General features: G+C 65.8%; 51 protein-coding genes (1 of these 51 cut by a window edge). 11 read left to right on the top strand and 40 right to left on the bottom strand.

Annotated features, from left to right (window positions below):
• The 3 genes in view from ectB to IEX41_RS20800 are tightly spaced (at most 6 nt apart) and all read left to right on the top strand, a layout consistent with a single transcriptional unit that may run on beyond the window.
• Positions 1-235, top strand: the final stretch of a protein-coding gene (gene ectB / locus IEX41_RS20810; RefSeq protein ID WP_188792134.1) for a diaminobutyrate--2-oxoglutarate transaminase. The gene continues 1040 nt to the left of window position 1, outside the view; only the last 235 of its 1275 coding nucleotides appear in the window; the start codon falls outside the window, past its left edge; it ends in the stop codon at positions 233-235.
• Positions 236-241: 6 nt separating this feature from the next.
• Entirely contained in the window at positions 242-634 is a 393-nt protein-coding gene (locus IEX41_RS20805) for an ectoine synthase (RefSeq protein ID WP_188792133.1), read from the top strand.
• Positions 635-637: 3 nt separating this feature from the next.
• Positions 638-2068 (top strand): aspartate kinase, encoded by a 1431-nt coding sequence (locus tag IEX41_RS20800; protein ID WP_188792132.1) that lies wholly within the window; start codon positions 638-640, stop codon positions 2066-2068.
• Positions 2069-2508: 440 nt separating this feature from the next.
• Here the strand turns inward: IEX41_RS20800 and hisI are convergent, their stop codons facing one another.
• Entirely contained in the window at positions 2509-2868 is a 360-nt protein-coding gene (gene hisI, locus IEX41_RS20795) for a phosphoribosyl-AMP cyclohydrolase (RefSeq protein ID WP_188792131.1), read from the bottom strand.
• A 67-nt stretch (positions 2869-2935) separates the two neighbouring features.
• On the opposite strand from hisI, the gene IEX41_RS20790 reads away from it, so the two are divergent.
• The gene (locus tag IEX41_RS20790) at positions 2936-3388 is read left to right on the top strand and encodes an iron-sulfur cluster assembly scaffold protein (protein WP_188792130.1); all 453 of its coding nucleotides are present in this window, start codon (positions 2936-2938) and stop codon (positions 3386-3388) included.
• A gap of 592 nt (positions 3389-3980) precedes the next feature.
• On the opposite strand, the gene recG is transcribed toward IEX41_RS20790, so the two are convergent.
• The 4 genes from recG to sciP all read right to left on the bottom strand — a co-directional run bounded on the left by recG (position 3981) and on the right by sciP (position 9613).
• The gene (gene recG / locus IEX41_RS20785; protein ID WP_188792129.1) at positions 3981-6071 is read right to left on the bottom strand and encodes an ATP-dependent DNA helicase RecG; all 2091 of its coding nucleotides are present in this window, start codon (positions 6069-6071) and stop codon (positions 3981-3983) included.
• Positions 6068-8344 (bottom strand): NAD-dependent DNA ligase LigA, encoded by a 2277-nt coding sequence (gene ligA, locus IEX41_RS20780; RefSeq protein ID WP_188792128.1) that lies wholly within the window; start codon positions 8342-8344, stop codon positions 6068-6070. Before ligA ends, recG begins: the two co-directional genes overlap by 4 nt.
• A 73-nt stretch (positions 8345-8417) precedes the next feature.
• On the bottom strand, positions 8418-9134 hold the full coding sequence (gene ctrA, locus IEX41_RS20775) for a response regulator transcription factor CtrA (protein ID WP_188792127.1): 717 nt from the start codon (positions 9132-9134) through the stop codon (positions 8418-8420).
• A 179-nt stretch (positions 9135-9313) separates the two neighbouring features.
• Positions 9314-9613 carry a CtrA inhibitor SciP gene (gene sciP, locus IEX41_RS20770; protein ID WP_188792126.1) on the bottom strand — a complete coding sequence of 100 codons (300 nt, stop codon included), beginning with the start codon at positions 9611-9613 and terminating at the stop codon, positions 9314-9316.
• Positions 9614-9753: 140 nt separating this feature from the next.
• Between sciP and mnmA the strand changes: the two genes are divergently transcribed.
• Positions 9754-10896 (top strand): tRNA 2-thiouridine(34) synthase MnmA, encoded by a 1143-nt coding sequence (gene mnmA / locus IEX41_RS20765; protein ID WP_188792125.1) that lies wholly within the window; start codon positions 9754-9756, stop codon positions 10894-10896.
• Positions 10897-11331: 435 nt separating this feature from the next.
• Here mnmA and IEX41_RS20760 read toward each other — a convergent pair whose 3' ends face one another.
• The 4 genes from IEX41_RS20760 to IEX41_RS20745 all read right to left on the bottom strand — a co-directional run bounded on the left by IEX41_RS20760 (position 11332) and on the right by IEX41_RS20745 (position 15952).
• On the bottom strand, positions 11332-12177 hold the full coding sequence (locus tag IEX41_RS20760) for an ABC transporter permease (protein ID WP_188792124.1): 846 nt from the start codon (positions 12175-12177) through the stop codon (positions 11332-11334).
• On the bottom strand, positions 12174-13586 hold the full coding sequence (locus IEX41_RS20755) for an ABC transporter permease (protein WP_188792123.1): 1413 nt from the start codon (positions 13584-13586) through the stop codon (positions 12174-12176). Before IEX41_RS20755 ends, IEX41_RS20760 begins: the two co-directional genes overlap by 4 nt.
• The gene (locus IEX41_RS20750) at positions 13583-14686 is read right to left on the bottom strand and encodes an ABC transporter ATP-binding protein (protein ID WP_188792122.1); all 1104 of its coding nucleotides are present in this window, start codon (positions 14684-14686) and stop codon (positions 13583-13585) included. Before IEX41_RS20750 ends, IEX41_RS20755 begins: the two co-directional genes overlap by 4 nt.
• Positions 14687-14830: 144 nt before the next feature.
• Positions 14831-15952 carry an extracellular solute-binding protein gene (locus IEX41_RS20745; RefSeq protein WP_188792121.1) on the bottom strand — a complete coding sequence of 374 codons (1122 nt, stop codon included), beginning with the start codon at positions 15950-15952 and terminating at the stop codon, positions 14831-14833.
• A 464-nt stretch (positions 15953-16416) separates the two neighbouring features.
• Here IEX41_RS20745 and IEX41_RS20740 point away from each other — a divergent pair, with 464 nt between their 5' ends.
• A complete protein-coding gene (locus tag IEX41_RS20740; protein ID WP_188792120.1) occupies positions 16417-16746 on the top strand; it encodes an SMR family transporter in 330 nt (109 codons plus the stop codon).
• A gap of 66 nt (positions 16747-16812) precedes the next feature.
• Positions 16813-18630 carry a translational GTPase TypA gene (gene typA, locus IEX41_RS20735; protein ID WP_188792119.1) on the top strand — a complete coding sequence of 606 codons (1818 nt, stop codon included), beginning with the start codon at positions 16813-16815 and terminating at the stop codon, positions 18628-18630.
• 273 nt (positions 18631-18903) lie between these two features.
• Here the strand turns inward: typA and IEX41_RS20730 are convergent, their stop codons facing one another.
• Positions 18904-19569: an alpha/beta hydrolase gene (locus tag IEX41_RS20730; protein ID WP_188792118.1), complete on the bottom strand. Its 666-nt coding sequence runs from the start codon at positions 19567-19569 to the stop codon at positions 18904-18906.
• On the bottom strand, positions 19566-20228 hold the full coding sequence (locus IEX41_RS20725; protein WP_229673423.1) for a DNA-3-methyladenine glycosylase family protein: 663 nt from the start codon (positions 20226-20228) through the stop codon (positions 19566-19568). The genes IEX41_RS20730 and IEX41_RS20725 overlap by 4 nt, the downstream gene beginning before the upstream one ends.
• Positions 20229-20339: 111 nt before the next feature.
• Between IEX41_RS20725 and IEX41_RS20720 the strand changes: the two genes are divergently transcribed.
• Positions 20340-21554 carry an MFS transporter gene (locus IEX41_RS20720; RefSeq protein WP_188792149.1) on the top strand — a complete coding sequence of 405 codons (1215 nt, stop codon included), beginning with the start codon at positions 20340-20342 and terminating at the stop codon, positions 21552-21554.
• 34 nt (positions 21555-21588) lie between these two features.
• Here the strand turns inward: IEX41_RS20720 and IEX41_RS20715 are convergent, their stop codons facing one another.
• The 14 genes from IEX41_RS20715 to IEX41_RS20650 form a co-directional block, all read right to left on the bottom strand.
• Positions 21589-22365 (bottom strand): phytoene/squalene synthase family protein, encoded by a 777-nt coding sequence (locus tag IEX41_RS20715; RefSeq protein WP_188792117.1) that lies wholly within the window; start codon positions 22363-22365, stop codon positions 21589-21591.
• On the bottom strand, positions 22365-23075 hold the full coding sequence (locus tag IEX41_RS20710) for a class I SAM-dependent methyltransferase (RefSeq protein WP_188792116.1): 711 nt from the start codon (positions 23073-23075) through the stop codon (positions 22365-22367). Before IEX41_RS20710 ends, IEX41_RS20715 begins: the two co-directional genes overlap by 1 nt.
• On the bottom strand, positions 23075-24697 hold the full coding sequence (gene cimA, locus IEX41_RS20705; protein WP_188792115.1) for a citramalate synthase: 1623 nt from the start codon (positions 24695-24697) through the stop codon (positions 23075-23077). The genes IEX41_RS20710 and cimA overlap by 1 nt, the downstream gene beginning before the upstream one ends.
• A gap of 184 nt (positions 24698-24881) precedes the next feature.
• A complete protein-coding gene (gene cysS, locus IEX41_RS20700) occupies positions 24882-26291 on the bottom strand; it encodes a cysteine--tRNA ligase (RefSeq protein WP_188792114.1) in 1410 nt (469 codons plus the stop codon).
• A 159-nt stretch (positions 26292-26450) separates the two neighbouring features.
• Positions 26451-27383 carry a DMT family transporter gene (locus IEX41_RS20695; protein ID WP_188792113.1) on the bottom strand — a complete coding sequence of 311 codons (933 nt, stop codon included), beginning with the start codon at positions 27381-27383 and terminating at the stop codon, positions 26451-26453.
• A gap of 292 nt (positions 27384-27675) precedes the next feature.
• Positions 27676-28836: an endolytic transglycosylase MltG gene (mltG, locus tag IEX41_RS20690; RefSeq protein WP_188792112.1), complete on the bottom strand. Its 1161-nt coding sequence runs from the start codon at positions 28834-28836 to the stop codon at positions 27676-27678.
• A gap of 4 nt (positions 28837-28840) precedes the next feature.
• Complete coding sequence (gene fabF / locus IEX41_RS20685; protein ID WP_188792111.1) at positions 28841-30097, bottom strand: beta-ketoacyl-ACP synthase II; 1257 nt, start codon at positions 30095-30097, stop codon at positions 28841-28843.
• Positions 30098-30191: 94 nt separating this feature from the next.
• Positions 30192-30992 carry a glycosyl transferase gene (locus IEX41_RS20680; RefSeq protein ID WP_188792110.1) on the bottom strand — a complete coding sequence of 267 codons (801 nt, stop codon included), beginning with the start codon at positions 30990-30992 and terminating at the stop codon, positions 30192-30194.
• Between the two features lie 324 nt (positions 30993-31316).
• Positions 31317-31898: a cytochrome b/b6 domain-containing protein gene (locus tag IEX41_RS20675; RefSeq protein ID WP_188792109.1), complete on the bottom strand. Its 582-nt coding sequence runs from the start codon at positions 31896-31898 to the stop codon at positions 31317-31319.
• A gap of 394 nt (positions 31899-32292) precedes the next feature.
• Positions 32293-33459 carry a M20 aminoacylase family protein gene (locus IEX41_RS20670; RefSeq protein WP_188792108.1) on the bottom strand — a complete coding sequence of 389 codons (1167 nt, stop codon included), beginning with the start codon at positions 33457-33459 and terminating at the stop codon, positions 32293-32295.
• Between the two features lie 100 nt (positions 33460-33559).
• Positions 33560-34903: an NAD(P)/FAD-dependent oxidoreductase gene (locus tag IEX41_RS20665; RefSeq protein ID WP_188792107.1), complete on the bottom strand. Its 1344-nt coding sequence runs from the start codon at positions 34901-34903 to the stop codon at positions 33560-33562.
• Positions 34900-36093 carry an acetylornithine deacetylase gene (argE, locus tag IEX41_RS20660; RefSeq protein WP_188792106.1) on the bottom strand — a complete coding sequence of 398 codons (1194 nt, stop codon included), beginning with the start codon at positions 36091-36093 and terminating at the stop codon, positions 34900-34902. The genes IEX41_RS20665 and argE overlap by 4 nt, the downstream gene beginning before the upstream one ends.
• Positions 36094-36417: 324 nt before the next feature.
• On the bottom strand, positions 36418-37704 hold the full coding sequence (locus tag IEX41_RS20655; RefSeq protein ID WP_188792105.1) for a homoserine dehydrogenase: 1287 nt from the start codon (positions 37702-37704) through the stop codon (positions 36418-36420).
• Positions 37705-38326: 622 nt separating this feature from the next.
• Positions 38327-38635: a hypothetical protein gene (locus tag IEX41_RS20650; protein WP_188792104.1), complete on the bottom strand. Its 309-nt coding sequence runs from the start codon at positions 38633-38635 to the stop codon at positions 38327-38329.
• A gap of 109 nt (positions 38636-38744) precedes the next feature.
• Between IEX41_RS20650 and IEX41_RS20645 the strand changes: the two genes are divergently transcribed.
• Entirely contained in the window at positions 38745-39344 is a 600-nt protein-coding gene (locus IEX41_RS20645) for a TetR/AcrR family transcriptional regulator (RefSeq protein ID WP_188792103.1), read from the top strand.
• A 217-nt stretch (positions 39345-39561) separates the two neighbouring features.
• Here IEX41_RS20645 and IEX41_RS20640 read toward each other — a convergent pair whose 3' ends face one another.
• Entirely contained in the window at positions 39562-39978 is a 417-nt protein-coding gene (locus tag IEX41_RS20640; protein WP_188792102.1) for a c-type cytochrome, read from the bottom strand.
• An 80-nt stretch (positions 39979-40058) separates the two neighbouring features.
• On the opposite strand from IEX41_RS20640, the gene IEX41_RS20635 reads away from it, so the two are divergent.
• Positions 40059-40490, top strand: coding sequence for a DMT family transporter (locus IEX41_RS20635; RefSeq protein WP_188792101.1), 432 nt, complete (start codon positions 40059-40061; stop codon positions 40488-40490).
• Positions 40491-40618: 128 nt separating this feature from the next.
• On the opposite strand, the gene IEX41_RS20630 is transcribed toward IEX41_RS20635, so the two are convergent.
• From IEX41_RS20630 to IEX41_RS20615, 3 genes are all read right to left on the bottom strand, one after another.
• A complete protein-coding gene (locus IEX41_RS20630; protein ID WP_188792100.1) occupies positions 40619-41320 on the bottom strand; it encodes an ABC transporter ATP-binding protein in 702 nt (233 codons plus the stop codon).
• Entirely contained in the window at positions 41313-42908 is a 1596-nt protein-coding gene (locus tag IEX41_RS21650) for an FtsX-like permease family protein (protein ID WP_229673421.1), read from the bottom strand. The genes IEX41_RS20630 and IEX41_RS21650 overlap by 8 nt, the downstream gene beginning before the upstream one ends.
• Positions 42909-43573: 665 nt before the next feature.
• Positions 43574-44458 (bottom strand): hydrogen peroxide-inducible genes activator, encoded by an 885-nt coding sequence (locus tag IEX41_RS20615; RefSeq protein WP_188792099.1) that lies wholly within the window; start codon positions 44456-44458, stop codon positions 43574-43576.
• A 139-nt stretch (positions 44459-44597) separates the two neighbouring features.
• Between IEX41_RS20615 and katG the strand changes: the two genes are divergently transcribed.
• The gene (gene katG, locus IEX41_RS20610) at positions 44598-46793 is read left to right on the top strand and encodes a catalase/peroxidase HPI (protein WP_188792098.1); all 2196 of its coding nucleotides are present in this window, start codon (positions 44598-44600) and stop codon (positions 46791-46793) included.
• Between the two features lie 254 nt (positions 46794-47047).
• On the opposite strand, the gene IEX41_RS20605 is transcribed toward katG, so the two are convergent.
• From IEX41_RS20605 to IEX41_RS20555, 11 genes are all read right to left on the bottom strand, one after another.
• A complete protein-coding gene (locus tag IEX41_RS20605) occupies positions 47048-47968 on the bottom strand; it encodes a PHP domain-containing protein (RefSeq protein ID WP_188792097.1) in 921 nt (306 codons plus the stop codon).
• 57 nt (positions 47969-48025) lie between these two features.
• The gene (locus tag IEX41_RS20600; RefSeq protein ID WP_188792096.1) at positions 48026-48937 is read right to left on the bottom strand and encodes an ABC transporter permease; all 912 of its coding nucleotides are present in this window, start codon (positions 48935-48937) and stop codon (positions 48026-48028) included.
• Positions 48934-49998: an ABC transporter permease gene (locus IEX41_RS20595; RefSeq protein WP_188792095.1), complete on the bottom strand. Its 1065-nt coding sequence runs from the start codon at positions 49996-49998 to the stop codon at positions 48934-48936. The genes IEX41_RS20600 and IEX41_RS20595 overlap by 4 nt, the downstream gene beginning before the upstream one ends.
• On the bottom strand, positions 49995-51503 hold the full coding sequence (locus tag IEX41_RS20590; protein ID WP_188792094.1) for an ABC transporter ATP-binding protein: 1509 nt from the start codon (positions 51501-51503) through the stop codon (positions 49995-49997). The genes IEX41_RS20595 and IEX41_RS20590 overlap by 4 nt, the downstream gene beginning before the upstream one ends.
• 3 nt (positions 51504-51506) lie before the next feature.
• The gene (locus tag IEX41_RS20585) at positions 51507-52592 is read right to left on the bottom strand and encodes a BMP family ABC transporter substrate-binding protein (protein WP_188792093.1); all 1086 of its coding nucleotides are present in this window, start codon (positions 52590-52592) and stop codon (positions 51507-51509) included.
• 41 nt (positions 52593-52633) lie between these two features.
• Positions 52634-53989: an amidohydrolase gene (locus tag IEX41_RS20580; RefSeq protein ID WP_188792092.1), complete on the bottom strand. Its 1356-nt coding sequence runs from the start codon at positions 53987-53989 to the stop codon at positions 52634-52636.
• Complete coding sequence (locus IEX41_RS20575) at positions 53982-54677, bottom strand: glutathione S-transferase family protein (RefSeq protein WP_188792091.1); 696 nt, start codon at positions 54675-54677, stop codon at positions 53982-53984. Before IEX41_RS20575 ends, IEX41_RS20580 begins: the two co-directional genes overlap by 8 nt.
• Entirely contained in the window at positions 54674-55516 is an 843-nt protein-coding gene (locus tag IEX41_RS20570) for an aromatic ring-hydroxylating oxygenase subunit alpha (protein ID WP_188792090.1), read from the bottom strand. The genes IEX41_RS20575 and IEX41_RS20570 overlap by 4 nt, the downstream gene beginning before the upstream one ends.
• Entirely contained in the window at positions 55513-56130 is a 618-nt protein-coding gene (locus tag IEX41_RS20565; RefSeq protein ID WP_229673419.1) for a Rieske 2Fe-2S domain-containing protein, read from the bottom strand. Before IEX41_RS20565 ends, IEX41_RS20570 begins: the two co-directional genes overlap by 4 nt.
• Positions 56131-56269: 139 nt before the next feature.
• Positions 56270-56524 (bottom strand): acylphosphatase, encoded by a 255-nt coding sequence (locus IEX41_RS20560; protein ID WP_188792088.1) that lies wholly within the window; start codon positions 56522-56524, stop codon positions 56270-56272.
• 311 nt (positions 56525-56835) lie between these two features.
• The coding region (locus tag IEX41_RS20555) for a formyltransferase family protein (RefSeq protein WP_277874177.1) at positions 56836-57100 on the bottom strand (265 nt) is incomplete at its 5' end.

The following is a 57100-nucleotide window of genomic DNA, read 5'->3' as shown; positions in this document are numbered from 1 at the left end:
GGGCCGAGGCCTGATGCGCGGCGTCGACGTGGGTTCGGGCGAACTTGCCGGTGCGATCTGCGCCGAAGCGTTCAAGCGCGGCCTCATCATCGAAACATCGGGTGCGCACGATGAAGTGGTCAAGGTGCTTGCACCGCTGACCACCACGGAAGAGCAGTTTGCGAAGGGTTTTGAAATCCTGCGCGACGCCACCCGTGCCGCCCTGAACCATCACAACGCAATTGCAGCGGAGTAAACCGACATGATCGTTCGCGACTTCAACAAACTCAAAGACACCGACAAGCACGTGGCCGACGCCCAGTGGACCTCCACCCGGATGCTTCTGGCCGACGATGGAATGGGCTTCTCGTTCCACATCACCGTTCTCGAAGCGGGCTCGGAGCACACGTTCCACTACAAGCACCACTTCGAAAGCGTGTACTGCATGAAGGGCAAGGGCTCGATCACCGATATCGCCACCGGCGAAACGCACGAGATCAAGCCCGGCGTCATGTATGCGCTGAACCTTCACGACAAGCACATCCTGCGTGCGGAAGAAGAACTGCATATGGCCTGCTGCTTCAACCCGCCTGTGACTGGCAACGAAGTACACCGTGAAGACGGCTCGTACGCTCCTTCCGAGGAGGTGGCATAAGCCATGGCAGAGCATACCGTTGAAAAGATTGGCGGGACGAGCATGTCCCGCCTCAACGAGCTACGTGACACCCTGCTGATCGGCGAGCGCCAAGGCGCGGACCTTTACGGACGCATCTTCGTTGTCTCGGCTTTCGGCGGTATCACCAACCTGCTCCTCGAGCATAAGAAGACAGGCGAGCCTGGCGTTTATGGCCAGTTCGCCGCCTCCGACAACAGCCACGGCTGGCACGATGCGCTCAACCGCGTATCCGATGCCATGATCGAGGCGCACAGTTCGGTGCTCGAGCATCCTGCGGACATCGCGCAGGCGACGGATTTCGTGCGCACCCGGATCGATGGCGCGCGCAACTGTCTGATCGATTTGGCGCGGGTCTGCTCCTACGGCCACTTCCGCCTGTCTGAGCACATGCTCCAGACGCGCGAGTTGCTGTCGGGTTTAGGCGAGGCGCATTCCGCGTTCGTCACGGTCCTGATGCTACAACGTGCGAACGTCGATGCGCGACTGGTGGACCTGTCGGGCTGGCGCGGTGAAGGCGACGTGTCGCTTGAGGAGCGCATCATGGGCGCCATGGAAGGCATTGACCCCATGCGTGAGATCCCAATCGTGACGGGCTATGCGCAATGCGCCGAAGGTCTCATGCGCGAATTCGACCGCGGCTATTCCGAAGTCACATTCTCGCATCTTGCCGCTCTCACCCATGCGCGCGAAGCGATCATCCACAAAGAGTTCCACCTGTCGTCGGCGGACCCCAACCTCGTGGGACAGGATGCCGTGCGCAAGCTTGGCCGGACCAACTATGACGTGGCGGACCAACTGTCGAACATGGGCATGGAAGCGATTCACCCCAAGGCGGCCAAGACCCTGCGTCAGGCGGCGGTGCCTCTGCGCATCACCAATGCCTTCGAGCCGGGCGATCCCGGCACGCTGATCGACGATCAGCCGGCCGAGAGCCCCAACGTGGAAATCGTGACAGGCATCGACACCATCGCGCTCGAGGTGTTCGAGCAGGACATGGTCGGGGTCAAAGGCTATGATGCCGCGATCCTCGACGTGCTTACCCGGCATGACGTGCGCATCATCTCGAAGGTTTCCAACGCCAACACGATCACGCATTACGTGGATACCTCGCTTCAGGTTGCACGCCGGGTCGAGAAGGACATCGAAAAGCTCTACCCCTCGGCCCGCGTCTCGTCGCGACCGCTGGCGATGGCATCGGTGATCGGTCGCGATCTCAATGGCCTTTCCTGCCTGCAACGGGGCCTCGTGGCCATCGCAGGTGAAAACCTCGAGGCGCTTGGTGCAAGCCAGGGCCCGCGCAATGTGGACGTGCAGTTCATCATCGAACGCGACATCCTCGCACCAGTGATCAAAGCGCTGCACAAAACCTTCATCGAGAACAGCGAACGCACCCCGTTGACCAAGGCCGCCTGATCGCAGGCTTGCCCATGAGACCCAAGCGCCCGGCACCGTTAAGAACGGAGCCGGGCGTTTCTCGTTTCCTGCTGTCCTCAGGCAATGCAGCTAGGGAGCCGTTGCTGCATCCGGCGGGGATGTTTCAGGCAAGAGAAAACACGAGCCTTACCTGCTTCCTCTTGCGTTAAATATGCCGGGTATGAATTGGCGCAGCCAAGAGAGGGCAGCGGCCCCTGCCCCCCTCACATTCCTTACAATGGTCAAACATCGCGCTTTTGCCACCACCGCAAGTTGAGGCACCGCAAACATCGGCAAAGCAGGCCTTCTCAGGCGACCCAGCCCTTCGTACCGCCGGGTCGACAGGTTCGAATCTGTGGCGTCGGCGCTGCCAAGGCACAATGGCCTTGCGGATACTGGCGAGGGTGCAGCCCTTCCCCGGCCCAGCCTCGCGGCACACCTCACTCCGTGGGCGTCATGATCTCCACCTCGTCCCCTTCGCGCAGAGCGGTATAAAAGCACGACCGGCGGTTGGTGTGGCAGGCCGGCCCGGACTGACGCACGAGGGCCAGCAGGCAGTCACGGTCGCAGTCCACACGAAGCTCAACGAGTTCCTGCACGTGGCCCGAGCTTTCTCCCTTGATCCAGTAGGACTGCCGCGAGCGTGACCAATAAGTCACCCGGCCAGTCTCCAGCGTGCGGGCGACAGAGGCGGCGTTCATCCAGGCCATCATCAGCACCTCGCCCCCGTCCGCATCCTGTGCGATGCAGGGGATCAGCCCATTTGCGTCAAAGGTCAGGGTCGCAGGATCGAAACTCATGGCAGAAAACCTTTTGCTGTGCGAGATGCCGCCCCTATCTATGGAAGACGTGCCACGAGGAAAAGCAATGTCCGCAGAATCCGACCTCATCAAGCTCTACTCGCAGCGCATCCTCGCCCTTGCCGCGGATATCCCGCACTTGGGACGGCTCGACGCGCCCGACGCCAGCGTCCGCAAGCGCTCGCCGCTTTGCGGCTCCACGGTCACCGTCGACATTGTCATGAAGGATGGCCGCATCGCGCAGTATGCACAGGACGTCAAAGCCTGCGCCCTCGGCCAGGCGTCCGCTGCGGTGATCGGCGCCCACGCCATCGGTGCCACCGAGGCCGAGCTGCTGGCCACCCGTGATGCCTTGCGCGCCATGCTCAAGGAAGACGGCCCCACGCCGCCCGCGCCGTTCGAAGATCTCGAGGTGCTGCGTCCGGCTCAGGCCTACAAGAACCGCCATGCGTCCATCATGCTCACCATCGATGCCCTGACCGAAGCGGCAGCCGAAGTGCAGCAATCGCAGCGGGCCTGACCCGACCACCAGAGCCTTCGTCGCAGCCCGACATCTGAACCGGCACGAGCCTCATGCAGGGGCTGCGGGACGCCCGACTTGGGTCACGCGGCGAGCGAATGCAACGGTTGCACGCCCCCTTCACAAAAGAAAACCGCCGCACTTCATGGGGTGAAGGCGGCGGCAAGTGGCGTATCCGGGAGACGTGAACCAAGCCGGGCTTCGGGCAGGAAGCCTATGGCAGCGAGGACAGACGCGGCGCATCACGGGACAGGCGAATGCGCTTTAGGGTTCACGATCCCAAGACCGCGGGCAGAAACTCAGAACGACGGCAGGTGAAGGCCAGCCACGAGAATGATCACAAGGGACAGTGCCCCGATCATATCCTGAAGCAAGGTTGCCTCGTTGCGCGAGACGATGCGGCGGAGCGTGGTGAACATCTTGGCCTTCCTTTCCCTGTTGTGTTGCCACTTTGTTCTCACACCCTCACTCGCCTGTAAAGAACTTTTTGAGAACATTTGTGAACAGAGCCGGTTCATGGCAATTCGCTACAGTCCTCCCAAGGCCGAAGGTGGCCGAGCCGGACGGGGATCCTCAAGCCTAAGCTGTCCGATCAGCCGACCGAAATCAGCCGGATTGCCTCGTCCTGACGCATAAGCCAGAGCAGCAGACGCGCCGCCCTGCCGCGCGGGCTTTCAAGGCTTGGGTCGCTTGTCAGCAGGGCGCGCGCATCGCTCTGGGCCAGCGCCATGAGCGCCGCCTGCCGTTCCAGGTCCGCCACCCGGAAGCGTGGCAGGCCAGACTGGGCGGTGCCGATCAGGTCTCCTGCCCCGCGCATCTCGAGGTCGACCTCTGAAATGCGAAAGCCATCCTCGGTCTCCCGCAGGGTGGTGAGCCGCTTCATGCCCGACTCGTTCAGGGGCGGCTGGTACATGAGCAGGCAGGTGCTCTCTGCCTCCCCGCGCCCGACCCGACCGCGCAGCTGGTGCAATTGGGCAAGGCCGAACCATTCCGCCCGCTCGATCACCATGATCGAGGCATTGGGGACGTTCACCCCGACCTCGATCACCGTGGTCGCCACCAGCACCCGCGTTCGGCCCGCAACGAAATCGGCCATGGAGGCATCCTTCTCGGCAGGGGCCATCTGGCCGTGGACAAGCCCCACCACCTCTTCGCCAAGCGCCTTGCGCAGGTGCTTGAACCGATCTTCGGCAGCGGTAAGATCCACCGCTTCGCTTTCCTCCACCAAAGGACAGACCCAGTAGGCCTGCCGCCCCTCGGCAATGGCGCTGCGCAAATGCTCGACCACTTCGGCCATGCGCTCGGCAGAGGTCAGCGCGGTGCGGATCGGCTTGCGACCCGGTGGCTTCTCATCGAGCACCGAGACATCCATGTCACCGTATTGCGTCAGCGCAAGGCTGCGCGGGATGGGCGTTGCGGTCATCACCAGCACATCAGCCGCAGCGCCCTTGCGCCCCAGCTCGAGCCGCTGGCGCACGCCAAAGCGGTGCTGTTCGTCGACGATGGCCAGCCGCAGATCGCGGAACACAACGTCGGACTGGAACACCGCGTGGGTGCCCACCAACACGTGGATGTCGCCGCGTTCGAGTGCGGCAAGCTTCGCGCGCCGCTCGGCCCCCTTGTCGCGGCCGGTCAGTAGCTCCACCACCACGCCCGCGCTTTCCCCCAAGGGACGGAGCCCCTCGAGATGCTGCCGGGCGAGGATCTCAGTCGGGGCCATCATGACGCCCTGCCCTCCCGCCTCTACCGCGACGAGCAGCGCCATGAAGGCCACCAGCGTCTTGCCCGCGCCTACGTCACCCTGCAGCAGGCGGTTCATCTTTTCCGGGCGGGCCATATCGGCGGCAATCTCGTCGATCGCCCGCGCCTGCGCGCCGGTGGGGCGATAGGGCAATGCCGCCAACACCTTGCGCCGCAGATCTCCGGCGCCCTCGCTGACCCGCCCCCTCGCCTTGCGGCGGTTGGCACGGGCCAACGCGAGGGTCAGCTGGTGCGCCAGAAGCTCGTCATAGGCCAGCCGCGCCCGCGCCGGTGCATGCGGCAACAGATCGTTGAGCCCCTCCGGCGCATGTGCCTTGTGCAGCGCGTCAGCCCAGCCCGGCCAGCCTTCCCGCGCGCGAAGATGTGGGTCGATCCATTCGGGCAGGTCCGGCAGCCCGGCAAGCAGGCCACCCACGGCCCGCGCCATCAGTTTCTGCGTGACGCCCGAGGTCAGCGGATAGACCGGCTCGAACCCCGGCAGGGTCGTGGCTTCGTCCGGCGCGACCACGTGGTCGGGGTGCGCCATCTGGGCAAGGCCGTCGAACAGCTCTACCCGGCCCGAAACGATGCGCCGCTCTCCTTCTGGCAGCACACGGGTGAGGTAGTCGCCACGCGCGTGGAAGAACACCAGCTGGAATTCGATTTGCGCATCAGCCACAAGTACCCGCCAGGGCCGCCCCTTGGAAGCCGGTTTCTGATGGCGCAGCACCTCGACCTCTACCGTCACGGTGGCAGGCAGTTCCGCCTCGCGGATCGACCCGCGCAGTCGCCGGTCGATCACCGAATGCGGCAGCGTGAACAACAGATCGCGCGGCGCTTCGACCCCAAGACCGCCCAGCGCCTGCGCAGTCTTGGGGCCGACACCGTCCAGCGTCTTGAGCTCACCGAACAGCGGCCAAAGCGCTTCAGGGCGCTGGCTCATCCGCCGATCAGCGCCAGCCAGGCGTCTTCATCCATGATCTCTAGACCAAGCTCGCGCGCCTTGGCTTCTTTCGATCCGGCCCCGGGGCCTGCCACCACGATGTCGGTCTTTTTGCTGACCGAGCCGGACACCTTGGCGCCCATCGCCTCGGCCCGCGCCTTGGCCTCGGCACGAGACATCTTTTCGAGGCTGCCGGTAAAGACCACGGTCTTGCCCGCGACGGGGCTGCCGTCGGTCTGCGGGCGCTCGGCCTCCTGGATGTCGAGATGCGTGACAAGCCGGTCGATGGACGCGCGCTCGGCCTCCTGCCCGAAGGATGTGACCAGCGAGACGGCGACGATCTCGCCGATGCCGTCAATGCCCACCAGGTCATCCCAGGCGGCGCGTGCTTCGGGGGCGATCTGCGGATCACGCGCCCAGGCCGCATCACGCGTCTCCTTGAGGCGCGCACGGCGCCCCTCGTCGGCGGCGGCCTTGCGTTCCTGCTCGACTGCGGCCTCAGCATCGCGGTAGCGCTCGGCGGCGGGAAGCGCCGCGTCGAGCGCGCCAGCCATTGCCTGCCAGGTCAGGTAATGGCGCGCGAGCATGTTCGAGACCACCTCGCCCACGTGCCGCAGCCCGAGCGAAAAGATCACCCGGCCCAGTTCGATCCGGCGCCGTTCGTCGATGGCATCGAACAGGTTGGTCGCGGATTTCTCGCCCCAGCCCTCTCGGTTCTTGAGCTGCTGCATACCGCTGCCGTAGCGGTCCCTCAGGGTGAAGATGTCCGCAGGTTCCGCGATCCAGCCATCACGGTGGAACTGCTCCACCTGCTTGGTGCCTAGCCCCTCAATGTCAAAGGCCGCGCGGGAGACGAAATGCCTCATCTTTTCGACGGCCTGCGCGGGGCAAACAAGGCCACCGGTGCAGCGGCGCACGGCGTCCCCTTCTTCGCGAATGGCGTCCGATCCGCATTCAGGGCAAGTCTGCGGGAAGATGAAGGGCTTTGCGTCATGGGGCCGTTTGGACAGGTCCACGTCCGCGACTTTGGGAATGACATCACCGGCGCGGTAGATCTGTACCCAATCACCGACGCGGATGTCCTTGCCCCCGCGGATCTCGGCCCCACTGGAATCGCGGCCAGAGATGTAATCCTCGTTGTGAAGCGTCGCGTTCGATACCACCACACCACCCACCGTCACCGGCGTCAGACGCGCCACCGGCGACAGGGCACCGGTCCGGCCTACCTGGATGTCGATGGTCTCGAGCCGGGTCCAAGCCAGCTCGGCCGGGAACTTGTGGGCAATGGCCCAGCGCGGCGTGGTTGATCGGAAGCCGAGCCGCCCTTGCAGCGCCAGATCGTTGACCTTGTAGACCACGCCGTCGATGTCATAGCCCAGCGTAGCGCGCTGCTCTTCGATCTTCGCGTAATGGGCCAGCATGTCCTCCGGCCCGTCGCACAGCGTTGTCAGCGGGTTGGTGCTAAACCCAAGGGCCTCCATGCGCTCGATCACGCCCATCTGGGTGTCGGCCAGCGGTTCTGACAGCTCGCCCCAGGCATAGGCAAAGAACTTCAGCGGGCGTTCACGGGTGATTTCCGAATCGAGCTGACGCAGGGACCCGGCAGCGGCATTTCGGGGGTTGGCAAAGCGTTTGCCGCCCCGCGCCTCCTGCCGGTCGTTGAGCGCGGCGAAATCCTCGTGGCTCATGTACACTTCACCCCGGATCTCGAGGATCTCCGGCGCGCCCTCTAGCCGCTCGGGGATGTCGTCGATGGTGCGGGCGTTGGCGGTGACATTTTCGCCGGTGGTGCCGTCGCCGCGCGTGGCGGCCTGTATCAGGACGCCATCTTCGTAGCGCAAGGACAGCGAGAGCCCGTCGATCTTGGGCTCGGCGGTGAAGGGCAGTGGCGCGCCCTCGGCCAGCCCGAGATAGCGGCGGATCGAGCGGTCGAACTCGGTCACGTCACCGTCTTCGAAGGCGTTGGACAGGGACATCATCCGCACCTTGTGGCGGATCTTGGAAAAGCCCTCCGCCAGCGGTGCGCCGACTTGTTCGGACGGGCTGTCATCCCGTTTGAGATCGGGGAACCGGGCCTCGATGGCGAGGTTGCGTGCCTTCAGGGCATCGTAGTCGCTGTCAGCAATCTCCGGGGCGTCTTCGGTGTGATAGGCCCTGTTGGCCGTGTTCAGCAGGGCTGAGAGACGTTCAAGTTCCGCTGTCGCCTGCGTTTCGCTCAGCTCATCCGCTGCGATGTCGCCGGTCCTGATATGGTCCGTTTTCGGATCCGTCATGGCCGCGCCCCTTCTTCATGCCTTTTGGGCAAGTGATAGGGCGCGTGGCAGGGCGCGTCCAGCGTCCCCTCGTTCAGCCGGTGGCAGCAATGGCAGGCGCGTCGCCCATGCGCGGTTCCGGATCGCGCAGCACGTAGCCCCTGCCCCAGACCGTCTCGATGTAGTTCTCGTCACCCGTAGCCTCGGAGAGCTTCTTACGTAGCTTGCAGATGAAGACGTCGATGATCTTGAGTTCCGGCTCGTCCATGCCGCCGTAGAGGTGGTTGAGGAACATTTCCTTGGTGAGAGTCGTGCCCTTGCGCAGGGACAGCAGTTCGAGCATCTGGTATTCCTTACCGGTCAGATGCACCGCTTTGCCCGCCACCTCGACGGTCTTGGCATCCAGATTGACCGAGATCTTGCCCGTGCGGATCACCGACTGGGAATGCCCCTTGGACCGTCTGATGATGGCATGGATGCGGGCCACCAGTTCGTCCCGGTGGAACGGCTTGGTCAGGTAATCATCCGCGCCGAAGCCGAACCCCTTGATCTTGTTGTCCGTATCATCCGCACCGGACAGGATGAGGATCGGCGTGCTGATCCGCGCAAGCCTGAGCTGGCGCAGCACCTCGTGGCCGTTCATGTCGGGCAGGTTCAGATCAAGCAGGATCAGATCGTAATCGTAGAGCTTTGCAAGATCGATCCCCTCTTCGCCGAGGTCCGTGGCATATACGTTCAGGTTGGCGTGCGTCAGCATCAGTTCGATGCTCTTCGAAGTAGTCGGATCATCTTCCACAAGAAGGATACGCATAAGCTGTTCTCCGCTATTTCTGTCTCGTTGCACTGAACCTGTCGGAAATAGGTTAACGCTTCTTTATCGTAGACTAATTTATCAGTTACGCAATTTTAGGTTGCTTTCACCAAACCCCTCGTGCCTTCCGCCCTCTGATCGCACTGCGCCATCTTGGTATTGTCGCGACTCGCGGCGCGCTATGCGTCCATCTCTTCTTGGCCGGGTGACCGGAAACGCTGCACGAGGGTGGCCTTCAGTGCCTCTTCCCCGTGGAAGGCGACAGCGTGCATCCATTCGGCAAGCTCTTCCTCGCTGAGACCGTAGCGGTCCATCGCCTGATCTTCGGTCAGCAGTCCAAAGCGCACGGCCTTGACCACGGCGGCCTTGCGCGAGGCGACCCAACGTCTTGTTTCGGCTGGAGGAAGATCCGCACGGGTCATGGTGGAACCGTCCGGAAGCGTGACAGCGCGCGGGCCATCGATTTTTTTCAGGTACATCTTTCACGGTCCCAGTCTTTACAGTGGGATGTATTTGAACCGATGGACTTTAACGCCGTCTGAAACGCCCCCTTGAGAGTATGTCGCATTTTCCTATATTCGCGCAGTCCCCTTGACCCTCATTCTGCAGGAGGCACTTCATGCCCCTCGACGCCCCCGTTCTGAATTCTCTCGGCCTTCCCAAGGCTCCTTCCGAAACCCGTGTGGTCGTCGCGATGTCCGGCGGGGTCGATTCGTCCGTGGTCGCCGCGATGCTGGCCGAGGAAGGCTACGACGTGGTGGGCGTGACGCTGCAGCTTTACGACCACGGTGCGGCGCTGGCCAAAAAGGGCGCGTGCTGCGCTGGCATCGACATCCACGATGCCCGCCGCGTGGCCGAGCAGATGGGCTTTCCCCATTACGTTCTCGACTACGAGAACATCTTCAAGGACGCGGTGATCGACGAGTTCGCCGAAAGCTACCTTGGCGGCGCCACCCCGGTGCCCTGCATCCGCTGCAACGAACGGGTGAAGTTCAAGGATCTGCTGGAGACGGCAAAGGATCTCGATGCGGATTGCATGGCGACAGGCCATTACATCCAGCGCATGGACGGCAGCCACGGCCCCGAGCTGCATTCCGCCGCCGATGCGAACCGCGACCAGAGCTATTTCCTGTTCTCGACCACGCCCGAGCAGCTGTCGTTCCTGCGCTTCCCGCTGGGCCACCTCAGGAGCAAGGTGGAAACCCGTGAACTGGCGGCGAAATACGGGCTGAGCGTGGCGGACAAGCCCGACAGCCAGGACATCTGTTTCGTGCCCGACGGCAATTATGCCAGCGTCATCGAGAAGCTGCGCCCCGGCGCGGCCGAGCCGGGCGAGATCGTCCATGCAGATGGCCGGGTACTGGGCAGCCACAGGGGCGTCATCCACTACACCATCGGCCAGCGCCGGGGTCTGGGGATCGGCGGGCTGACGGAACCGCTTTACGTGGTGAAGCTAGACGTGGATGCCAAGCAGGTGGTTGTCGGCCCGAAGGAGATGCTCGCCACCCGCACCATCCCCGTGCGCGAGATCAACTGGCTCGGGGACGAGCCCTTTACCAGCCGGGACGAGTGGCATGTGTCGGTCAAGGTCCGCTCCACCCGCCCCCCGCGCGAGGCAATCATCCGCCCGCTCTCGGACACCGAAGCCGAGGTGGAACTGGTGGTGGCCGAGGAAGGCGTGTCGCCGGGTCAGGCTTGCGTGTTCTACGACGATGCCAGCAGCCGGATCTTCGGCGGCGGCTGGATCTGGCGCGGGTACTGAAATTACGGGGCGACTTTCGCTCGGAAAGTCACCATTCCCGCGAACTTCAAGCAAGCCGCGCAAGCGCCGTCCCGTGGGGCGGCGCTGCTGCATTCGAGCCTATCGATTTATCCCAGCCACGTCCGGACGACCTCGAAACGGGTCAATCACGTCACCAAAGCGCCGCCCCGAGAGAACGGTACGGCGCTTGCGCGGCGGCCTTCGGCCTTGATGCTGCGCTTGGGGCGGAGTTTCACCTGGCCCGAACATCGCGCAAGCCGCGCATCGCCGGTCCGCGGGTTGGCGATGCCGCCTGCGAGCCCCTCTGTTTATCCTGGCCACGTCCGGATGACCTCGAAACAACGCACTGACGTCACCAGATCGCCGGCCCGGAGGGCGGACCGACGATGTGCGGCGGCCTGCGGCCTTGGCTCCGCGCTGGTGCGGGGATTTGCCTCAGCGCTGCTCCCTGCGCTGCAGCAAGGTGTGCACCACCGCCCCGGCGACCGTTAGCAGGATGATGACCGTGCCCACCGCGTTGATCACCGGCGGGTGGCCGTTGGCGTTGCGGCCCATGGCCCCGATCTCGGTGGCGAAGGTGCAGGCCCCGCCACGGGCGAACATGGTGGTGTTGTAGTTCTCCATGCTGGCCATGAAGGCGATCACCCCCGCCGAGATCAGCGCTGGCGCGAGATACGGCAGGGTCAGCCGCCGGAACACCCGGAATGGCGAGGCGCCGAGGTCCAGCGCCGCCTCCTCGAGCTCCACCGGCTGGCGTTGCAGCCGCGCCATGAGGATCAGCATTGGGTAGCCCGCGATGAAGGTGACCTGCGCCATGATGATGGTGAAGAGCCCCGCATCGATCCCGAGCCTTTGCCAGAACACCAGCGCAGACAGGCCCAGCACGATCCCCGGCGCCAGCATCGGCGACAGCAGGATCCACCACAGCACACTGTTGGCCTTCGCCCGCCAGCGGGTCAGCAAGACCGCGCCCGACAGGCCCAGCAGCAGCGACAGCGGAACCACGATGGCGCCGACATACAGCGAATTGCCGATGCAGGCGATCATCCGGTCCCGGTCGAGCACGCGCAGGACGGGATCCGCCCGCAGAGCCTCTTCGGGCATCCAGAAAAACGCGTACCACTTGCCGGTCCAGCCGCGCCAGTCGGTGACCGTGGGGGGCGATGCGTCATTGAAGGACGACAGGATCATCAGCAGCAGCGGCAGGAACATGAACACCAGAAAGCCGCCGGTGTAGAGCGACAGCAGCCGGTCGGACGAGATGATGGAACGGCTGGTCATTGCACCCTCGCAAAATCCTTGAGCCGCGTGCGCATGATCCACATGAAGAGGGCCACGAGCACGAAGCAGACGATGGTGTAGGCAAAGCTGTAGGCCGCGCCCACGTTGGCATTCGGGGATTCGAAGAACTTGTTGTAGATGGTCTGGCTGAACCATTCCGCCTGAAGCCCGCGAGAGATGATCCGCGGCACGGAAAACGCCCCCGCCGCCAGCATGAATGTGGCGATGGTGCCCACCGCGATGCCCGGCTTGGAATGGGGGATGATGATCCGCCAATGCACCCGCCACGGGCTCGCGCCAAGATCGCGCGCCGCCTCGATCTGGTTTTTGTCGAGGGTGTTCATCACGTTGTAGATCGGGAACACCATGAAGAGCACGTAGGTGTAGACGATTACGAGGAAGACGGTGCCCGGGAACCGCTTGAACTGGATCGGCGTGTCTATGATCCCCACCCATTCCAGCAGCCCGTTCAAAAGCCCCTGGTTGTCGATGATCGTGGTCCAGGCGTAGATCCGCATGAGCTCCACGATGGCGTAGGGGATGACGAGGCCAAGGAACAGCCACACTGCCCGCTGCGGCGGGGTCGCCAGCGCCACTTTGTAGGCGATGGGATAGCACAGCAACAACGCAAGGCCGGTGGCGATCACCGCCTGGAACAGCGTGCGGGCCAGCGTCACCAGCGCGATACGCTCGTACACCTGCCCATCCTCGACAAAGCGCAGGCCGATGAGGCTCAGTGCCTTGTTGGACCATTGTGCCTGCTCGACGATGGCCTGCCCTTCGGACATGGGGATGTAGCGCGCCTCTGCCAGCGCCCCGAAATTCTCGAGCGTCCAGGGCGAGGCATTGGCTTCGGCCTCGCGCAACTCACCGTAAAGGGTCTGCGCCAGTTCGGCGATCTCGTCCGCCTGCGCCTGCTGGTCCTCGATAGGGCCGGTTTCGGACACCGTGAGCTCGGGCAGATCGTAGGCCTCGTCCAGATAGACCGCCTCGCCGCTCCGGGACAGGGCCCGGTGGGTGGTGGCGCGGTCGCATTGCAGGATGTAGGGCCGCGCCGCCTCGGGGGCCGGGCCGCCGATGGACGGGATGGCAAGGCCTCCCGTGCTGGGCGCCGGGCTGGGAGACGGGCTGGGCGATGGAGTCGCCCCCCCGATGGAGGGAATGGCCAGCCCACCGCTTTGGGCGGGGGCATCGTCTTCCTTGTAGCCTTCGAGGATGGACCGGCAGGTGCGCGCGTCGCGCACCACCATCTGCGCCACCGAACTGTCAAGCGACCGCGACGGCGCGGTCAGTGCCCGTTCGAACATGGTGAGCTGCGGCAGCACGATCAGCATGGCCCCCCAGGCGATCACCGCCAGGAAGAACACCGCCGTGAGCCCGCGCCCGTATCCGCGAAACAGCCCGCTCATTGCGCCGCGAGCTCCTGCCCGGTCCGCGCCAGCGCGCCCGCGGGCAGCACGACCGCCGCATCGGGCGCAAAGCCAAGCGCCAGCGTGTCACCCACCACCAACGCCGGGGCCTTGGCATCGTTGGTGACATGCACGGCGATCTCGGTGCCGCCCGCGTCGAAGAAGAGGTTGAGGAACGCGCCTTCAAGATCGCGGCGCACCAGCCGCGCCTCGATGCGGTTTTCGGAATGCAGCGGGGCCATGGCCTCAGGCCGCACAAAAAGCATCGCCTCGGACCCCGGCTCCATACCCTCGGGATTGCGGGCGCGGAACTGCCCGAGCGCGGTGGTCACCACCGCCTGCCCGTTCGCCACGCTCTCCACCCGCCCGTCAAAGCGGTTGACCTCGCCCACGAAACTGGCGGCAAAAGCGGTGCGGGGGCGAGAATAGATCTCGTCCCCGGTGCCCACCTGCTCCACCACGCCCTTGTTCATCACCGCGATGCGGTCGGACATGGTCAGCGCCTCCCCCTGATCGTGGGTGATGTAGATGAAGGTGACGCCGGTTTTCTTCTGGATGGCGCGCAGTTCCGCCCGCATGTGCTGACGCAGCTTGAGGTCCAGCGCCGACAGCGGCTCATCGAGCAGCAGCACCGCAGGCTCCACTGCCAGAGCGCGGGCAATGGCCACCCGCTGACGCTGGCCGCCCGACAGCTCGGAAGGCAGCTTTTCGCCCTGATCGCCAAGCGCCACGAGGTCCAGAAGTTCCTGCGCCTTCTCGCGCCGCTTGCGCTTGGAGATGCCCCGTGCCTCAAGCCCGAAGGCGACGTTTTCCCACACCGGCATCAGCGGGAACAGTGCGAGGTTCTGGAAGATCAGCGCCGTGGGCCGCGCGTTGGGGCCGATGCCCGCCATGTCCTCGCCGCCGATGAGGATGCGCCCGGTAGAGGGCTCGTTGAAGCCCGACACGGCGCGCAGGATCGTGGTCTTGCCACATCCCGATGGCCCGAGGATGGAAAAGAACTCGCCCGCCTCGACCTTCAGGTCAGTGGGCTGAACGGCGGTGTAGCCGTTGGGATAGGTGATCGAGACGCCCTCGAGCGTCACATCCTTGCCGTGCATGGATGGCTCCCCGTCTTGGATGGTCTGCGCTTGTCCGCGCATGTGGATCTTGCCCCCGGCTGAACGGTGGACCCGGACGGGGGAAAACGCATGCACCGGGCGACTTCTGCCGCCCGGTGCCAACCTGTGCCTGCGGTGCAGGGATCAGGCGTTGGTGATGATTTCCGAGAACTCGTTCTGGGTCGGGGCAAGGAACGGGGTTTCCGCCTGCCACCACCACATGTTGCCCAGCACGTCCTGGGTGTAGACCTCGTTGAACTGGGTCTTGAACTCTTCGGAGGCAAACTCGGCGGCGCCAGTCACGGCCGAGTTGTAGCCGGTGTTGTTCGAGAACATGCCGCCCACTTCCGGCTGAAGCATGAAGTTCATGAAGGCCACCGCCTGGTCAATGTTCTGGGCTTCGCGCATGACGCCGAAGCTGTCCATCCAGGTGATGATGCCTTCCTTGGGGGCGCGGTAGACCATGTCGGGGTTTTCACGGTTCAGCAGCAGGCCGGTGGTGTCCCAGGTCTGGCCGATGACGCAGCCCGCGTCCTTGAAGGCGGCGGTGGCTTCGGTGGCGTTGTTCCAGAAGGCGCCGAAGTGGTCCTTGCGCTCGATCATCCACTGGGCGACGGCACCGAAGACGCGGCGCGCCTCTTCTTCCGACTTGTAGACATCGTACATGCGGTTCGACGGCACTTCACCGGTGGCGTCGAGATAGAGGCCGATGCCGAACAGCGCCGATTTCTGGCGGAAGGCGGCCTTGCCAACGGTGGCGTCGGTGAACAGATCGCCATAGCTCAGGTCATCGGCGTTGATGCCCTCGGCAGAGGTGTCGAGGGTCATGCCTTCGGTGCCCCAGGTGAAGGGAAGCGCGATCTGCTCGCCGTTGTGGGTGCCGCCAAGGGTGGCGCTGTCACGGAGGAAGGACGGGATGACGTTGCCAGTGTTCACGCCTTCGGGGATCGGCTGGAAGTAGCTGTTGCCGTCGTCGTCTAGGTAGTTGGGCACGTTGGTGATCGACGGGAACACCACGTCGAACCCGCTGCCGCCGGCCGAGCGGATGGTGGATTCGGCTTCGGTGTTCGACCCGAAGGTGGTCAGTTCGAGGGTGATGCCGGTGTCGGCCTCGAACTTCTCGGCGATGTTGGGCTGGATGTAATCCTGCCACGCAAGAACACGCACGGTGCCCGACTGGGCCAGCGCGTCATGGGCGCGCAGCACCATGGGCGCGGCAACGGCAGAGGCGCCAAGGCGGATGGCGGTACGGCGGGTAAGCTTCATTTCGGTTGATCCCTTCTGTTGGATGGCACCTGGTGGACGACACCAGCTGAATGACGCGGAGGGCCGTTTCTCTTCGGACCGGAAGCGTTCCGATGAAACAGCCTGATTACAGGCGCCTAGCCCCCGCACGCAACAGCTGCATGACGGAACCTTGACGGCAATATGACAGACCGGTCCCTCCCATTACGCGCCGCCCGAAGGCGGCCCGCGCTCCCTTCTGGCCGCCCACCCTCGTTGCCGGGGCATGGCGGCACTCTGGGGTCACTCTTGCCCCGCGCGCGACCGGTGGCAAGACCTGACGCGACCGGAACTGAATAGCTGCGTCGTTGCGCCCACTTCGCGGCCAACCGTTTGCCCAGAAACAAGCCGCGCGGCGGCGGCCCCTGCCCCCCGTGCGCTGCCCGCTCTGGCATTCGGTACAGATCCCGGCCACAAGGAAGGCACGGACCCCAAGGATAGCCCCAATGCCCTATCTCATCCTCGCCCTCGCGGTCGCTGCCGAGACCATCGGCACCGCCGCCCTGCAGGCCAGCCAGCAATTTACCCGGCTCGGGCCGTCGATCATCGTGGTGGTGGCCTACGCAGTGGCATTCTGGCTGCTGGCCATCGCGCTCAAGACCTTCCCGGTGGGCATCGCCTATGCGCTCTGGTCGGGCTTTGGCATCGTGTTCATCGCCATCATCGGGCTTGTGATGTTCGGACAGCGCCTGGATCTGCCCGCAGTGCTCGGGATCGGTCTCATCCTTGCCGGAATCCTCGTCATAAACCTGTTTTCCAAGACCTCGGGACATTAAGGGGCTGGCCTTTTGTGCCCCATGACGGTAGGCGGTGCCGCGATACACCCCCTAAAAGGCACTCCCATGGACCTTCGCAACATCGCGATCATCGCCCACGTGGACCACGGCAAGACCACGCTCGTCGACGAACTTCTCAAGCAGTCGGGCGCCTTCCGCGAAAACCAGGCCGTCGCCGAGCGCGCCATGGACAGCAACGACCTCGAGCGCGAGCGCGGCATCACGATCTTTGCCAAGCCGACCTCGGTCGAGTGGAAGAACACCCGCATCAACATCGTGGACACCCCCGGCCACGCCGACTTCGGCGGCGAGGTGGAACGCATCCTGAGCATGGTCGACGGCGTCGTCCTGCTGGTGGACGCGGCAGAGGGCCCGATGCCCCAGACCAAGTTCGTCACCTCCAAGGCGCTTGCCCTCGGCCTGCGCCCCATCGTCGTACTCAACAAGGTCGACAAGCCCGATGCGGAACCCGACCGCGCGCTGGACGAGTGCTTTGATCTCTTCGCATCGCTCGACGCGGATGAAGACCAGCTCGACTTCCAGCACATGTATGCCTCGGGCCGCAACGGTTGGGCGGATGCAGAACTGGACGGCCCGCGCAAGGACCTGTCGGCGCTGTTCAACCTCATCGTGAACCACGTGCCTGCGCCCAAGCAGATCAAGCACTACGATGACGACTTCCGCATGCTGGCCACCACGCTGGGCTCGGACCCGTTCGTCGGCCGCCTGCTCACGGGCCGCATCGAGACCGGCCGCGTCAAGGTCGGTCAGACGGTTCAGGCGATCTCCCGCATCGGCCAGAAGATCGAACAGTTCCGCGTCACCCGCGTGCAGGCCTTCCGCGGCCTCGCGCAGGCGGACATCGACGAAGGCCTCGCGGGCGACATCGTCTCCCTCGCCGGCATGTCCAAGGCGACCGTGGCAGATACCATCTGCGCCCTCGCCGTGGACGAGCCTCTCGACGCGCAGCCGATCGATCCGCCGACCATCACCGTGACCTTCGGCATCAACGACAGCCCGCTGGCTGGCCGTGATGGCAAGAAGGTGCAGTCGCGCGTCATCCGCGAGCGCCTGATGAAGGAAGCCGAAGGCAACGTCGCGATCAAGATCGCCGACACCCCCGGTGGCGAGGCCTTCGAAGTGTCTGGCCGCGGCGAACTCCAGATGGGCGTTCTGATCGAGAACATGCGCCGTGAGGGCTTCGAGCTGTCGATCTCGCGTCCGCAGGTCATCATGAAGGAAATCGACGGCAAACGCATGGAGCCGATCGAGGAAGCCACCATCGACGTGGACGACGAGTACTCCGGCGCCGTGATCGAGAAGCTCACCGGCAACCGCAAGGGCGAGCTGGTCGAGATGCGTCCCGCCGGCGCAGGCAAGACGCGCATCATCGCGCACGTCCCCTCGCGCGGGCTGATCGGCTACCACGGCGAGTTCCTCACCGACACCCGTGGCACCGGCGTTCTCAACCGCGTGTTCCACGGCTGGGCCGAGCACAAGGGTCCGATCCCGGGCCGTCGCGCCGGCGTGCTGATCTCCATGGAGAACGGCGAGACCGTGGCCTACGCTCTGTGGAACCTCGAGGATCGCGGCAAGATGTTCCTTGGTGCCCAGGCGCCCGTCTACACCGGCATGATCATCGGCGAGCACAGCCGCGAGAACGATCTCGAGGTGAACCCGCTGAAGGGCAAGAAGCTGACCAACGTCCGCGCCTCGGGCACGGATGAAGCGGTCCGCCTGACGACCCCCATCACGCTGTCGCTGGAAGAGGCCATCGCCTACATCAACGACGACGAACTGGTGGAAGTGACCCCGAACGCAATCCGCCTGCGCAAGCGCTACCTCGATCCGAACGAGCGCAAGCGGATGTCGAAAGGCCAGTGAGCGCCCTGCAGACGGAGCGGCCTTCGCCCCGGTAGACTGAATGATCAAAGGCCCCTGCAACGCGCGGGGGCCTTTTTCGTTGGGCAGCTTGTGCTCTTGACCGGCTGCAATCCGGCGTCACGGTTGCGCCGGTTGCGCCGGTTGCGTATTTGAAAAAGAGAAGAAGATGAAAAAAGCGCCCGGCCTTTCGGCGGGGCGCTCCTTTACAGGGGGGTGGTCCCTGGGGCGATCCGCCCTTCACGACTGGGCGGCGCGTATCAATCCTTTGGCGGATCAGAACCCGCACTTGTCCCGCAGAAACGCCAGCGCCACGCCAAGGCCGTCAGGCGCAATTCCGTGCGCGGTGCCCTTCTGGATATGCGCGAAGACTTCCTTCCAGCCCGCGCCCTGCAGCGCCTCGGCGGCAGCGGGCAGCGATTCCACCGGCACCACATCGTCCTGGTCGCCATGTACCAGGAGAACCCGCGGGCGAGACAGCGCCTCGTCGGCCAGAAGGTCAGGCTGCAGCAGCCGCCCCGAAAAGCACACCAGTCCCGCAAGCTCATCCTCGCGGCGCGGCGCCGCTTCGAGCGCCATCATGGTGCCCTGCGAGAAGCCGAAGAGTGCCACCTGCTCGGGCAGCAGATCCTCGTCCACCATCAACGCATCGAGGAAAGCGTGCAGGTCCTCGAGGGCACGCGCCATGCCCTGCATGCTTGCCTCTTCCGACGACCCGTCGAGCCAAGGGATCGGGAACCACTGGAACCCCATGGGCGATCCCGCGCACTCCTCGGGCGCATCGGGCGCCACGAACAGCGTGTCCGGCAGATGCTCGGCCAGCGGATCGGCCAGCCCCAGAAGGTCGGCCCCGTTGGCGCCATAGCCGTGCAGGAAGACCACGCAGGAGCGTGTCTCGCCCGAGGCCGCTTCTTTCCGGCCGGTTTGCAGAACGCGCGTCATAGGATCCCCTCTCTGTTCTTCGCCACATGGTAGTAGGCCCAGAGCGCGCGCGCCGCAACCGACCTCCAGGGGCTCCAGGCTTCGGCCATCTCGCGCAGCGCCCGCTCCTTGGGGCGCTGCGGCAGATCGAAGAGCACCCGGGCCGCCTCCTGCAAGGCCAGATCCCCAGGGGCAAACACATCCGCCCGCCCGAGCGAGAACATCGCGTAGATTTCCGCCGTCCAGACCCCGATGCCCTTCACCGCCACAAGGGTCCGGACGACCTCTGACGTGGGTGCGCTGCGCAATGCAGCAAAGTCAATCCGCGCATCCGCCAGCGCCTTGGCATAGTCCGCCTTTTGCCGCGACAGGCCAAGCGCCCTCAGGTCCTCGGAGGCGGCGGCACGGACCGCCTTCACCTCCATCATCCCGGCCGCCTGCAGCCGACCCGTGATGGCACGCGCCGAGGCGACGCTCACCTGCTGGCTGACGATGGCCGAGAGCAGCTCCGCGAACCCGTCCGGCCTCAGCCGCAGCGGCAGCGGCCCGGCAAGCGCCAGCGCATGTCCGAACCGAGGCTCCACCCGCGCGAGCCACGCCGCCCCCTCCGCCACGCAAGCGTCGCTGGCAATGACCCGCCCGATCCCGCGATCCGCATCGGCTTGTAGCACTGCGCCCACCCGTCTTCTCGTTCCAAATACGCCCTTCGGGAGCAACGCCCCCGCATGCGCGACACCATGGCATGCGCGCGCCTCTTGCCCAATCCGGATCTTGCGCCTACCGATACCGGCATGACCGCCCAGACACTCCCCTCCGCAAGACGCAACGTCACCGTCCTCGTGCTCGCTCAGGCGCTTCTCGGGGCGCAGATGCCGATGATCTTCACCATCGGAGGGCTCGCCGGGCAGTCACTGGCACCCAATGCCTGCCTCGCGACGCTGCCGATCTCGCTGATCGTGCTGGGCTCCATGCTGGCCGCGACGCCGGTTTCGGCGATCATGCAGCGCTTTGGGCGGCGCACGGGGTTCCTGATCGGCACGGCAGGGGGCGCGCTTGGCGGGGCGGTCGGGGCCTGGGGGCTCTACACCGGGTCCTTCGTGATCTTCCTGCTGGGAAGCCTGCTTACGGGCATCTACATGTCGGCTCAAGGGTTCTACCGCTTCGCCGCCGCCGATACCGCGTCTGAGGCGTTCCGCCCCAAGGCAATCTCCTACGTGATGGCGGGAGGGCTGGTGTCGGCCATAATAGGCCCGCAGATCGTCAAGCTGACGGCAGATGCCTTCGTGATCCCCTTCCTCGGCACCTATGGCGCGGTGATCGTGGTGAACGTGGTCGGCGCGCTGCTGTTCCTCTTCCTCGACATCCCCAAGCCTCCCGCCCCGTCGGCGGATGCACCGAAGGGCCGCAGCCGGCGCGAGCTACTGGCCACCCCGCGCATCGCCGTGGCGGTGATCTGCGCCATGGTCAGCTACGCGCTGATGAACCTCGTGATGACCTCGACCCCGCTCGCCGTAGTGGGCTGCGGCTTCGACACCGGGGATGCGGCGAACATCGTCACCGCCCATGTGCTGGCCATGTACCTGCCATCCTTCTTTACGGGCCATCTGATCGCCCGCTTCGGGGTCGAGAAGATCGTTGCCATCGGCCTCTTCATCCTCGCCTGCGCCGGGGGCGTGGCGCTTGCCGGCGTCGAGCTCGAGCATTTCTTCGTGGCGCTGGTGCTGCTGGGGATCGGCTGGAACTTCGGCTTCATCGGCGGCACCGCGATGCTCGCCGGTGCGCACAGGGCCGAAGAACGCGGCCGGATGCAGGGCCTGAACGATCTTCTGGTGTTCGGCGGCGTGACCATGGCCTCGCTCGCCTCGGGCGGGCTGATGAACTGCTCGGGCGGCACCGCGCAGCAAGGCTGGACCGCGGTAAACATGGCCATGACACCGTTCCTGGTCCTTGCGGGCGGCGCGCTCATCTGGCTTGTGCTACGTCCCGCAGAGCAACCTGCCGAATGAGGAGCCCCAAATTCCTTAAAAAGGGATTTGCCGCCTAGATCCGACCGCCCATCGCCACCCGGGCCAAACTGAACCGGCGCCGGAATTCAGACAGCGACAAGGTGCCATCGGCCACCCGCCCTGGCTCGCGCGCGGCCAGCTTCAGCAGCGGCCGCGCCTGCCAGCACGAGATCAGCGCCGCCCGCGCCGGACGCGAGACGCCCGCAAGGCCGGCCCGTGCCCGGTCGAGCCGCGCAAGACCATTCTCGGCCAGCGCCACGATACCCTCGGGACGGCCATCCACGAGAGGCACCCGTCCCTTGCCCTCGAGCTCGGGCACCGCGCGCAGGAACTGCACCAGTCCCGCCGCATAGCCTGCATCCCGCGCCACCGCTTCGGGCATCGCCCCGAGCGCCCGCCCGGCGGCAAGCACCAGGTGCCCCGAGGTTTCCTCGACATAGCGCGAGAAATGCTCCGCATCCTCGAAGGCATCGCGATAGACATCCCAGCGCCGCGCCCCGACCAGCCGGTCGAGCAGCTCTGCACCTTTGGCATCCAGCACGGCTGAGAGAGGCGTCACCACCTCATGGCGGCGAACCACCTTGCCCTCGCGGATCTCCTCGAGTGCATCGCGCCACCACTGCAGACGCATCTCTGCGATCATCGTCTCCTGCGTCACCCAAGGGGCACGAGCCACCTCCACGTTGAAGGCGTAGATGGGAAACAGCACCGCCCGCGCCTCCACCGGCGCCGCCATGGTCGCGGCAAAGCGATCCGGGTCCCCCCGCTCCACGAGCTGCGCGCAGGCGGTAAGATCAGCATCGAATTCCATCAGGCAGCCCTCGCCAGCACAAGCAAGTAGGCAATCCGGTCCGGCGCCTTGTGCCAGAGGGAAATCTCGCGTTCGGCGGCCTCGAGCACCGCAGCCATGGCGGCATCGGCCCCCGGCTTCAATGCCTCGATCCGCCGCGCCAGCCCGTCATAGTAGCGCCCCCAGGGCAGGCCGATCACATGACGACGGTCGACCACCTCGAAACCGGCCTGCGCCACCTGCGCCTCCAGACCCTCACGCCGGGTGATGGCCGGGTACTCCTGCCAGAATGCGGCAACGGCCTCGGGCTCGGCATCGCTCAGAAGCACCGGATGCGAAAAGGCAACAACGCCGCCCGGTGCCAGCGCCCGGCTCCATCCCCTCAGCCCCTCTGTCACGCCAAGAAAATAAAGCGCGCCTGCGCACCAGATCAGGTCAAACGGCCCCTCCAGCGCGCCCATGTCGCCCACCCGAACATCAGCCCGGCTCCCGAGCCGGTCGCGGGCTTCGGCCACGAGATGCGGCATCGCGTCCACGCCCTCGAGCCACGCATCCGGCAGCGCTGCGGCAAGCGTCTGAAGGTCCGCACCAGACCCGCAGCCCGCATCACATACCCGCAGCCCGCCACCAAGACCCAGCCGTGCGACGGCCCAGTTGACATCCTGCGGCTCTCCCGGTCCCTGCCGGTCGAGCCCGGTATAGAGCGTCACGAACTCCGCAGGCAGTTCCATCAACCGTCCTTCCCACAATCGCGGATCAGCTTCCAGCGCACCGCGTCGAGCAGCGCTTCGAAGGAGGCATCGACTATGTTCGCGCTCACCCCGACGGTCTGCCAGCGCCGCCCCGAGCCGTCCTGGCTGTCGATGATGACCCGGGTCACCGCCTCGGTGCCGCCTTGGGTGATGCGGACCTTGAAGTCCACCAGCCGCATGTCGTCAATCACCGACTGGTATGGCCCGAGGTCCTTGGCCAGCGCCTTCGACAGCGCGTTCACAGGGCCCCGGTCATAGCCTTCGTTATCAAGGCTGTCGGACACGGAGAGCTTCTTCTCGCCATCCACCTTCACGACCACGACAGCCTCGGACAGTGACACCATCTCGTCACGCTTGTTCTTGCGCCGCTCGATGGTCACCCGGTAACGCTTGACCTCGAAGTACTCGGGCATCAGCCCAAGCTCCTCGCGCGCAAGGATTTCGAAGCTGGCCTGCGCGGTGTCATAGGTATAGCCCTGCGCCTCGCGCGCCTTGATCCGCTCGAGGATGCGCCCGAGGGCCGGTTCACCGGGGGCCACCTCGAGCCCCGCCTCACCCAGCCGCCGCCGCAGGTTCGATTGCCCCGCCTGGTTGGACATGGGGATCACCCGGCGGTTCCCCACGAGCGCGGGATCGATATGCTCGTAGGTGGTGGGATTCTTGAGGATCGCGCTCGCATGCAGCCCAGCTTTGTGGGCAAAGGCCGAACTGCCCACGTAGGGTGCCTGCCGCATGGGCACGCGGTTGAGCACCTCGTCAAGCATCCGGCTCACCTGTGTCAGCCCCTCGAGCGCCTCAAGGCTCACCCCGATCTCGAAGCGCGACGCGTAAGGCTCCTTGAGCAGCAGGTTCGGGATCAGCGTGGTCAGGTTGGCATTGCCGCAACGCTCGCCAAGACCGTTGAGCGTCCCCTGAACCTGCCGGACCCCCGCATCCACTGCCGCCAGCGTCGCCCCCACGGCGTTCTCGGTGTCGTTGTGGGTGTGGATCCCCAGGCGGTCACCTGGGATGCCTGCCGCGATCACCTCGCGCACGATGAGGTAGATTTCGTGCGGCAGCGTTCCGCCATTGGTGTCGCACAGCACCAGCCAGCGCGCCCCGGCGTCAAGCCCCGCCCGAAGGCACTCCAGCGCGTAGGAGGGGTTCGCCTTCCATCCGTCAAAGAAATGCTCGGCATCCAGCAAAGCCTCGCGCCGCTGCGCCACGATATGAGCCACCGAGGCGCGGATGTTCTCGACGTTTTCCTCGAGCGTGATGCCAAGCGCTTCGGTGACGTGGAAATCGTGGGACTTGCCCACCAGACACACCGCCGATGTCCCGGCATTGAGGACCGCCGACAGCACGTCGTCATTCTCGGCCGACCGCCCGGCCCGCTTGGTCATGCCGAAGGCGGTCATCACGGCGCGGGTGCTCGGCGCCTCGTCGAAGAAGGCACTGTCAGTGGGGTTGGCCCCTGGCCAGCCACCCTCGATGTAATCCACGCCAAGAGCGTCGAGCGCTGCACAGATCTTCAGCTTTTCGGCGGTAGAGAACTGCACCCCTTGGGTCTGCTGCCCGTCCCGAAGTGTCGTGTCGTAAAGGTAAAGCTTCTCGCGCGTCATGGCCGCCTCCCGTCAAGCGGCATCCGCGCCACCAAGCAGGCCGCGCCGAAAAACGCCGCCCCCCGGTCCACCGCCGCCATTGTTTCCTTTGACCTCAAATATCCTCGGGGGGGCTCGGCCTGCCCGAGCGGGGGGCAGACAGCCCCCCTCCGCCCTGTGCCGCGGGCGCGAAGATCAGACAGCATCACAGCCCCTCCAGCTTGGACGCATCGAACCCCGCGCCGGGCAAAAGCTCCACTCCCGCCTTCGACATCCGCACCTCGACCCCGGCCTCTACCAACGCCGCCTTGAGCCGGTCGACCTCGGAGAAATCCTTGCTTTCCATTGCCGCGGCCCGCACGGCGGCAAGCCTGTCCGCCAGCCCAGTCAGATCCACACCACTCTCTGCCCATGCGCCCTGATCTGCCCCAAGAAGGCCCAGTAACTGACCGCCCGCCGCAAGACCAGCCACATCGCCGACAGAGGCCAGACGGTGCAGTTCCGCTATCGCCCCGGCGGTATTGAGATCATCCGCCACGGCTGCAAGCACCGGCTCAGGTACCGCGCCAGCCTCGGCACCGTCGATAAGCCCGCGCCACTTGCGCAAGGTCGCGGTCGCCTGCTCCACCTTCTCCGCCGTCCAGTCCATTGGCTTGCGATAGTGGGTGGAAAGCATCACGAACCGGATCACCTCGCCCGGCACGCCCTGATCGAGCAGATCGCGTACGGTGAAGAAGTTGCCGAGGCTCTTGGACATCTTGCGCCCTTCCACCTGCAGCATCTCGTTGTGCAGCCAGACATTCGCCATCACCTCCGAGTGGTTGGCGCAGCAGCTCTGGGCGATCTCGTTCTCGTGGTGCGGGAAGGCCAGATCCCCGCCGCCACCGTGAATGTCGAACACGTGCGGCTGACCAAGGGCCGCGTCAGACAGCCGCCCCGCCTCGAGCGGCGCGCGCCACAGAAGGTCTTCGGCCATGGCCGAGCATTCGATATGCCAGCCCGGACGCCCCCGGCCCCAGGGGCTGTCCCAGCCGGGTACCTCGGGATCGGACGGCTTCCACAGCACGAAATCCATCGGATTGCGCTTGTAGGGCGCGACCTCGACTCGCGCGCCGGCGATCATGTCATCCACCGACCGGCCCGACAGCGCGCCGTAGCGCTCGAAGCTCTCCACCGAAAACAGCACATGCCCGTCCGCCGCGTAGGCATGACCTGCCTCGATCAGCCCCTCGATCATCGTCACCATCTGGCCGATGTACTGCGTGGCGCGCGGCATGTGATCGGGCTCGAGAACGCCGATGGCCCCCATGTCGTCAAGATACCACTGCGCCGTGCGCGCGGTCAGGTCCGAGATCGGCTCGCCGGTCTCCATGGACCGCGCGTTGATCTTGTCATCCACGTCGGTGAAATTGCGCACATAGGTGACATGCCCAGCGCCATAGACCTCGCGCAGGAGGCGGAACACCATGTCGAAAACCACCGCGGAACGGGCGTTGCCCATGTGGGCGCGGTCATAGACCGTGGGGCCGCAGACATACATGCGCACGTTGCCTGGATCGATGGGCCTGAACGGCTCCTTCCTCCGGGTCCGGGAGTTGGTCAGCTGGATATCCATGGCGCGCTCCTTCGCACGAAGATCGCGGCGGGAGTAGCAACTCTGTCAGACGAAGGAAATAGAGGACCGTCCCGCCAATGGTGTCAGGCGGTAATGCAGCAGATCGAAATGATGCGCAGCGAGTTCATGCGGCCCCGATAGCGCAGCGGTATGGGCGGGTCAAGGACGCGGTGGACCGGATGGCTCGGCGGCTGAGGAACCACTTCCGCGCAGTGGCGCCTTTCGCCGTATGGGCAGCACCTCGAGCAGCCCCGCCACCACCACCAGCGCGCCGCCCAGGATCTCGAGCGGTGCAAGGTGTTCCCCGGCCAGAAGCGCCGCAGAAAGCGCGCCGACAAGGACCTCGGTCTGCATGAGGATCCCCACGCGCGCGGGGTCAAGCCTCAGCGCCGCCCACATCAGCGCGGCAAGGGATACGCCCCACCAGAGCGCTCCGGTGAACAGCGCGATCAGCAGCAGCGGCAGCGATGCGCCCGTGTCGGGCCACGGCTCGAAGCCCGGTGCAACCGCACATGCGGTCAGCGCCGCACCGATGGCAAAGATGAAGGTGGCCGGCATCGGCCCAAGTGTCGATTTCGCCCGGATGCCCGTCGTCCCGAGCGCCCAGAGCATACCTGCCACCAGCGCCATCCATTCCCCGGCCCCGCGGGGCAACGGCAGCTCACCTTCGGCCCCCAGCATGACCAGCAGGCCAAGAAGACCCACCCCGATGGCCACCATGCGAAGCACCGGCACCCTCCAGCCCATCAGGAGACGTCCAAGCAGGACACTCCAGACCGGAGTGAGAAAAAACAGAAGAATGATGATCGCCACCCGGCTATACACCAGGCCGACCGAATAAAGCGTGAACCCCGCCCCACCCACGAGCAGCGCGGCAAGCGTCGGCCAGCCTGCCGAACGGATCTCGGACCAGCGGCGCAGCGCTGGTAGCGCGGTGACCATCACTGCGGCGCAGGTGGCCAGCACGGTGCCCCAGCCGCCGGGCATGCCACGGTCCACCATGGCGCGCACCGGCAACCAGTAGAGGCCCCACAGGACGCCGGTGGCAAGCACCGTTGCGGTCGCGATCAGCAGGACTCGTTCATGGGTCATGCCCGGACCGTGGCAGAGCCTGCCCCAAACCCCAAGACCTGTGGACCCGCAGCCACCGACAAATGTGTCACCACGCCTGCGCCTTGATCAGACAAGCGCCCTACGGCGTCCATAGGATCACGTCCCAAAAGCGACCGACCGGCTTCTTGGGCGGCCCCGACCCCAACATGCCGCCCCGTGCCCACACCTGGCCAGCCGGCCCACACCTCTGCCAGGATGGCTGCACGGCAGAGGCAGCAGGAAAACAAAAAGGCGCCCGAAGGCGCCTTTCCGTGGTCGTGTCTGCGGCGGCTCACTGGTTGGCCCGCTCCGCCTCCAGCCTGCGATAGGCGGCGACGTTGGAGTTGTGTTCGTCCAGCGTGGCGGCGAAGTTGTGGCCGTCCGACGGGTTCAGCGTCTTAGCAACGAAGTAGACGTAGTCGCTGTCCGCCGGGTTCAGTGCCGCCTCGATGGCAAGCCGCCCGGGGTTGGCGATGGGGGTCGGCGGCAGCCCGTCGATCACGTAGGTGTTGTAGGGTGTTTCGGCCCGCAGCTCGGACTGGCGGATGCCCCGGCCCAGAACACCCTCGCCATTGGTGATGCCGTAGATCACCGTGGGGTCGGTCTGAAGACGCATGGACCGTTCGATCCGGTTGACGAAGACCGACGCCACGAGGAAGCGTTCCTCGGCGTTGCCCGTCTCCTTCTCGACGATGGACGCCATGGTCAGCGCTTCCTGCGGATCGGCATAGGGCAGATCGTCGGCGCGGTTGGACCATGCCTCGGCCAGGATCAGCTCCTGCGCCTCTTCCATGCGGTCAATCAGCGCCTCGCGGGTGTCACCGGGGACGATCTCGTAGCTGTTGGGCGCAAGCGCGCCCTCGGCGGGCGGCTCTTCGACCTCGCCCTCGAGGATGTCCACCTGCCCCAGCTCGTTCACCACCTGCCAGCTGGTCACGCCCTCGGCCAGTGCCACGCGGAATCGCGTGCCGACCTCGTCGCGGAAGGCGGCGTATTCCCCAGGGTAGGGCTCGGCCGGATCAAACTCCAGCACTTCTTCGTAGCGGCCCGCGCCGGTGTCGAGCTCGCGCACCTGCACCAGCGCCGAGTTGACGCCGATCCGGTAGACCACCTCGGTGCCACAGGTCGACGCACCGCCACGGGTGACGATGTCGGTGATCTCGGTCATCGAGGCGTTCTCGGGCACAAGGTAAGAGCCGGCCTTCAGCAGGCTTGCCTTTTCCCTGTAATCCGCCCCGAGGCGGAAGATCACGCCGGACGAGATCGCCCCACGTTCCTCGAGGTCGTCGGAAACGCGGGTGAAGTTGCTGCCGCGCTGGACCTGCAGGCAGATCGGCGCCTCGAGTGGGCCTTGGGCACTGTATTCGTTCTGCGCCCAGAGCAGCACCCCCCCGCCAAGGAAGATGATGACCACGAAGAAGGTCAGCGCGTTCGAGGCGATATTGCGCCACATGAGGTCAGTCCACCTTGCCGAAGATCACGCTGGCGTTGGTACCACCGAAGCCGAACGAGTTCGACAACGCGTAGCTCACCTTGCGTTCACGTTTTGCATTGGGCGCCAGGTCGATGGGGGTTTCCACTGCCGGGTTGTCGAGGTTGATGGTCGGCGGTGCCACCTGATCGCGGATCGCGAGAATTGAGAAGATTGCCTCGATCGCCCCGGCAGCGCCCAGCAGGTGCCCGGTGGCCGACTTGGTCGACGACATGGTGACGTTGGCCGCGTGATCGCCCAGCAGGCGCTCTACCGCGCCAAGCTCGACGGTGTCGGCCATAGTCGAGGTGCCATGAGCGTTGATGTAGTCGATGTCAGACGGCGCCAGCCCGGCGGATTTCAGCGCCGCGCGCATCGACCGCTCGCCGCCTTCGCCATCCTCGGAGGGTGCGGTGATGTGGTAGGCATCGCCCGACATGCCGTATCCCAGCACCTCGGCATAGATCTTGGCGCCGCGCGCCTTGGCGTGTTCGTATTCTTCGAGCACCACGATGCCCGCGCCCTCGCCCATGACGAATCCGTCGCGGTCCGCATCATAGGGACGGCTGGCCTTGGTGGGATCGTCCGCGCGCTTGGTCGACAGCGCCTTGCAGGCGTTGAAGCCCGCGATGCCGATCTTGCAGATCGCCGCCTCGGCGCCGCCCGCGACCATCACGTCCGCATCGCCGTACTTGATGAGGCGCATGGCATCACCGATGGCGTGCGCGCCGGTGGAGCAGGCAGTGACGACCGAATGGTTCGGGCCCTTGAAGCCGTACTTGATCGACACCTGGCCCGAGATCAGGTTGATGAGCGCGCCGGGAACAAAGAACGGCGACACGCGGCGCGGGCCCTTCTCGGCCATCATGACGGCGGTGTTGGCGATGGAATTGAGGCCACCGATGCCCGACCCGATCAGAACGCCGGTGCGCTCCAGATCTTCCTTGTCGGTAGGCGTCCAGCCGGAATCTTCGACAGCCTGCTGCGCGGCGGCAAGGCCGAACAGGATGAAGGTGTCGATCTTGCGCTGTTCCTTGGGCTCGAGATAGGCATTGGCGTTGAACTCACCATCACCCTCGCCCAGCGGCACTTCGCAGGCATAGGTGGTGACGAGGCCTTCGGTATCGAAGCCCTTGATCGGGCCCGCGCCCGACTTGCCTGCAAGGATACGCTCCCAGCTCTTCTCGACCCCATCGGCCAGCGGCGTGACCAGCCCCAGCCCGGTTACAACGACGCGACGCATGCCTGTGCCCTTCCTCGCTCGGATTCCGTAAAGATTTTTCGTGGCCTCGCTCTTACCGCGCGGCGGGCTCCGGGGGCAAGCCTAAGCGACGCCCTCAGGCCCATTCCGGGCCGAGATCCGCCTTTGCGCGATCGATCCAGTGATCGCGCAGCCAGTCGCATGGCTTGGAATGGCGGATCAGAGACCCGTTCCAACCCTCGAGCGCATCGGTCATCTTGGGCCGACCGTGGAAACAGACCACTTTTGCCTCCTCAGGCAGGCGCGGCGCGTGCAGCCAGTTGCCGGGGAACGGGTTGCAGTCATACTTGAAGGAAACCACCCAATTGTCCGGAATATAAGTGAAAAGATCATGGTCCATGGCCTTGTGGCTGGTATAGCGCTGCTCGGACCCGCGCGCCCGCTCGACCTCGGCATAGGGATTGCCGGCAAGATCCTCGTAGAGGAACCCATGCCGCGCCGGATCGAAACGAAAGACCGAGCCGTGCCCCGTGGGCCGGCCCTTGCGCTTCTCGGTCCAGTCGTGGCGCATGGCCACGGTGCCGGGGGCAAGGTCGTGGATTTCGTCAAGCGAGCCGGTGATCACCACGTCGAGGTCGAAGCCAAGGATCGGCCCCTCGAGGTCCTCGATCAGTCCGGGACGGAACAGCGACACCTTGCGCATCGCCCCTTGCCGGTTGGCCACCGCAAGCGCCGCCGCCATGGGCTCGGCAAACGGCTCCACGGGCAGAGGCAGAACCTCGATGTCAGGGTGCAGCCCTTCGGCATGCTCGGTCATGCACAGGAACCGAACAGGGCGCGCGATGTTGCGCCGCACGCCGGAATAAAGGCGATTGACGTATTCCGGGCCAAACAGCGTGCCCCACTTGATGCAGATGATATTGGCGCGGGTCGTCACGCGGGAGCCTCCAAAGGTTGTCCTTGCAGCCCCCTTACCGCAATCCGAAGCGTATCACCATCCCGGCCCATTGGCTGCGATCAAACGCCCGTCCTGCCAAAGCCCCTGAAAAGGCTTAACGACGTCTTTTAACGCCCGGGTTCCCGCTTCGCGACACGAGGGCCCCAATCATAACAGGCAGAGCAGACGCGCTGAACGGGGCCCGCTCAGCGCCGCCCCTCGACACGGCCATCTCCGGGTGATCGAAAGCGGAAACCGCCCACAGCTTCCTCTCTTTGAAAAGAGGCAACCTTGCGCTGATGCCGGCTGCCCGAGACCAGAGGATCAGCGCCGCCGCCCGGTCACCATTGGTGTCACGAGGTCTTCGTGTTTCCAGCGCCGATAGAAAATGATGGCCGCGATGTGGACCAGAACCATCACCAGCAGGATCGTGGACAGCGGCTCGTGCAGATCCAGCGCCGCTTGAGTCACGTCATAAGGCACGTACTGCGCCCATGGCCCGACATTGACGTAATCCTCGGGGTCCGACACCAGCCCCGACAGCACCTGCAGCGCCAGCACCATGAGCACGCCGATCACGAACAACGCCCCTACCGGGTTATGTCCCCAGGTCCGCGACGGGCTACGCTTTGGCAGGTCCTTCGCATAGCGCGCCACCGCCGCCGGCCCCCGAACGAAGCTGGCGAAGCGCGCGGTCCGCGGCCCGACAAAGCCCCAGACGATCCGCAACACCACGATACCGCCCACGGCGTACCCACCCCAGAAATGCAGTGTCATGATATCGGGGCCGAACTTGGCCATGCCCCAGGTGAAGGCAAAGGCCACGACCAGCGCCCAGTGCAGCACCCGCACCACCGGATCCCAAAGCTGCCCTTCGGCGGAGGTGTCGGACATCTGTGCACTCATGGGGCGGCTCCCGGGGTCTGGCTCTCGTTGCGTCACCCCGATCCTGCACGGCTCATTGCAACAGCCGCAAGACCCCGGCGTGACATATGGTTCAACTGGAGGTGAGCGCCCGGCGTGCGGCGCGCCGGGGAATGGCACGACCTGCCGTTTCCTCTCTTTCAAAATATGCACGGGTGCGCCGCCAAAGCCTTCACTACGCCCGAGACCCGGGAAATCCCGGCACCACCCAGCAGCGCTCTGACCGCCACAACGACGAAGCAAGGGCGACTATCACGCCTCTGAGGAGCAGACCAAGAGATGGTCAGGTTTGAACAGGCCCGGCTTTTCGTCGCCCAGCCTGTTCCGACCTTACCTCTCCTGAGCGAACCTCTCGAGGCCCGCAGCAGGCGCGGCGTCAGCCCACCGGCATCCGGCGCTCGACGATCTCGGCCCACCACGAACAGCCTGCCGGGATGGCATCGTCGTTGAAGTTGTAAGCGGGGTTGTGCACGTCCGCCGTATCGCCATTGCCCACGAGGATATAGGCCCCGGGGCGCTCTTCGAGCATGTAGGAAAAATCCTCGCCGCCCATGGTGATCGGCGCGTCGCGGTCGCAGGCGCCCGACACCGCCTCGGCCACGTCGGCGGCAAAGGCGGTCTGTTCCTCGTGGTTCACCATGGCCGGGTAGCCGGGAATCCAGCGAACCGCCCCCTCGCAGCCGAAGGTCGCGGCGGTACCGGTGGCCACGGCCTTGATCCGCTCTTCGCCAAGGGCGCGGTTTGCCTTGGACATGGTGCGCATGGTGCCGCGCAGGGTGACATGCGCCGGGATGACGTTGAACGCCTTGGAGGAGCTTTCGATCGAAGTCACCGACACAACCATCTGGTCGTCGGGGTCGGAGTTGCGGGACACGATGCTCTGCAGCGCCGTCACCACATGGGCCGAGGTCACCAGCGGGTCGGTCGCCTGGTGCGGTTTCGCCGCATGGCCGCCAACGCCGGTCACCGTGATCTCGAACTGGTCCGTGGCGGCAAAGAAGGCGCCGGGCCGAATGGCGAACTGCCCCACCGGCACGCCGGGCCAGTTGTGCATGCCATACACCTCCTGGATGCCGAAGCGCTCCATCATGTCGTCCTCGCACATGAAGCGCCCGCCACCGCCGCCCTCCTCGGCGGGTTGGAAGATCACCACCACGGTGCCGTCGAAATTGCGCGTCTCGGACAGGTACTTGGCCGCCCCCAGAAGCATCGCCGTATGGCCGTCATGCCCGCAGGCGTGCATCGCGCCAGGCGTCTTCGAGGCGTACTCGAGGCCCGTCTGCTCGTGGATCGGCAGCGCGTCCATGTCGGCACGCAGACCGACGACCTTGCCCGAGCCGCTCTCGCGCCCCCGGATCACACCGACGACGCCGGTGCGGCCGATGCCCTCGACCACCTCGTCGCAGCCGAACTCGCGCAGCTTGCCCGCGACCACCCCGGCGGTGCGGTGCACCTCGAAGAGGATCTCGGGGTTCTCGTGCAGATCCCTGCGCCAGGCGGTGATCTCGTCGTGCAGCTCGGCGAGGCGGTTCTTGACGGGCATGGGGTCGCTCCTTGTTGGTCGGGAAAGCCTGCCACGCTTGCAGGCATTGCTTCAAGACGGGTCTTCATGACTCCACGTCAGGACTTGGCGTCAGGATGGCTCAGAGGTTGGGGCCCGTCACCAGTTTCGATCCGTCGGAAAACCGCCCCAGCCGGAACCGGGTCATGTCGTGGCCCGGATCACGCCCCTGCACCATGTCCGCAAGGACGCGGCCAAAACCCGGCCCGATGCCAAACCCGTGTCCGCACATGCCGGTGGCCACGGTCAGCCCCGGCAGCGCCTCCACATGGTCCACCACCGGCACAACGTCAGGCAGCACGTCGATCATACCAGCCCAGCTCGCGGCCAGCGGCACCTCGCCCATTTGCGGAAAATGCCGGGCAAAGGCGTCGCGGGTCTGCGCCACCTTCGCGGCGTTCGGTTCTGGCGACAGGATCCGCATCTGCTCGAAGGGCGACACCTCGTCGTCGCGCCAGCGCCTGGGTGTGCCCCAGGCGTCCGGATAGCCTTTCGGGGCCAGCGCCCGCAGACGGATGTCGAACTCTCCTGAAACCGCAAGCGGCAGGTACGTCTTCAGCGCGCGGAAACTGTCGGGGCCGATGAAAAGCTCGGAAAAGGCCGAGGGCGCAAGGGTGTAGCCCCCGTCGGCGCGAGGACGAAAGGCAAGCTGGTCGTCCACGGCGGCGGTGGACACCGCCTGCGGCAGGCGTTCGGTCGCCATGGCGGTCGAGCGCACCGACAGCTGCGGGATCGCAACCCCATGACGGCGCAGGAACAGCGAGGACCACGCGCCCCCTGCCAGCACCACCTTGTCGCAGGCCACACGGCCCTTTTCGGTCACTACTCCGGCCACATTGCCGCCGACCGTGTCGAGACCACGCACCGCGCAATGCTCGCGCACCGATGCGCCCGCCTCCACCGCCAGCCGCGCAAGGCGAGGCACGGCGACCCACGGCTCGGCCTTCATGTCGGTGGGGGTGTGGAGCATACCGGTCCAGTCCCCCGAGCTATGCCCCAGCATCGCCCGCGTGCCCTCGGCATCGAGCAGCTCCGACGACACGCCAAGCGGTTTCGCCTGCCCCAACCAGTCCGCGAAAGAGGCAAGTTCCTTATCCGTCTTGGCAAGGTAGCCGACGCCCACGGTCTTCACCCCAAGGTCGCCGCCGCAGTCTGCATCCAGATCCTGCCAGAGCGTCTGCGCCTCAAGCGCGATGGGGATCTCGGCCATGTCACGGCCCTGCACCCTGATCCAGCCCCAGTTGCGCGAGCTTTGCTCGGCCGCCACACGGCCCTTTTCCAGCACCAGTACCGACAGCCCTGCCCGAACCGCGTAAAGCGCCGTACAGGTACCGATGACGCCGCCACCGATGACCACGAGGTCGACGCGCTCCGGCAAGGGGCCATCGTGTTCAAGCGGTCCGTCGTCACGAAAGGGAAAAATCATGCCAGCGTCTCCAGCAGGCGCTCCATGAAGGCCTCGCCCGCGTCAAGTTGCGAGATCTCGATGTACTCATCCGGCTTGTGGGCAATGTCGATGTCCGACGGCCCGCAGACCACCGCGTCATAGCCTTCGGCCTGAAAATGGCTGGCCTCGGTGCCGTAGCTCACCTGCATGACGCCGTTGTCGCCGGTCACGCGGCGTACCAGCGCCTCGGCGGCATTGTCCTCGACAGGCACAAGGGGCGGCAGTTCGAACATCTCCGACACCTCGATCCACGCCTCAGAGCTGACCGCCTGCATCCGGGTTTCCAGCGCCTTCACTTCCTCCATGAAGCGGGCGCGCCAATCCTCGATGCTCTCACCGGGGATAACACGGAAGCCCATGCCGAAGGCGCAATCGCTGGCGGTGATGTTATGGGCGGTGCCGCCCTTGATGACGCCCACATGGACATTGGTGAATGGCGGATCGAACAGTGCCTGCATCCCCGTGGGGGTCTTCGCGGCGTTCTCGGCATTCATGCGGTTGGCCCACTGGATGAGGTCCGCACCGTACATGATCGCCGACACGCCGGTGTGCAGGATCGACGAATGCACGGAGGTGCCATGCACATGCACCCAGAAGTTCACCCCGCCCTTGTGGCCGGTCACCGCCTTCATCATCGTCGGCTCGCCCACGATGACGCTTTTTGCCTTGGGGATGACGCCCTGCATGGCGCGGGCAAGATCGCGCCCACCCATGCAGCCGATTTCCTCGTCATAGCTGAGCGCGATCTGAAGCGGGGTGGTCACGCCCCGGTGCTTGGCCTCGACCAGCGCCCAGATGGCAAGCGCGTCGAACCCCTTCATGTCGGTGGAGCCGCGCCCGTACAGCCGCCCGTCCCGTTCGGTCAGGGTGAACGGGTCCGAGGTCCAGTCCTGCCCATCCACGGGCACCACGTCCGTGTGGCCAGACAGCACGACGCCGCCTCGGGCCTCGGGGCCCACATGGGCAAAGAGCGCGGCCTTGAAATCGGGCTCTGCGGGTTTGGGATGACGGTGCGCGGCGATGTCATGGCTAGCAAGGTAGCCCTCCACCCAGTCGATCAGCGGCAGGTTGCTGTCGCAGCTTACCGTGGGGAAGCTCACCAGCTTTTCGAGGATCTGTCGCGGGGTCAGGCAAGAACTCGGCCGGGTGGCGGGCACATCTGCGGGCATGGTGGACTCCTTCATTCGTCCACCAACGGTTAGCGCCCCGCCCCGCACCTCACAAGTGCGCCGCTGCGGCAGCGGCCCGGCGCGCGCCAGACCTGCCCGGTTTTAAGGCCGTTTGCCCGGGGTCGCCCGGTAGGTCTCTTTGCCGAAGGTCACCGCAATGGGCGCGTCGTCAACAACGCTGCGATGCGCCTCGGGGGCCGCCGCCAACCGCCCGAGCCGTGCGGCAACGGTCCGGGCAGCGATGCGATGCGCTACCGGACCGCCGACCGTCCCTTTTTCAGACCGCCAGTGCCCCGGCGGCCCTAGGCCCGGATCGGGCGTTGCTCAGACCGCCTCAATGCGCAGCGCCACCGGCTCGCCCACGACAACACCGGTTGCCGGGAATGCGGCCAGCGCCACGTCCAGCGCGGCGCGGGTGGTCTTGTGCGTCACGATAAGCACCGGGGCCGCTTCGTTGACGTGGTCGTACTGACGCATGCGGTGGATCGACACGCCCGCCTCGCCGAGAGCCGAGGCCACCTTGGCCAGCGCGCCCGGCTTGTCCGCCAGCGCCATGCGCAGGTAGTAGGGCGCTGGCGTCGCGGCGCGGGAATGCTGCGCCTTGACCAGCTTGCTGGCAGGGGCGCCGAAGGTGGTCACACGGGTGCCTCGGGCAATGTCCATCACGTCACCCATTACGGCAGAGGCAGTGGGCCCTTCGCCCGCGCCAGCGCCGCGCATGACGATCTGGCCCACTTGGTCCCCTTCGATCACCACCATGTTGGTGCCGCCATCCAGCTGGCCCAGCGGCGAGGTGGCGGGTACGAGGCACGGCGACATGGACTGCTCCAGCCCGCGTCCGCTCAGGCGGCAGACGCCCAGCAGCTTGATCTTGTAGCCCATGTCGCAGGCCTGACGGATGTCCTCGATGCGGATGCGGCCGATGCCTTCCAGCTCGACGTTGTCGAAATCCACCTGCGTGCCATAGGCGATCGACGACAGCAGCGCCAGTTTGTGACCGGCGTCGATGCCGCCCACGTCCAGCTCGGGATCGGCCTCGAGATAACCCAGGGCGTCCGCCTCGGCGAAGGCCTCGGCATAGGTCAGCCCGCCATTCTCCATCCGGGTGAGGATGTAGTTACAGGTGCCGTTCATCACACCCATGACGCGGGTGATCTCGTTCGCGGCGAGCCCTTCGGTCAGCGCCTTGATGACGGGGATGCCGCCCGCCACCGCCGCCTCGAAGCGCAGCACGCAATCGTTGGCCTCGGCCAGTTCCGCCAGCGCCTGCCCGTGATGGGCCAGCAACGCCTTGTTGGCGGTAACCACGTCCTTGCCCGCCTTCAGCGCCGCCTCGACCGACGCCTTTGCGGGGCCGTCCGAGCCACCGACCAACTCCACGAAGACATCCACGTCGTCCCGCGCCGCGAGCGAGACCGGGTCATCCTCCCACGCGTAGGAGCCAAGCGGCACGCCGCGGTCCTTGTCGCGGTTGCGCGCCGAGACCGCCGAGACGGCGATCGGGCGGCCCGAACGGGCCTCGAGCAGGGCGGCCTTCTGGCGGACGATCTTGACGACGCCGGCACCGACTGTGCCAAGCCCTGCAATCCCGAGGCGGAGGGGGTCTGACATGGTGCGCTCCTTCGTATTATTGGCCGTATCTGCGGCGCGGTCGAATTTCCGCGAGCCTTAGCGCCAAGCCGCTGCGGTTGCAACGGCAGCGCGTGGCGCAATGGCGCTGTTTGTGCAAAGAGAGCGTCCGGCACGTCACAGCGTGGGCAGATGAGCGGCTGAGCGCAGGTGGCGCTGAACACTGGCGGCAACATTGGTGAGAGGCTGGCTGCGGTGGGCATCGGGGAGGTCCTGGACCTGCCGGGGAACGCTGGCGGCGGTCTTGTGCCGGAGCGCCTTGCCCGGGTCACCATGGCCCTGAGGGTGCCGCCAGATGCCGAGCCGCACAGTCAGGGTTCATCTTGGCGAGCGCCGTTGGCCGAAACGGCCAAGGGGCACAGTCCATGCTGCCTTCAGGTGCGACGCTCCGTCCGTGAGCGTTGGCGGAGGCCAAAGCGAGCGCACGAGGGTACAGCCCCACCGCGAGCAAACGGACAGCAAGACAGGGACAGAGACGCGGCTTGGTGCATTGAACACGGGGCTCAGGGCTCAGGGCTCAGGGCTCAGGGCTCAGGGCTCAGGGCTCAGGGCTCAGGGTGCGATACACCAGCGGGACTGGCCAGCGCAGAAGCGAAGTTCGTGGTCAGCCGGGCTGATCGACCGCCTCGTCATAAGGCCATGTCACACCGCCCTGCATCCGGGTCCGGGTCGAAGCGGGCACAACAGGCCCCTGAAGCCGCGCCGCGCGGGCGCGCAGGCCTTCGACACGCCCCTCGATCCCCTCGCGCATCTGCGGCGTGGCGCGCGGCGCAGGCCCCGCAAGCAGGCTGTCGATGGGCAGCAGATCGGGGAACGGTGCCTGGGCGACGCCCGGCGTGCGCGCGGCCTCCAGCTCGGGGAACTGGGCACAGCCCAGCAGGGCAAGCGGAAGAAGGCAAATGGTCAGGCGCATTGGCTCGGGAACGGCTCCGGGTGTGTCGTCTTTACCCCTCTTGCCGCAAGCGGTGCCACGGGGCAAGGCTGTCGCTTGATCTGAACGCTTGTTCAGTTAAGACTGCGGCATGGCGCGCACGCAAGGTTCCCACTCCGACATCACCGGCCCCCGCATCCGCGAGGCGGCGCTAAGGCTGTTTGCCCGCCACGGCTTTGCCGCCGTGTCTATGCGCCAGATCGCGTCAGAGGTCGGAGTTCAGGCCGGGGCGCTCTACAACTACATCCCCGACAAGCAGGCGCTGCTCGCATCGCTTCTTCGCGGCCACATGGATGACCTGCTGGCGGCGTGGCAGGCCGAGGCGACCACGGGCGACACCACGGAAAAGCTCGAACGGTTCGTGCGCTTCCATATCCGTTACAACCTTGAACGGCCGGATGCCATTTTCATCTCCTACATGGAGCTGCGCAATCTCACGCCAGAGAATTTCGCGCAGATCGAGGCGCTGCGAAAGACGTATGAGTCCACCCTCGAAGGCATCCTGCGCGACGGCCACGAGGCGGGCCGGTTCGACGTACCGGACCCGGCAGTGACCACCTATGCGCTGATCGCCATGCTGACAGGGGTGAACACGTGGTATCGCAGCGCCGGCCGGCTGACCGTGGACGAGGTCTGCGACATCTACTGGACGATGACCCGCCGGATGATCGCCGCATCTTCTGAGGCCTGAGGCCGGATCTGAGCAGCGCTGCGCTCCGGGCTTTGGCAAGGCAGCCGCCGGCTGGGATCAAGTGGTGTAGTGACGGCATAGGAGCGGGCATCGCTGCCAGCTTGCCAACCGCAACCGCACCACTCATGCCGAGCCCGGCCCGATCCAAGGACAGCACGGAGCTCTGAAAACAGTGCCGGGTCACCCCTGCCCCGACACCGTCCCATGATCACCTGGCTCAGCGCGCCTGCTGCACGGATTCGAGATACTCGAGCAGCGCCACCATCTTGCGCGGCGTCGGGGTCATCACCCCGTCGCCGGTATCGAGCGGTACGAGATCGCCCTTCAGCAGTTCTCCGAACTCAGGCATCCCCGGCCCGTCGAGATCCGACCGCGCATAGCCATCAATGTAGGACAGCACCTTCGCACGAGGGAAGTTGTCCCCGTGACGCAACGCGATCAGCGTCAGGTCTTTCGGCGGCTTGGCCATGGCGCGGGCCATCTCGCCGTCGCCCTTGGCGGTCTCGCCGTGGCACACGGAACAGTATTCCATGTAAAGCGCCCGCCCGTCGGCGGCCTGCGGCATTTCTTCGGGTGTGCAGGCCACCAGCAGCGCCGCTGCCCCCACCCAAGCGCCAATCATCAGTTTTTCCATGAGTTTGCTCCCTCTGGTCCTCGTCCTGTGTCTCCGGTAGATCAGCAGGGATCAACCCTTCATTGCGAAAGTCCTGCTCCATGTCGATCCACGCCTTCACCATGTTGCTCGCCGGGATCGGCATCCCGGTGCTTGCAGCGCTGAATGCTCGGCTGGGCGGGCACCTCGGCTCTCCGGTGGCGGCGGCGGTGATCTTGTTCTGCGTCGCCCTGTCGGCGGCGGTGATCGTGCTGTTTTCGACCGACGCGCGGCCCATCGCAAAGGCGGTCACCGCACCGAAGTACCTCTTTCTGGCGGGGCTTTTCGTAGCCTTCTACATCCTCAGCATCACATTCGTGGCGCCGGTGATCGGAGTCGGCAAGGCAGTGTTCTTCGTGCTGATCGGCCAGCTTATCAGTGCCGCGGTCGTGGACCACTTCGGCCTTTTCGGCGCACGGATGAGCCCCATCACCCTGTCGCGGGCGGGCGGGATCGTGCTGATGGCTGCGGGGGTGTGGCTGGCCCAACGCTAAGCGAGGGGGCGTCCGGACGGCTCACACGGCATTGATCGTGGGCGATGACAGGCCAGTTACCGGCCAGTCTTGGGCCAGTCACGGGGCGCATGCCGCCTCCCCGCTCCGGTGCTGCACCGCCCTAGCCTTCAAAGCGGAACCAGTTGACCCTCATCCATGCGCACCTGCCGATCCATGCGGCTGGCAAGCTCGAGGTTGTGCGTGGCAATCAGCGCCGACAGCCCGGTGTCATGCACCAGTCGCATGAGCGCATCGAACACAGTGTCGGACGTTGTGGGATCAAGGTTCCCCGTCGGCTCGTCCGCGAGTAGCAGCTTGGGTGCATTCGCCATCGCGCGGCAGAAGGCCACCCGCTGCTGCTCCCCGCCCGAAAGCGCCGCAGGGCGGTGCCCCCCGCGCGGCCCCACGCCGACACTTTCCAGAAGGTCAGCCGCCCGCGCCTCGGCCTCGGCGCGCGGCACGCCGTTGGCAAGCTGCGGCAGCACGATGTTCTCGGCGGCGGTGAATTCCGGAAGCAGGTGGTGGAACTGGTAGATGAACCCCACCTCCTGACGGCGCAGGATGGTGCGGCGGCGGTCGGATTTCGCGCTCAGCACCTCGCCCGCTACGGCGACCTCGCCCGCGTCCGGCGTATCGAGCAGCCCCGCGATGTGCAGCAGGGTCGACTTGCCAGCCCCCGACGGGGCCACCAGCGCCACAACCTCGCCGCGCTTCACCTCGACCGACGCGCCACGCAGCACGGCGATCTCGTTGGGCTGACCGGCGTTATAGCGTTTCTCGATGCCCTTCAGGCTCAGGACGGGGTCTTTCGACAGGACCGGCTCATTCATAGCGCAGCGCCTCCACGGGGTTCATGCGCGCCGCACGGCGGGCGGGGAAGATGGTGACCACGAACGAGAGGCCCAGAGACAGCGCCATGGCGCTGAGCACATCGCCCAGTTGCAGCTTGGCGGGCAGCGCATAGATGCCGCGCACCGACGGATCCCAGACCCCGCCCCCGGCGACATAGTTCACGAAGCTGAAGATCGGGTCGATGTAGATGGCGAAAAGGCAGCCGAGCACAACGCCCATGAGCGTGCCGATCACCCCGGTGAAGGCCCCGCAGATAAAGAACACCCGCAGCACCGACCCTTCGGTCAAACCCATGGTGCGCAGGATGCCGATGTCGCGGCCCTTGTTCTTGACCAGCATGATAAGGCCCGAGACAATATTCATTGTGGCGATCAGCACGAGCACCGACAAGATGACGAACATCACGTTGTCCTCCACCTCGAGCGCGCGCAGGAACGAGCCCGACGCATCCTGCCAGGTCCAGATCAGCGCGCCGGCGCCAGCGGCCGCCTGTATCGCCTGCGCCAGGCCCTCCACACCTTCAGGATCATCGGTCATGACCTCGAGCTCATCGGCAACGCCCTCGCGGTTGAAATAAAGCTGCGCCTCGGCGAAAGGCATGTAGATCCGCGTGCGGTCGATGTCGTAGCGCCCGGCGGTGAAGATCCACGTCACCTCGTAGGCCTTGATGCGCGGGGAGGTGCCGAAGGGCGTCCTAACCCCGTCGGGAGAGATCAGCCGCAGCTCGTCGCCCACCGCAAGCCCCAGCTCGCGCGCGACGCCGGAGCCGATGGCGATGCCAACCGTCGGCACCTCGCCCGCGGCCTCACCAGTGCCGCCATCGCCCGAGCCCTGCTCGACCCAGCCGGTGGCATCGTCGACAGATGGGTAGACCACCTCTTCGTCACTTTCGGCGGCGATGCTGCCCGCGTCGGGCGACGCATCGTCCCCAGCTACATCTTCGGCCTCAGTGCCAGCGCCGGTATTGCCGTCGATGTCAGCGGTGCCTTCGTCGCCCTCTGCCGCGCTCGCGGCCTGGTCCTCGGCAACGCCGAAGGGATCCTCTCCTGTAGCGGATCCGGCCTCGCCCTCCTCGGGCAGGATCACGTCCTCGCCAAAGCCCTCAAGCGTGCCGCGTCCGGTTTCGGGGTCGGAAATCCGCGGGATCGCCTGAAGGTCGGCGGCGGCGATGCCGAAGACTTCAACCCCGGCGCTGCGCCCATCGGCGGTGGCCATCACCTGCCCCTTGACCAAAGGTGCCACTCGGCTCACGCCATCAACCCCCGACACGGCTTCGGCCCGCGCCTGGTAATCGTCGAAGGTGCGGATCACGCGGCCCTCTTCGTCATAGCGGCTCTGGGCGTAGACGGTGACATGGGCATTGGCGCCAAGGATCGTGTCCACGAACTCTGCCCGGAACCCCGAGCGCACGGACAGCGTGGCGATCAGCGCGAAGACCGCCAGCGTGATCCCCACCAGCGAGATCCAGGTCATCACGCTCACACCGCCTTCCGCACGGCGGGCGCGAAGATAGCGCCAGGCGATCATCCACTCGAAGGCGGCGAATGGCGGGGGGGTCTTGGCCATGAAAGGCACCTCTTGTCTGCTCGCGCGGACCCTGACCCCAAGCGCCGCCGGGGTCAAGTCACGCCCCCGAAGGCCGCGCCAAAGAGCCGCCCGCGACAGCTCACCATCCGGGCACCCCGCTCCATGAAACGCAGGCGCGTGGGCCCTCCCCGGCATCACCGGGAAGGCCACCGGCATCACCGCCGCCTCCCCCGCGCAGCAATGTCGGCAAGCAATTCCCTGCCGCTCGTGCCGGCATGATTCACGCGTCCAATGCGCGACGCCAACGTCACCAGACTGCCGTCAGAGCATCGCACGGTGACATCACACCGCACCTAACACCGCGCCCCGTTTTCGGGGTCAGGATCATTGAGCGCAATCACCGCCCCTCTCGACGCCCCGCTGCCAAGACAGACGCGGGCGCCACCCCGGTCGACCGTGGGCGCTTCTTTTGAAAAATACGCCGGGGGGCTCCACAGGAGACGGAGCGGCGCCCCCTCCCGCGTCTCGAACCGCGATGACGTTCAGATCCGTGGTTAGGAGGATCCAGCCACGCCTTCGTCACGCTTTGGGGCACTGCACATAGCGGCAAGGCAGCGCCCTCCGCCACCAGCACGTACTCAAGGCAGACGAGCCGGGCCAAGGCCGTAAATTTTGCGGTTTGGCAGTCTCAAAGCGCGCGGCGTTCAGCCCATCCGGCCTACCACGTCGGCGATCCCCCGCAGCTGCGCCACCAGCGGAGAACTCTTGCGCCACACCATCCCCACGGTCCGCGACGGCACCGGCTCTGGCAATCGTGCCAGCGACACGGCGGCCGAGCGGGTTTCGATCGGCAAGGCCATCTCGGGGATCAGTGTCACCCCGATTCCCGCCCCCACCATCTGCACCAGTGTCGAGAGCGAACTGCCCTCCATGAGGTCTCGCGCCACCGTCGGCGACAAGCGGCAGAACGACAGCGCCTGATCCCGGAAGCAGTGCCCTTCCTCGAGAAGCAGCAAGCGCTCCTCGTGCAGCTCCTCGGGGGCTGGTACCGGCAGGTGCGCTTCCCCGGCACCACGCACCAGCACGAATGCCTCGTCGAACAGCGCCACCTCCTCGAGGCCCGGCTCCGAGATCGGCAGCGCCACGATGGCCGCATCCAGCCGCGCATCCAGAAGATCGCGCACCAGCGTCGCGGTCACCGTCTCGCGCGGGCGCAGGTCAAGGCCGGGATAGAGCCCCGCAAGCTCGGTGATGATGCGCGGCAGAAGGTAAGGCGCAATGGTCGGGATCACGCCAATCCTCAGCCGCCCCACGAGAGGCCCCCGCGTGGAACGGCCAAGATCGGCAAGATCGTCAACTTCGCGCAGGATTGCGTCCGCCCGGTCCGCGAACTCCTCCCCCAGCGCCGTCAGCCGGATCTGCCGCGGGGCCCGCTCCACCAGCGGCGCGCCGATGATCTCCTCAAGCTCGCGGATCTGCATGGACATCGCCGGCTGGCTCACCGCACAGGCCTCGGCCGCGCGCCCGAAATGCCCCACACGGGCCAGGCTGCTGAAATAGCGAAGATGCTTGATCGAGAGATTTGCCATCAGGCGTTCTTATCGCCGATTTAAGAAAATGCAATTTGGTATTATCGCAGCCCCTTGCTAGAACGATTCCAGACCGGCAGGCAGCCCGCGGAGAGGCGGCGCTCCCCGAGGCGGTCATTCAGTCATTTGGAGCGAGATGATGGACGGAAATACGGTCGAAGGCGAAATCAACGAAAGCGGTCGCGGCAAGTGCCCGGTGATGCATGGCAGCATGACCGCCGTGGGCACCTCGGTGATGGACTGGTGGCCGAATGCGCTGAACCTCGACATCCTGCACCAGCACGACACCAAGACGAACCCCATGGGCCCGGATTTCGACTACCGCGCCGAGCTGAAATCGCTCGACGTGGAGGCTCTGAAGGAAGACGTGCGCCAGTGCCTGCGCACCTCCGTCGAATGGTGGCCCGGTGACTGGGGCAGCTATCTTGGCATGATGGCCCGCGTGGCGTGGCACGCCGCGGGCTCGTACCGTCTTGCGGATGGTCGTGGCGGCGCCGCTACCGGCAACCAGCGCTTTGCCCCGCTCAACAGCTGGCCCGACAACGTAAACACAGACAAGGGCCGCCGCATCCTTTGGCCGGTGAAGAAGAAGTACGGCAACAAGATTTCCTGGGCCGATCTCATGGTGCTGTCGGGAACCATCGCCTATGAACTGGCGGGTCTGCCGGTCTATGGCTTCGCCTTTGGGCGCGAAGACATTTGGCACCCTGAAAAGGACACTTACTGGGGGGCCGAAAAGGAATGGCTCGCGCCGTCGGACACGCGCTATGACGATGTCTCGAAGCCCGACACCATGGAGAACCCGCTTGCCGCCGTGCAGATGGGCCTCATCTACGTCAATCCCGAAGGCGTCAACGGCAACTCCGATCCGCTCGCCACGGCGGCACAGATGCGTGAGACTTTCGCGCGGATGGCGATGAACGACGAGGAAACCGTCGCCCTCACCGCTGGCGGCCACACCATCGGCAAATGCCATGGCGCAAGTTCGGCGGACGACATCGGCGCTGAACCCGAAGCCGCCGGGATCGAGGATCAGGGCCTTGGCTGGATGCCCAAGAAAGGCCGCGGCATCGGGCGCGACCTCATGGCCAGTGGGCTTGAGGGGGCATGGACCTCGGACCCCACCAAATGGGACATGGGCTATTTCGACATGCTCTTCGGCCATGAATGGCAGCTGACCAAGTCGCCTGCAGGAGCCACCCAATGGACGCCGGTTTCCATCGACGACGCCAACATGCCCCCCGATGTCGAGGATCCGTCGATCAAGACCATGCCGCTGATGACCGATGCGGACATGGCGCTGAAAATGGATCCAGCCTACCGGGCGATCTGCGAGAATTTCATCGCCGATCCTGAGTATTTCTCGGCCACCTTCGCGAAGGCATGGTTCAAGCTCACCCACCGCGACATGGGCCCCAAGGCCCGCTGGATCGGCCCGGATGTGCCATCCGAAGATCTCATCTGGCAGGATCCGGTGCCCGCAGGCTCAACCTCCTACGACGTCGAGGCGGTGAAAGCCAAGATCGCCGCATCGGGGCTGAGCCAGGCCGATATGGTGTCGACCGCATGGGACAGTGCGCGCACCTATCGCGGCTCGGACATGCGCGGCGGTGCCAACGGCGCGCGCATCCGGCTTTCGCCGCAAAAGGACTGGGCCGCGAACGAACCGGACAAGCTTGCCCGCGTGTTGTCGGTTCTCGAACCGATCGCGGCAGAAGCCGGTGCCTCCGTGGCGGATGTGATCGTGCTGGCCGGCGTGGTCGGTGTCGAGCAGGCGGTGAAGGCCGCGGGCTTCGACATCGCGGTGCCCTTCGCCCCGGGCCGCGGTGATGCGACGTCCGAGCAGACCGACGCCGAGAGCTTTGAGCCGCTCGAGCCGCTGGCCGACGGGTTCCGCAACTTCGCCAAGGCAGAGTACGTGGTCAGCCCCGAGGAGATCATGCTCGACCGCGCCCAGCTTCTGGGCCTGACGGCGGCGGAGATGACCGTCCTCGTCGGCGGCTTGCGTGCCATGGGTGCCAACCACGGCGGCTCCAAGCTCGGGGTGTTCACGGCCAACGTGGGCGCGCTCAGCACGGACTTCTTCGACGTGCTCACGGACATGGCCTACCAGTGGGTCCCCGCCGCTGGCGGCACCTACGAGATCCGCGACCGCAAGTCCGGCGATATGAAATTCACCGCCTCCCGCGTCGATCTGGTCTTCGGCTCGAACTCGGTGCTGCGCGCCTACGCGGAGGTCTACGCCCAGGACGACAACAAGGAGAAGTTCGTGCGTGATTTCATCGCCGCCTGGACCAAGGTGATGAACGCCGACCGCTTCGACCTCGCCGCCTGATCGCGGTGACCATAACGACACTCCGCCCCGCCTGCCGTTCCGGCCGGCGGGGCATTTTCGTCATTTAAGTTGTGCAGCCCCCGAAGCATCCTGCCTGGCGGCACGGAGGGTGGGGGCGCTGCCCCCCTTGGCTTCGCCAATTCCCCCCGGGATATTTGAGGTCAAAGGAAGCAGGACACCGCCTGGTTTTCCTTTGACCTCAAATATCCCCGCCGGAGGCAAGCCGTGCAGGACCGCTTGAGGCCCTTTCGAGGTCAGCGCCAGATCGGGTTGGACCACGCCTTGCGGCCGGCGGCGTCAATGATCGTGACCCTCAGCCACGGGCTGCCGGCGAAACGCGTGAGCGGGATCGCGCCTTGGGTCATGGACTGGCCATGGCGCGCAACGGCGGCGCTGCCGTGGCCCTGCACGATGATCGTCGTAACGGCGCTGGACGTCACGGTGAGGCTGTCCTCTTTGACCGTGACATTGCGCAGTTCGGGACCTTGGGACGAGTAGAAGTCTCCCCCCTTCAGAGCCTCGAGGATCAGGTCCGGATCATTGGCTTCGGCCTTCACCATGACCCAGCCGCCGAAGTGATCTGGCTCGGAGAAATGCGCATCGTCCGTAGCGACGAGTGACAGCCTGCGCCCTTCGCTCAGCAGCAGGTCGGCGGTGTGGAAGCCGTCTGCCCGGTCACAGCCAGTGGCACAGCCGTGGTTGTAGACCTCGACCGCATGCGCAGCCTTGATGCTACGGGCGTCATCCAGCGTCATGCCGGACCATTGCGGGTGCGCCACCGCCACGAAGGCTCCGGCGGCGCGGGCACGGGCTGCGATCTCGGGGCCGCTCTCCTGCCCCGGCACCGGCGAAAAGCCCGGCGCCTCCGGCGGCGTGAAGCCGAAGGGCAGGCCCACCGCAAGGATATGCCACAGCTCACCATTCTGCATGGCGCCCGAGTGCAGCTCGGCCCCGATGAGAGTGGTGAAGTCCTTGTCCCGGAAGGGCCGCGTGTCGGCCAGCGGGTAGTCGAAAGCGCCGATGAGATGGTCGGTAAGGGCAATGAAATCATAGCCCTCGGCCTTGTAGCGGCGGCAGACCTCTTCGGGCGGCAGGACACCGTCTGAGAGGGTGGAATGGGTGTGAAGGTTGCCGCGCCAGAACCGGCCGGGCGCTGTGAAGGCCGAAAGCTGCATGGGTGTCTCCGATGTTGTGCCGCTGCTAGAGTGCCCCTGCGACAGCCATATGACAGATCATGGCCCGAAGGGCTCGCCCAGCGATGCAACGCCGTTCATCTTCAACAGCCCCCGGTTCGCCGAGATCACCCCGAGCACGAGGATGGTCATGACGTAAGGAAGGCTCGAGAGCAACTGCGAGTTCAGAGCAACCCCTGACGCCTGCGCCGCAAGCTGCGAAAGCGACACCGCCCCGAACAGCATCGCGCCGAACACCAGCCGCCCCGGCATCCAGGTGGCAAAGACCACCAGCGCCACGGCGATCCAGCCGCGCCCGGCAATCATGCCTTCCGCCCAGAGTGGGGTGTAGACCGTTGACGCATAGGCCCCCGCGAACCCCGCCATGAGCCCGCCGAAGGCCACCGCAGCGTAGCGGATCGCAATGACCTTGTAGCCGATGGCGCGGGCAGCATGAGGGTTCTCGCCCACCGCGCGGATCACCAGCCCCAGCTTGGTGAACCGCAAGAGCGCCCAGATCGCCAGCGCCGCCAGAAGCCCCAGCCAGACCGCCACGTCCTGCCGGAAAAGCCCGCCCAGGACCGGCAGCTCGGACAGCCAAGGCAGCGCGTGTTTGGGCAGGCCGGTGACCGTCTGGCTTTCGAAGCTCTTGCCGAAGAGCGCCGACAGCCCGGAGCCGAGGATGCCGATGGCCAGCCCCGCCGCCACCTGGTTGGCCCGCACCGCCAGCGCCAGCCAGCCGAAGACCAGCGCCAGCACCATGCTCGCGAGGCCTGCCCCCGCGAACCCCAGCAGATGTCCGCCGGAGGAATGTACGATGATGAAACCCACCACCGCCCCCAGCGCCATCATTCCCTCAATCCCGAGGTTGAGCACCCCTGCCCGTTCGCACACCAGCTCGCCAAGCGCCGCCAGCAGGAACGGCATCGCCGCCGCCAGCATGCCAGCCAAAATGAAACCTATCGCGCTCATGCCGGCACCCCACTGCGCACCAGCCGGTAACGCACCAGCACGACCGCCGCGAGGTACGCCACCAGCAGCGTGCCCTGAAACACCTCGACCGCCGAGACCGGCAACCCGGCCGAGACCATGGCATTGTCGCCGCCGATCGCCAGCGCGGCGATCAGCAGTGAGGAGAGCACGATGCCCACCGGGTGTAGCCCTCCCAGATAGGCCACGATGATGGCCGAATAGCCGTAGCCCGACGAGATGCTGCGCTGCAGCTGGCCCATGGGCCCCGCCACCTCGGCCGCGCCCGCAACGCCCGCCGCTGCCCCTCCGATGAGCAGCGACAGCCACACCGCGCGCCCCTGGCTGAAGCCCGCGTAGCACGCCGCCTGAGGGGCCAGCCCGCCGACCACCATCTGGTAGCCGCCGAAACTGCGCTGCATCCAGAGGTAGGCTGCGCCAGAGGCGGCAAAGGCCAGCAGCAGCGCGACGCTCACTCGCGTGCCGGGGATCAGCGTGGGCAGCATCGCGTCCCACTGGAACATCACCGTCTGCGGGAAATTGAAGCCCATGGGGTCTTTCCACGGCCCCACCAGCAGCCATGCCAGAAGCTGCACCGCGATGAGGTTCATCATCAGCGTCACGAGGATTTCCGACGCATTCAGCCGCACCCTCCAGAACGCCGGGATCACCGCCCAGAGCGCGCCCCCCAAAGTGCCCAGCACCAGCATCGACGGCCAGATCCATGGTCCGGTGGCCTGCGGATACCATACCGGGATCGCCGAGGCGAAGATCGCCCCCAACAGAAACTGCCCTTCGGCGCCGATGTTTATGACCTTGGCACGGAACCCGATGGCGAGCCCTTGGGCGATCAGCAGCAACGGCGTCATCTTCAGCAGAACTTCGGAGAACGAGGGCCACGAGATGAACGGCTCGAGCAGCATGGCGTAGAACACCGCGCGCGGATCCTTGCCCATGACCGTATAGAGCGCGAGATTGAGCAGGATCGTCACCAGCAGAGCTGCCACGGGCGCGGCCACGGCCATGCGGCGCGACGCGGCGCTTCGGCGAACAAGAGTGATCATGCGGCCTTTCCCCCTTCCGCGCCGATCATCCAACGGCCCACGTCCTCGGGACCAATCTCGCTCACTTTCAGCGATGGCGACAGGCAGCCTTCGCGGATGACGTGGAGACGGTCGCAGATTTCGAACAGTTCCTCGATCTCTTCCGAGATGACGAGGATGCCGGTGCCGCCTGCCTTGAGGTCCGCAAGGCGGCGGCGGATGGCGGTGGCCGCCCCGATGTCGACGCCCCAAGTGGGCTGCGAGGCAAAAAGCAGTTTCGGGGCCAGCGCGATCTCGCGCCCGACGATGAATTTCTGAAGGTTGCCCCCCGACAGCGCTCCAGCCTCAGCCTGCGGGCCGGGGGTGCGCACGTCGCAGGTGGCGATGATATCGTTGGTCAGGCGGCGCTCTGCCGCACGGTCGATCAACCCGCGCCGCACGAGGCCAAGCCCATGCGCGGTGAGCAGGCTGTTGTCCGACAGCGACATCTCGGGCACTGCGCCGCGCCCGAGCCGTTCCTCGGGCACGAAGGCCAGCCCGAGACGGCGGCGCGCGGCAGGGCCAAGGTGGCCCACGGGCTTGCCCATCATCAGCACCTCCGCCCCCGCCTGCGGGTGGCGGCGCGTCTCGCCGGAGATAAGCCGCGCCAGCTCGCCCTGCCCGTTGCCGGACACCCCGGCGATGCCGACGATCTCGCCCTCGCGCACGGTCAGGCTGATGCCATGCAGCGCTTGGGCGAAGGGATCGTCGGGGCGGTGATCCAGCCCCGCAAGCTCCAGCAGCACCTTGCCGGGGGCCTTTCCTTCGGGCGGTGTCACATGGGGCATCTCGCGCCCGATCACCATCTGCGCCAGCGCCCGCGCGTCATGGTCGCGCGGATCGACGGTGCCGGTGACAGTGCCATCGCGCAGGATGGTGGCGCGGTCGCAGAGCGCACGGATCTCCTCGAGCTTGTGCGAGATGAACAGGATCGACACCCCTCGGTCCCGCAGCCGCCGCAGCGTGATGAACAGCCGCTCCACCGATTGCGGCGGCAGAACCGAGGTCGGCTCGTCAAGGATCAGCAGCTTCGGGTCGGTCATCAGGCAGCGGATGATCTCAACCCTTTGCCGTTCGCCTACGGACAGGGCGTGGACATAAGCCAGCGGGTCGACCTCGAGCCCGTAGTCTTCGCCCAACGCGCGGATGCGGGCGGCCAAGGCGCGCGATGTTCCCGGCACGACAAGCGAGATGTTGTCCACCACGCGCATCGTCTCGAACAAGGAAAAATGCTGGAAGACCATACCGATGCCCTGCGCTCTTGCCTCGTTGGGCGAAGTGAGGGACAGCGGCTTGCCATGCCAGTGCAGGGTGCCTTCGTCGGGCGTTTCCACCCCGTAGATCAGCTTCATCAGCGTGGACTTGCCCGCGCCATTCTCGCCCAGGATGGCGTGGATCGACCCTTGCGCCACATCAAGGTCGATGTGGCGGTTGGCCCGTACGGTCCCGTAGGTCTTGCTCAGCCCCCTGAGCGAGAGAAGCGTCATGACTTATTGCGGCAGCGGCGTGGTGACGCCGGCCACGTGCCAGTCCATGGACACGATCTGCTCGTCGGTCAGCGTCTCGCCATCCTCGACGCCCACGGTCTCGTCCTGCTTGAGGATGCGGCCCGTGAAGACGTGGAACGAGCCGTCGGCGATGGCGGCGGACACCTCGTCGATCTGCGCCTTCACGTCCTCGGGGATCGCCGGGTTCCAGTCGAGCACCTGCACCACCCCGTCCTCGACCCCGAGGAAGGCGTTGCGGCCCCCGAACGTGCCATCGAGATGCGCCTTGGCGCTTTCGAGGAAGAAGGGCGACCAGTCGGTGGAGACGCAACCAAGGTAGTACTCCGGCGCGAACTGGGCCATGGACGAATTGAGGTTGAACACATACGCCCCGGCCTCTTCGCAGACGGTGATGACCGAGGGCGTGTCCTGCGCGTTCGAGAAGATAACGTCGCAATCTTGCGACAGCAGCGCCTTGGCAGCGCCCTGTTCCTGCGCCGGATCGAACCACGAGTTCACCCAGACCACCGACACTTCGATGTTGGGGTTCACCGCCTGCGCTCCCAGCGTGAAGGCATTGATCGAGGTGATGAGTTCGGGGATCGCGAAGGCCGCGACCGACCCCAGCTTGCCGGTCTTCGAGAGGGCGGCGGCGGCCATGCCCATCTGGTAGGTGCCCTGGAAATACTTGGCCGCGAAGGGCGAGAAGTTCGGCGCCACCATGAAGCCCGAGGCGTGCAGCACGGTGACGTCCGGGTTGCGGCGGGCGATCTGCATGGCGCCGTTCTGGTAGCCGAAGCTGCCCGCCAGCAGGAACTTGTTCCCGTCCGACACGAGGCGGTTCATCATCCGGTCCGCGTCTGGCCCCTCGGGGATGTTCTCGAGGATGGTGAGGTTCGCGCCCAGCTCTTCCTGCACCTTCTCCATGGCGATGGCGAGCGAGTGGGACCAGCCGACCTCGCCCACCGGCGAGGGTACGATCATCGCCATGCCTAGGCTCTCCTGCGCGGCGGCAAGGCCGGGCACACCGGCGGCAAGGGTGGTGGCGGCGGAGGTCTGGAGGAACCTGCGGCGGTTGAGCTCTGTCATGTCTGTCTCCCTGTTATTTATGTTTTTTCAGAAGGCTGTGTTCAGAAGTCGATGGTGGCCAGCGTGGCTTCGGCCTCGGCGGCCATCTGCGCCTCGTCGAGGCCGGGGAATTCGCCATCGCGCCAGACGATGCGCCCGTTCGCCATCGTCATGTCCGTGGCCATGCCGATGCCGACGCGGGGGATGAGGCTTTCGGGATCGTGGCGGGTGCCGACGTAATCCATGCGGCGGCTGTCGATGGCAAAGAGATCCGCCGCCATGCCCGGCGCCAGCTGGCCGATGTCGCCGCGCCCCAGCAGCGACGCGCCCCCGGAGGTGCCGTAGCGCAGGAAGGCGGCGGGATCGGGCACCGGGTGGCTGCGGGTGTTCGCGACAAGGCATTGCAGCATGTAGGCCGAATGCAGGCAGTGCATGAGGTTCGAATTGTCGTTGCTCGCCGCACCGTCACAGCCGAGGCCGATCCGCACCCCAAGCGCCTGCATGGCGGGGATGGATGTGACCTCGGCCCCGACAAGGTAGACCGGCTCGGGGCAATGCGACACGCCGGTGCCGCTGGCCGCCATCCGGGCCAGCTCGGCCTCGGTCAGCTCCCAGCAATGTGCGTAGAAGGTGTCGGGGCCGCAGAACCCCATCTCTTCGAGGTAATCCACCGTGCGCATGCCATGGCGGGCGCGGATGACTTCGGATTCGCCCTCGCCCACATGGGTGTGCAGGATCGCGCCCCTGTCGCGGGCCAGCCGCATGCTTTCCACGAAAGTCTCGCGGTAGCCGTTCACCGGCTGGCAGGGGGCCACAGACACCTGCCGCATCGAGAACTTGCCCGCGTCGTGGAAGGTGTCGAGCAGCCGTTCGCAATCGGCAAGGAAGCCGTCCGTGGTCTCGAGCATCTCGTCGGGGATGGTCGAGCCTTCGGATTTCGGCAGGGTGTTGGTGCCGCGCCCGGCGTGGAAACGGATGCCGATCTTCTCGGCGGCCTCGAACTGGCGGTCGACGATGCGGGTGCCCGCATGACGCGGAAAGCAATACTGGTGATCATAGGCCGTGGTGCAGCCATGCTTTGCCAGCTCCGCGAGGGCGGTCACCGAGGAGTGGTAAAAGCAATCCTCCGTGAGGCGCGAGAACACCGGGTAGATCCGGTCAAGCCATTCGATCACCGACAGCTTGGTCCAGTCCAGATCGGCGCGGTTGCGCACGAAGCACTGGAAGAAATGGTGATGCGTGTTGACGAGGCCGGGGTAGACGAACCAGCCGGTTGCTTCGATGACCTCGGCATCGCCGGGCGCAAGGTCCGGGCCGATGGCCTTGATGGCGGGGCCGCTGGTGAGCAGGTCCACGTCGCGCAGCACCTCGTTGCCGGTGACGACGGCGGCGCAGCCCTTCAGCAGGTAGTCAGGCATTCTGTTTCGGGTCCCTGGTGGTCCTGGTCTGCCGGATGTCGGGCATGGGGCCCGGCTCTGGCTTCAGTTCGTGCAGGCGATGGATGCCGGGCATCTCGATGAAGCCATCGAGCGCACGGATCTCCCGCATCCACAACCGGATCGACGGGTACGGATCAAGCGGCAGGCCGCCATCCGGAGCCAGTGCCACATGCGGGAAACAGGCGATGTCGGCTATGGTGGGACGCGGGCCTGCAAGAAAGATCATCCCGCGACGCCGCTGGGCGGAAATCGCCGCCTCGAGCTCGCGCAGGGCCAGCGTGGCGGCGCGGCGCAGTACGTCGATGTCGCCTGGCCCGTGCAGCATGTCATGGGCGCGCGCAGCCCCGGCGCTGCTCGTGAGGCGCTGCGAGAAGGCCAGCCACTGGGCGACCGTGGCGCGCATGGCGGGGGTGTCCTCGCCCAGCCACTCCGGGTCATGGCCTGCGGCCAGGTAGCTCAGCATGGCGGTGCTGTCACGCAAGGTGAGGCTGCCGTCGGTCAGGACCGGGATTGTGCCGGCCGGGTTCAGCGCCAGCATTTCCGGGGAGAGGTGTTCGCGCCCGGGATGAAAATCCACCGGCCGCGAGGTCATCTCTGCCCCCAGCAGCGCCGCCATCAGACGCACACGGTAGCAGGACGGGGACAGGATGTAGTCGTACAGGATCATGCGGCCACCAGTTGCGCGCCATAGGTAAAGCCGTTCCGTTTCAGCCAGCGCCGGTAGGCGACCGATGTAAGATCGGCGCGGGTCGGGATCTCCATTCCCGGGTCGAGCGGCAGCAGCGCGGGCAGCTGGTTTTCGAGGACCGACCGGTCCTGCACGAAGATCAGCTGCTGGAAATGGATGAGGTCGGTCATGCTCGCGTCGTCATCGTAAAGCGCCATCCACGGCCACACATCGCACAGCGTTTCCGTCAGCGGCTGCACGAAAAGCGCGATGACATCCCATTCGCCGGGCATGGGCGGCGAGGTCTTGTAGAGCACCGAACAGGTGGGGGCGCAGACCCGGTACATGTAATCGGTCGTGATGCCACCCTCGGCGGACTTCGCGGCTTGCGGCTGGAAGAACTGCACCTTGGTGGCCCAGACCTCGTCCACATCCTCGCGGATGCCGACCTCGTAGCGGGTGACCTCGGTGTGCGGCTCGGACCCGAGTATGTCCGTGTGCACGAAGGGGAAATGCGCGATGTCGAGGAAGTTCTCGACCGCCCTCAGCGGCGAGCAGCGCACCCGGCAGACGCCCACGTCCACGAGGCGGCGCCCCAGCTGGTCCGCTTCGGGGATGTCGAAAAGCGGCCTTGTGGGTGTGCCGGGACAGGTCCAGACATGGCCATAGCGCAGCTCCACCGGGAGAGGCCGCTCGCCCTCACCGGTCACCGCCGGGGTGCCGCCGTCAAGGAAGATGCGGATCGGCTCTCCCAGGAGCAGGCTGTCCCGCCCCTCTTCGGTGACGCCCGAGATCAGGCCGACCGGATACCATTGGTCCTTCATCGCGCCCACACTCATGCCGTTGCCTCCGCCTCGATGTTGCGCCGCAGCGCCTCTGCCGCGTCCGACAGCGCATCGAGCGTCGCAAGATCGCAGCTTTCGGGTGCCATGAGGTGCAGCATCGTCTCATCCCCAAAGGCCTGGACCAGCGCGATCACCGCGACGGGCCCGAGTTTGACCCTCAGCACGGGGCCATCCCCTCCGAAGACCTCAGCGATTGCACCAGTGGCGGCGGCGATGTGCAGGCTGCGCAGGCCCCTGAACCCGGCAAGGTCGGGCGGCGCGCCTGCTGGCTGGCCCTCGGCCACCCAGACCACACCTGACGCCTCCCGGCAGGCAAAGACCGGCACGCGGATGCTCTCGGGAGGGGTCAGGTCCGGATGGGCCGGGATGCGCTTGCAGCCACCATCCTCGCCGTAGCTCCAGCCGTGGTAGATGCATGACAGTCGCTCGCCCCGCACGTACCCGTGCGACAGCCTCATACCACGATGCGGGCAGCGGTCCGACCACGCGGCGATGCGCCCCGACGCACTGCGCCAGATGGCAAGTGCCGTGTCCCCGATCCGCCCGGGCGCGGCCGAGGCGACGGGGATGTCATGCGACAGGGCGACGGGGGTCCAGTCAGTCTGCAAGAGGGATCTCCAAGTCAAACAGTCGACGCATCGGATCATGCATTCCGCTGGGGCGCCACGCAGCCCGAACGCCGCCTTGGGCGCCGCGCCACGATACGCCCAATAAAAGGGCCTAATGCCCGATTATCAGGCGAGTTATTTACCCGCCATTCCGGCACCCAGATCGTATGCGTGCAACCGAATCGACCCAGATATCATAGGGCCCCAGAAGGCAGCCCATCTCCATGGCATCGAGCAGGTCGGGCGCGCCGCTCAGCGTCATCTCCAGACGCTCATCGGTTTGCACACGCAGGGCAATGGCCAGCCCCAGCTTACCCGCGTGGCGCAAGAGCCAAGGGCTCAGATCGGCGCTGCCGAGCTTGCCTTCGAGCACGAATTCTTCGGTTACCTGCACTGCATCGCTCCATGGTCCTGCCGAAGGACACTCCCTGCGCGGCCTCAGGTCAAGCCTGTCCCAGATGCGCTGCCACGCCTTTCGGCGCGGCCCGGGTGGGGGCGCTGCCCCCGTCCGCCTTCGGCGGCCTCCCCCGGGATATTTGAGGTCAAAGGAAACAAGGGGCGCGGTCTTGATGGCGCGCACCCCTTGTTTCTTCTCTTGTCAAATACGCACTGCAGGACCTTGGCCACGGGCAGCAGGCCACCGGAATCTGTGCGGATACAAGGTGAGCCAAATCCTTTCCTTCAACGGATTTGGCCAAGGGCTGGTCAGCCCATGCGCTCGGAGGCGTAGCTGCCCGGGGAGGCGGGGAAGACCACCGTCTTGTTGCCGTTGAGGAAAACCCGGCGATGGATATGCGCGTGGATCGCGCGGGCCAGCACCTGAGCCTCGACGTCGCGGCCCAGCGAGACGTAGTCTTCGGGGGACTGCGCGTGGGTGACGCGCACCGTGTCCTGTTCGATGATCGGGCCTTCGTCGAGGTCGGCGGTGACGTAATGCGAGGTGGCCCCGATGAGTTTCACGCCGCGCTCG

Source organism: Salipiger pallidus, assembly GCF_014643635.1.
GTDB lineage: Bacteria > Pseudomonadota > Alphaproteobacteria > Rhodobacterales > Rhodobacteraceae > Salipiger > Salipiger pallidus.
This window is presented reverse-complemented; position numbering and strand designations above follow the sequence as displayed.

Coding starts and splice junctions, on each gene's coding strand:
- IEX41_RS20805 (WP_188792133.1), top strand. CDS start 242: ATGATCGTTCGCGACTTCAACAAACTCAAAGACACCGACAAGCACGTG.
- IEX41_RS20800 (WP_188792132.1), top strand. CDS start 638: ATGGCAGAGCATACCGTTGAAAAGATTGGCGGGACGAGCATGTCCCGC.
- hisI (WP_188792131.1), bottom strand. CDS start 2,868: ATGAGTTTCGATCCTGCGACCCTGACCTTTGACGCAAATGGGCTGATC.
- IEX41_RS20790 (WP_188792130.1), top strand. CDS start 2,936: ATGTCCGCAGAATCCGACCTCATCAAGCTCTACTCGCAGCGCATCCTC.
- recG (WP_188792129.1), bottom strand. CDS start 6,071: ATGAGCCAGCGCCCTGAAGCGCTTTGGCCGCTGTTCGGTGAGCTCAAG.
- ligA (WP_188792128.1), bottom strand. CDS start 8,344: ATGACGGATCCGAAAACGGACCATATCAGGACCGGCGACATCGCAGCG.
- ctrA (WP_188792127.1), bottom strand. CDS start 9,134: ATGCGTATCCTTCTTGTGGAAGATGATCCGACTACTTCGAAGAGCATC.
- sciP (WP_188792126.1), bottom strand. CDS start 9,613: ATGTACCTGAAAAAAATCGATGGCCCGCGCGCTGTCACGCTTCCGGAC.
- mnmA (WP_188792125.1), top strand. CDS start 9,754: ATGCCCCTCGACGCCCCCGTTCTGAATTCTCTCGGCCTTCCCAAGGCT.
- IEX41_RS20760 (WP_188792124.1), bottom strand. CDS start 12,177: ATGACCAGCCGTTCCATCATCTCGTCCGACCGGCTGCTGTCGCTCTAC.
- IEX41_RS20755 (WP_188792123.1), bottom strand. CDS start 13,586: ATGAGCGGGCTGTTTCGCGGATACGGGCGCGGGCTCACGGCGGTGTTC.
- IEX41_RS20750 (WP_188792122.1), bottom strand. CDS start 14,686: ATGCACGGCAAGGATGTGACGCTCGAGGGCGTCTCGATCACCTATCCC.
- IEX41_RS20745 (WP_188792121.1), bottom strand. CDS start 15,952: ATGAAGCTTACCCGCCGTACCGCCATCCGCCTTGGCGCCTCTGCCGTT.
- IEX41_RS20740 (WP_188792120.1), top strand. CDS start 16,417: ATGCCCTATCTCATCCTCGCCCTCGCGGTCGCTGCCGAGACCATCGGC.
- typA (WP_188792119.1), top strand. CDS start 16,813: ATGGACCTTCGCAACATCGCGATCATCGCCCACGTGGACCACGGCAAG.
- IEX41_RS20730 (WP_188792118.1), bottom strand. CDS start 19,569: ATGACGCGCGTTCTGCAAACCGGCCGGAAAGAAGCGGCCTCGGGCGAG.
- IEX41_RS20720 (WP_188792149.1), top strand. CDS start 20,340: ATGACCGCCCAGACACTCCCCTCCGCAAGACGCAACGTCACCGTCCTC.
- IEX41_RS20715 (WP_188792117.1), bottom strand. CDS start 22,365: ATGGAATTCGATGCTGATCTTACCGCCTGCGCGCAGCTCGTGGAGCGG.
- IEX41_RS20710 (WP_188792116.1), bottom strand. CDS start 23,075: ATGGAACTGCCTGCGGAGTTCGTGACGCTCTATACCGGGCTCGACCGG.
- cimA (WP_188792115.1), bottom strand. CDS start 24,697: ATGACGCGCGAGAAGCTTTACCTTTACGACACGACACTTCGGGACGGG.
- cysS (WP_188792114.1), bottom strand. CDS start 26,291: ATGGATATCCAGCTGACCAACTCCCGGACCCGGAGGAAGGAGCCGTTC.
- IEX41_RS20695 (WP_188792113.1), bottom strand. CDS start 27,383: ATGACCCATGAACGAGTCCTGCTGATCGCGACCGCAACGGTGCTTGCC.
- mltG (WP_188792112.1), bottom strand. CDS start 28,836: ATGTGGCGCAATATCGCCTCGAACGCGCTGACCTTCTTCGTGGTCATC.
- fabF (WP_188792111.1), bottom strand. CDS start 30,097: ATGCGTCGCGTCGTTGTAACCGGGCTGGGGCTGGTCACGCCGCTGGCC.
- IEX41_RS20675 (WP_188792109.1), bottom strand. CDS start 31,898: ATGAGTGCACAGATGTCCGACACCTCCGCCGAAGGGCAGCTTTGGGAT.
- IEX41_RS20670 (WP_188792108.1), bottom strand. CDS start 33,459: ATGCCCGTCAAGAACCGCCTCGCCGAGCTGCACGACGAGATCACCGCC.
- IEX41_RS20665 (WP_188792107.1), bottom strand. CDS start 34,903: ATGATTTTTCCCTTTCGTGACGACGGACCGCTTGAACACGATGGCCCC.
- argE (WP_188792106.1), bottom strand. CDS start 36,093: ATGCCCGCAGATGTGCCCGCCACCCGGCCGAGTTCTTGCCTGACCCCG.
- IEX41_RS20655 (WP_188792105.1), bottom strand. CDS start 37,704: ATGTCAGACCCCCTCCGCCTCGGGATTGCAGGGCTTGGCACAGTCGGT.
- IEX41_RS20650 (WP_188792104.1), bottom strand. CDS start 38,635: ATGCGCCTGACCATTTGCCTTCTTCCGCTTGCCCTGCTGGGCTGTGCC.
- IEX41_RS20645 (WP_188792103.1), top strand. CDS start 38,745: ATGGCGCGCACGCAAGGTTCCCACTCCGACATCACCGGCCCCCGCATC.
- IEX41_RS20640 (WP_188792102.1), bottom strand. CDS start 39,978: ATGGAAAAACTGATGATTGGCGCTTGGGTGGGGGCAGCGGCGCTGCTG.
- IEX41_RS20635 (WP_188792101.1), top strand. CDS start 40,059: ATGTCGATCCACGCCTTCACCATGTTGCTCGCCGGGATCGGCATCCCG.
- IEX41_RS20630 (WP_188792100.1), bottom strand. CDS start 41,320: ATGAATGAGCCGGTCCTGTCGAAAGACCCCGTCCTGAGCCTGAAGGGC.
- IEX41_RS21650 (WP_229673421.1), bottom strand. CDS start 42,908: ATGGCCAAGACCCCCCCGCCATTCGCCGCCTTCGAGTGGATGATCGCC.
- IEX41_RS20615 (WP_188792099.1), bottom strand. CDS start 44,458: ATGGCAAATCTCTCGATCAAGCATCTTCGCTATTTCAGCAGCCTGGCC.
- katG (WP_188792098.1), top strand. CDS start 44,598: ATGGACGGAAATACGGTCGAAGGCGAAATCAACGAAAGCGGTCGCGGC.
- IEX41_RS20605 (WP_188792097.1), bottom strand. CDS start 47,968: ATGCAGCTTTCGGCCTTCACAGCGCCCGGCCGGTTCTGGCGCGGCAAC.
- IEX41_RS20600 (WP_188792096.1), bottom strand. CDS start 48,937: ATGAGCGCGATAGGTTTCATTTTGGCTGGCATGCTGGCGGCGGCGATG.
- IEX41_RS20595 (WP_188792095.1), bottom strand. CDS start 49,998: ATGATCACTCTTGTTCGCCGAAGCGCCGCGTCGCGCCGCATGGCCGTG.
- IEX41_RS20590 (WP_188792094.1), bottom strand. CDS start 51,503: ATGACGCTTCTCTCGCTCAGGGGGCTGAGCAAGACCTACGGGACCGTA.
- IEX41_RS20585 (WP_188792093.1), bottom strand. CDS start 52,592: ATGACAGAGCTCAACCGCCGCAGGTTCCTCCAGACCTCCGCCGCCACC.
- IEX41_RS20580 (WP_188792092.1), bottom strand. CDS start 53,989: ATGCCTGACTACCTGCTGAAGGGCTGCGCCGCCGTCGTCACCGGCAAC.
- IEX41_RS20575 (WP_188792091.1), bottom strand. CDS start 54,677: ATGATCCTGTACGACTACATCCTGTCCCCGTCCTGCTACCGTGTGCGT.
- IEX41_RS20570 (WP_188792090.1), bottom strand. CDS start 55,516: ATGAGTGTGGGCGCGATGAAGGACCAATGGTATCCGGTCGGCCTGATC.